The following is a 57,671-nucleotide window of genomic DNA, read 5'->3' as shown; positions in this document are numbered from 1 at the left end:
TTTCTTTTGTCTTTTAAAATAGCAATATCTCCATTGTCTGCTGTTCTACTCGTTACGTCTATAGGATTTGGAATAGAATCCGTTTGAACGTTTGCATCATTCGTTGTTTTTGCATCCATAGCATTAAAATGTGTTTGCTTTTGGCTGCTACCATTGGCTTCTGTAGGCATATTATCAGTTGAACATGATGCTAATGCAAGTAAAGCCAAGATAGATACTGAGGAAAGGATAGTTTTTTTCATAAGTAATAAAATTATATTTGATTTTTTTAAAAATTAAAATAAATAATAGATAAATTGAATGTATATTTAGTCTTTTAAACAAATAAAATTCTTTTTTAGGATAAAATCCTGCGATTGTCTAACAAACATATTTATATTTTACCTTCAATAAGTACAGTAAAAGTATACAATGTGTTAATAAAAATAAAAGTATTTTGAGTTTTACTTTATTAATAATTGATGATCATCAAATGATTGTCGATTGGTATAAATACGTTTTACAGCAAGTGTATCAAGACGCTACGATCTTGAGTGCCACCTCTATAGCCGAGGGAGTGGCTCATGTTGATCATTGTACAAGATTGGATATGGTGTTGGTCGATTACAATTTAGGAAAAGGAGATACAGAGGCAGAGATTGCCAATGGGGTTGAATTCGTCCACTATTTCCGGCGGAAATTTCCTAAAGCAGATGTAATTTTAGTTACCGGACACGAAGGAACCCTTGTATTATATACCATCCATAAAAAAATAGTTCCTCAGGCATTATTACTTAAGATTGATGTCACGGAAGATTTGTTGAAACAAGCCGTGCAAGCCGTCCGGAGAGGCGAGCGATTGTATAGCATGCACGCGAATGAAGGTTTAAAGGAAGTGTATAAGAAAGAATCCCTTCTTCAAGAGCAAAATGTGCAAATTTTACTATTGCTCGACAAAGGATTTAAAATCAAAGAAATTAGCGATACATTGTTTTTGAGCGAAAGTGCTGTAAATAAGCGCATTGCGGGATTGAAGCAAACGTTTGACGTCTTAGATAATGGAGGGTTAGTCAAAAAAGTCAAAGAAGAAGGGTTTATTTGATAACAATCTTTTGCAATAAATTTTTATCATAGGATAAAAAAAAATAAAATTTATAAGCCGACTTTCGCAAAAAAATTAAAATGAACTGGATTTTTTTAATTATCGGAGGATTTTTTGAAGTTGGATTTACTTATTGTTTAGGAAAAGCCAATGAAAGTAAAGGAACAGAAGCTATTTGGTGGTATGGAGGCTTTTTGGTTGCCTTAGTAATGAGTATGGCTTTGTTAATGAAAGCGACTCAAACGTTACCTTTGGGAACGGCTTATGCAGTTTGGACTGGAATTGGTGCTGTAGGAACGGTATTGGTTGGAATCTTAGTTTTTAAAGATCCAGCAACTTTTTGGCGTATGTTCTTTATCGCTACCTTAATTGGATCTATTATTGGACTGAAAGTAGTATCTGCTTCTTAATAAATCATTACCTTTTTAGGTTTTTTTTGCTATTAATTCTGATTTTGTATTTATATTTGTTAGATAAATACAAATGAAATATTTAAAAATTGCAAAAATGAAAAGAATGAGAGTTTTGACAGCAGGATTGATGGTTTTAGCCTTAACTGCTTGTAACGAGAAAAAGAGTACGGAAAATGCACCTGAAGCAGCTGCAGCTCCTGTAGTAGAAACAGTCGTAACAACAAAGGCAAACTTAGTTGGAAGCTGGGAATTAATTGCTATTCACACAGAAGATACGGCAGATAAAAAAGTAGAAGATTTATTCCCTGGTAAAAAGCCAACCCTAAATTTTGAGGGTGAATCAATGGTACATGGTACAGATGGTTGTAATAATATTACGGGTGAATATGAAGTGAAGGAAAACAATGGTATTGCTATTGGAGATAAACTTGCCGCTACAAGAATGTTTTGTGAAGGCGTAGCTGATGTTGCGTTTACAAAGGGATTAACAGAAGTAACAAATTACGAAATTACAGAAAGTGCTTTACTTTTCAAAAATGGAGATAAAGTGGTGATGGAGTTCAAGCAAATTACGCCTGCAATTGATCAAGAAGTTAAATAACAAGAGCATAGCATAAAAAAAGCGACACTATCTGGTGTCGCTTTTTTGTTTATCTGTTTTTTAGCTGTGAACTTCTTGTTGTTTCGCATAACCGAAAAGCTGTTTCTCTTTAATCATGCTCGCAATTCCCGCAGGAAGCTTGTCTTCCCATCCTGGTTCATTGCATTGGATAGCACGGAGTACATCTCTAGAAAAGATATCTAAGTCTTTTGGATCGTAGTTTGTGATGTCTACAATTTGATTGTTCTTCTTGAAAAATTTGTACAATTCTTTGATGTGCAAGTCTACTTTTAAATTGGTTGAATCGATCAGTTGCCCCGCTTCATCATGCATCGGATAAAGGTATATTCTCATCTGGTTGCGGAATAATTTACCTAAAGCCTCGAGCATTCCTCCAGTTAGATTCGCATAGTATTTCTCCTCAAAAATATTAAGCAAGCTACTAACCCCCATAGAAAGTGCAATTTTTTCCGTTGTGTATTTAGAAAAATAAGCCGTTAATTTATAGTACTCTTGGAAGTTGGAAATCATTACCGTTTGTCCTAAAGAGCACAACAAATCCGCGCGATGCAAGAAATCATTTTCATCTAAATTTCCTTCCATTAGTAGGTTTGACAGTGTAATTTCAAAAATCACAGTGGTATCTTGGCGTTGCAATTGATTTTCATTGACGAAAGATTCCAATGCTTTTTTGTACATGTCCATGTTTACTAAAGTAACAGGTCTAAAACTTCCACGAAGCGCTAGAATATTTTTGCGGTATAATTCATTAGCAGCAAGTCTACTTTGTCCATCAGGTCCAAACATAACAGCTTCTGTCATTCCGTTTTTAACCAACAACAAACTCATCAGACGATTGTCAATATGAGCAAATAAATGGCCAGTTAAGCTAATGCTGTCAATCTCAATTTGATCGCGATCCAAGTGATCATATAGACAACTAATTAGTTTTTTAGGATCATGGTGTTGGTAGTAGGCTCCATAAATAAGGTTTACCCCAATAATACCTAAAGTTTCTTGTTGCAGTTTAGAGTCTGTTTCTTTAAACTGAATGTGCAAAACGATTTTGCTATAAGGCTCTTCTGGAGCAGTTTGGAAAATAATTCCAACCCAACCATGCCCTTTGTTCTTTTTGGCGTAATCAATAGTCGCTACGGTATTGGCATAGCTAAAAAAAGTTTTTGTCGGATTCTCTGCACGTGGAATACGGTCTTCAATCTTTTTTGTTTCATAATCCAACATCTTATTCAATCTGCTCTCCGTTACATAACGCCCGTCATCCTCAACGCTGTAAATAGCATCACTGAAAGACTTGTCATAGGCAGACATTGCTTTAGCAATCGTTCGGGAAGAACCTCCAGCTCTAAAAAAATGACGCACGGTTTCTTGGCCTGCACCAATTTCGGCAAATGTTCCGTAGATATTGTGGTTCATGTTAATGCGGAGAGCCTTATCTGAAATAGCCGGCTGCTGTTCTATAATTCTATCTCCCTCTAATACTAAATCTTCTGCAAAATATTCCATCTGTAAGCTTTTGAAACAAAGTAACAAATTCTATACAACAAAAAAAAAGATAAAGTGTACTTTTGTATAAAAAGGACTAGGTTTTGGAAATACGATTTTTAGGAACAGGAACTTCGCAGGGAGTACCAGTAATAGCAATTGATCATCCGGTGGGAAATAGTTTGGATAAACGCGATTATAGGTTGCGAACTTCGGCTTTGATAACGTGGGATGACTTAACCATTTTAATTGATTGCGGCCCCGATTTTAGACATCAAATGCTACAGGCAAAATGCAACCAGATTGATGCCATTCTCTTTACGCATGAACACGCCGATCACATTGCAGGATTGGATGAAATTCGCCCATTGACTTTTCTCTATGGGCCGATGCCTATTTATGCCTCAGATCGCGTGATGCAAGCCTTAGAGAAGCGTTATGAATACATTTTTACTACGGAGAATCGCTATCCTGGAGCACCTAGTGTCCAACAAAATATTATCACGCCGAATCAGACCTTTTACATCAAAGACAAGCCGATTATTCCGCTGTTGATTCAACATGGTGATTTGCCTATTTTTGGATTTAGATTGGACGATTTGGTCTATATTACCGACGCGAAATACATCGATGAAAGTGAAATAGAAAAAATAAAAGGATGCAAGATTTTGGTGGTTAATGCCTTGCGTATCAAAGAACATCCAACCCATTTCAACCTAGAGGAAGCATTGGCCTTTATTGAGAAAATCAATCCTTGTCATGCCTACTTGATTCATATTTCGCAAGATTTAGGTTTTTACGAAGAAGTGGAAAAGATATTGCCAAAAAATGTATCTTTGGCCTACGATGAACAACAAATAAAACTACCATAAACATGAGACATAAAGTCTTTTTCTACTTATTTGTTTTTTCAGTACTAATCATAGCGCTTTTATACAACACCAATCGCAATATGATGAAATCAGAAGAGAAAAGAATCGAAGTAGCCCACAAACGCATTGCGATTGTTCGAGATTCTCTGAAGTTAGTATCGAAAGAATTAAATGAAGCCAAGTATTTTTCTTTGGGATATAATGACGATGCCCAAGAGTATTTTGATTATAAAACGTTGGATCAAGACGTGGATAAAATTAGAGAAGAAATACTGGCCTTGAACCACATAGAAACGGGTAATCCACTAGTTCCTTATGGAGCGATGAATGGACAAAAATGTGTGATTAATAAAGTGCAATTTATTAATCATCGCTGGATTATAGCAGACTTTTATTCTGGAGCCATTCACGGCGAAGTATTGATTAAATACTTTTACAGCCCAGAAAAGCCAACGGACTTCTCAACGATAGAAACCGTATTGTATTCCACTCACTAAACAAAGAAGTATGCGACAAATTGGACTAGTACTAGGCGTGCTCTTATCTGTTAGTTTAGTTTCTTGTGATTTTATTCTCAAGGATAAGAATACAACGTCAGAACGAGAAAAAACAGTCATAACGGATGGTGGTACCACCGTTGTTGGAGAAGAGGATGGGTTTGGATGTGCGTATACAGCAGGATATCGCTATAGTTATCTATTAGCAGACTGTATTCGCGTGTTTGAACAAGGATTTCGATTGAATCCCATCGAAGACGAAGGAAGCTTAGAAAACGATTTAGAAAACAACGAAGTGAGCTGTTTTGTTCTCTTTGCTAAAGACGGAAAAGAAGCTGAGATTTTCTTGCCTCAACAAGAAAAAAGTATTGTGCTGGAAAGTGATAAGACGAATTCAATCTATTTCAAGGACGGTTGGCAACTCAATGCTGAAAAGGGAATGGTTTTGAAGTATAAAGATGAAATCAGATTCACAGCAGCTAAAACAATCGATTTACAGTTGATTCATTCCGATCAGACGATTGAAGGAGCGGAAGAGCTTTTTTAATTGAAATCAGGAAACAATCCAATAAGATAATGAAAAAAATAAAGAAACGGAATCAAGGTTGTACTTGGTTCCTTTTTTTTGCCTTTTTGTCCGTTATTTTCCACTTTTTGGATATTTTTTAATTTCCAACTAGTTGATTTGTAGTATTTTGGTTTTTTGAGGTGTAGATTTGTTCGGTAATCCTTTTGGATGATTGAGGTTTTATGCGGGTTGAAGGCCATTTTACCGAAGGTGACTCGAACGAAACCCAAACAAACCCCAAACAAAAGCTGACTTCTCATCGCCTCACCATCTATCTCATGGGTTTATATTTGTTTGAGTATTCGATGAATCTATACTGCGTTCCGATTTCACCCTCTCACCAATCTCACCATCTCATCTTCTCACCATTCACACCCTCTCATCACCTCACCATTCACACCAACCACTTCCCAGCATCATTTACAATCCCCTGTAGGTCGTTTAAGAACATCGAGGTATGGTAACCATCCGCGATGGCGTGATTGACGTAAATAGATAGGGGAATAAGGGTTTTTTCCTGTTCTTGGTAGTATTTACCAAAACGGATGATAGGTTTGAGGAAATCTGAGTCGTGAGAAGTATCTTGACTGATACTTTCAAAGCTAATCCAAGGCACACAAGAAATGGGAACAAAATTAGCAGGAAGTCCTGGTTTTACTTTGATTCCTTTTACGTTTTTATACTGTTCGATGTCTTGTGTAATGGCCTGATGAAAGGCTTGAAACTGGGGGTAGTAGTCGCTCCATAAATCAGAAAACGTATGGTCGTCTTCGTGAAATAAAGTGAATTGTGGCGTTAGAAAATTCCAAGTACCCAACTGATTTTCGTGTATACAAGTGCGCAAGGCCTCACTGTTGTTCAGGGCTCGCATGATAGCATAGAGAAAGGTTGGAAAGAATTTATACGTTGTTTCACGGTATACGGACATCAAGATGGTAATATCTATTTTGATGCTGATGGTATACTTTGTTTTCAATATGTTGCGGTAGTATTCATAGTAAGGTAAACGACTCCACGTTTCTTTATCAATCGGAGTGAATACAGCAGGTTGAATCATGCGTTACTTAGTGTAAAAAGGTTGATCTTGGTTGTAAAAATAATCGCTAAAATTTCCATTTTTCTCTAAGCGTATAATATCGACATACTCTTGCTTTTTGAGGTGTGGTTTACACAAATTCGAAATGACATCTGCAATTTCTTTAAACTCAGCAGCATTCTTTGTTTCACATTCCACGGCGAAGATATAATGTGGTTTTTGATCAATTCGCTCGTTGAACATCCAGCCTAAATAAGCCGATGAAATCGTTGGAATAGAGGTAAACGTTGTTTTTAAATCCGCCAATAAAGCTTGAGGCTCTGTTTCTGGTTTACCAATCAGTACCTCCATGTGGATGTGGGCAACATTATCTTTGACTACATTGAAAATCGATCCGTTGAGCATATCTGCAATTTCATTTGGAACGAGTTCCTTATACACCTTAGAAAAAGGATTGATGATGATGTGATGTCCCATTGCAAGTTCTAAAAATGATCGTCCATTGACTTTCATATAGCTCATTTCATCCTGAATGACTCCTTGGTCATAGATGTGTTTCGCATCCGTAAAGACCGGAATTTGTTGGTTTTCGAAGGTGATAATAGGGGCATTGGCATTGAAACTAGTGGCTTCATTATTGTCATTATAGCCTTTCTTAACCAATACGTAAATGTCGTTTTTTAGGAACTTTTCATAGAAAACAGCTCTATATTCTGGGATTGTACCTGCTTTTTCGATGATATCAGCCAAAGGTAGGTTTTTGTTTATAGTGGTTTCTGTTGATTGAGTCATAGTTTTTGTTTTGTCTTGTTCCTCAAACTTACAATTAATTCTACGGTATTTCTTTAAAATATTCTTAAAGATTTCAAAGGTTATCAACGACTGAAAGAGGAGGTTTAAAAACTGCAAATTTTGCTGATTTTTAATTTTCTAATTTGTTTTTGAGAATTTCTGGCTTTCTTCTATCTTTGGTGCACTATGAAACCAACAGTGAAAATTATCGAATGTCCTCGCGATGCAATGCAAGGCATTAAAATGTTTATTCCAACAGAAAAAAAAGTACAATACTTACAAGCGTTATTGCGTGTAGGTTTTGATACGATTGATTTTGGAAGTTTTGTATCAGCGAAAGCGATTCCGCAAATGCAAGATACAGCAGAAGTTTTGGCTCAATTGGATTTGAGTAAAACCCAAAGTAAATTATTGGCTATCATTGCGAACACAAGAGGCGCAGAAGAAGCATCTGTACATAAAGAAATTCAGTATTTAGGTTTTCCATTTTCTATTTCGGAAAACTTTCAAATGCGCAATACCCATAAAACGATTGCAGAATCTTTGGTAACCTTACAAGAGATTTTGGAAATTGCCAATAAAACAGACAAAGAGGTGGTTGCTTATTTGTCTATGGGATTTGGTAATCCGTATGGAGATCCGTGGAATGTGGATATCGTAGGGGAGTGGACCGAACGATTGGCGAAGATGGGGGTGCGTATTCTTTCTTTATCTGATACGGTAGGAAGTTCAACACCAGAGGTGATTGACTATTTGTATAGTAATTTGATTCCGGCTTATCCGTCGATTGAATTTGGTGCGCATTTGCATACCACTCCAGACTCGTGGTTTGAGAAGATTGATGCTGCTTATAAAGCGGGATGTTTGCGTTATGATGGAGCAATCAAAGGGTATGGAGGATGTCCGATGGCTAAAGATGACTTAACCGGTAATATGCCAACAGAAAAGATGTTGAGCTATTTTACTGCCAATAAGATAGATACTAATTTAAGTGCCATGTCTTTTGAGAGCGCATACAACGAAGCGTTAAAAGTTTTTAATTTTTACCACTAGGATTTTTTTAGCTGAATAAAAAAAACTAAATTTGCGTGCAATTCAACTACAATTGCACATGAAAGCACACACAACAAAAATCATCGGCCAAGGATTAACTTACGATGATGTTCTTTTAGTTCCAAATTATTCGGAAGTATTACCCCGAGAGGTAAGTTTAAAAACAAATTTTTCAAGAAATATTACGCTTAATGTTCCAATTGTATCTGCGGCGATGGATACGGTAACAGAAAGCGAAATGGCTATTGCTATTGCTCGTGAAGGAGGAATTGGAGTAATCCATAAGAATATGACGATTGAAGAGCAAGCGAAAGAAGTTCGCAAGGTAAAAAGAGCGGAGTCAGGTATGATTATCGATCCGGTTACTTTGCCCTTGACGGCTACAGTAGGCGACGCGAAAAAGGCAATGGCAGAATACAGCATTGGTGGTATTCCTGTTGTTGATGATTTAGGCGTTTTAAAAGGTATTATCACGAATAGAGATATGCGTTTCGAAAAAGAAAATGCAAAACCTATTACAGAGGTAATGACAAAAGACAACCTGGTTACTGCAGCAGAAGGAACTACTTTAGAGCAAGCAGAAGGTATTTTACAAGAAAATAAAATTGAAAAATTACCTGTAGTTAATGCCGAATACAAATTAGTAGGTTTAATTACATTCCGAGATATCACGAAATTAACGCTTAAGCCTAATGCGAATAAAGATCAATTTGGTCGTTTACGCGTAGCGGCAGCTTTAGGTGTTACACATGATACTGTGGAACGTGCAACGGCTTTAGTAAAAGCTGGAGTAGATGCTTTAATTATTGATACGGCTCACGGACATACACAAGGTGTTGTTGGAGTATTGAAAGAGGTGAAAAAAGCATTTCCAGAAATCGATGTAGTTGTAGGTAATATTGCTACGCCAGAGGCAGCTTTATACTTAGTAGAAGCAGGTGCTGATGCTGTAAAAGTTGGAATTGGGCCAGGGTCAATCTGTACAACACGCGTTGTAGCAGGAGTTGGATTCCCTCAGTTCTCGGCTATTATGGAAGTAGCAGCTGCATTAAAAGGAACAGGTGTTCCTGTAATTGGAGACGGTGGTTTACGCTATACAGGAGATATTCCTAAAGCAATTGGCGCTGGTGCTGATTGTGTTATGTTAGGGTCTATGTTAGCAGGAACAAAAGAATCTCCAGGAGAAACCATCATTTTTGAAGGAAGAAAATTCAAAGCATACCGCGGAATGGGATCTGTTGCAGCAATGAAACAAGGTTCAAAAGATCGTTATTTCCAAGATGTTGAGGATGATGTGAAAAAATTAGTTCCAGAAGGAATTGAAGGACGTGTTCCATACAAAGGAGAATTGAACGAAAGTATGTTACAATTTATCGGAGGATTACGCGCAGGTATGGGATACTGTGGTGCGAAAGATATTCCGACGTTACAAGAAGTAGCTCGTTTTGTGCAGTTAACTGCTTCAGGTATTGGAGAAAGTCACCCACATAATATTACGATTACAAAATCAGCTCCTAACTATTCAAGATAGGTAGAAGCGAACTAAATAATGAAAAGCTATAACCTTATCGTTATGGCTTTTTTGTGTGCAATAGAAAAAACGCCTCCATATAGTGGGGCGTTTTTTTATGGGGGGGGTGTGAGGTTGGTGAGGTGGTGAGATTGGTGAGGCGGTGTGAATGGTGAGGTTGGAGAAGGGGCTCTCTCCCTTGTGAAGTGCCTCATCGCCTCACCGTCCTGCGGAACTTTTCATCACACCCTCTCATCGCCTCACTAATCTCACCGCCTCATCGTCTCACCAAAAAAAAATCCCTACTTCGTTTCTTCCTGAAGCAGTTTTTGGATAAGTTCTTGTTGCTGTTGCATGCTTTCTTGCATGGATTTCATCATCTCCATCATGTTATCTGAGCTCATGTCATCTTCGAGTTCATCAGAAAATAAATCATTCAGCAATGGATTGCTTGTCGCGTTTTTAGTAGCAAATGCCGTGTTGGTTTGTGCAATTTCTAGGTATTTATAACCATCTGCATTTTCGTGTATTTTAACGGAGAAAGGGCGAATCCCTTGGGAATTGTATTCACTCTTTTTTTGAGATGTTCCTCGCTCATCGTTGAATTGGGTGGTTAGTCCAATAATTTCATTTTTAGCATTGCGTTTCACATTTGAAAATTTCAATTTGGCAATGTTTTCCGCATTGATTTCTTTTTGAATCATATCCAAATCACTAGCGGTCGTTTCTTTTGTTATTTCGTACGCTAAAGTTTTATTTTTTATTGTAACTTGTTCTTTCTCTTGAGCAAGTGTAGTAAATGAGGTAAAAAGTAAACCAAAGCTAAGGAGTGAAGCAAAAGTTGCCTTTTTCCAAGTCTGAGTACTTGTTGTTACAATTTTCATATTCTTCTTTTATTAGTTAATTAAATAGGTTTGTACCTGCTAAATTAAAATATTATTGCTTAAGGATGTTTTAAAAAAGAAAATCAACCTGTTAAAAAATATTCAAAATCATGAGACAATTACAGCATGAAACAGTTCGTATACCCAATGAAGTAGCACCTGCTATTTTAGCTGATTGTTATTGGGATCCAGCTATAGCAAAACACCCTCTTGTTATCTTTTGTCATGGCTATAAAGGGTTTAAAGACTGGGGAGCTTGGGATTTGGCGATGCAGACGTTGGCGAAGGCTGGATTTGCAGCAGTGAAGTTTAACTTTTCGCTCAATGGTACTTCCTTAGATCAACCTACCGAATTTGTTGATTTAGATGCTTTTGGTAGAAATACCTATACCCAAGAACAACGAGATTTAGCTCGAGTAATTGCCCATTATCAAGCGCAACCGTTTGTAGATGAAACGCAAGTATTCTTGATTGGACACAGTAGAGGAGGGGGAGCTGTATTATTGCAAACGTATTACAATGATCAAGTAACGGGAGCCATTTCTTGGGCGGGTGTAGCTGATTTTAAAAAGCGATTCCCACAACGAGATAACTTTGAACAGTGGAAAGAAAAGGGTGTTTTTTATAGCATGAATGGTCGTACCAAGCAACAAATGCCGCATTATTTTACTTTTTGGGAGGATTTTGTAGCTCATGAACAGGAATTAACCATACAATATGCAGCTCAAAATCTTAGAAAGCCAGTGTTGATCGTGAATGGAACAGCGGATGAGGCGGTTGGTGTGAAGGAGGCGGAGTTGTTGCATCTTTGGATTAAGGACTCGGAATTGTTTATTGTAGAAGGAGCCGATCACGTATTTGGGGCTAGACATCCACATACAGCAGAACAGCTACCCGATGACTTAGAGAAAGTAGTAAAGAAGACAATTGCTTTTATTCAACAGCAACTTGTCAAAGAATAAAAGAATTATCCTATAATTAATTGAAAGAATCAAGATGAATATTGCGTTTATACCTGCTTCAGAAGTGGATTGTGAGCAATTAACTCGGGTGGCAAAAATAGCCAAGCAACATTGGGGGTATACTGATGAATGGATGCAGTTGTGGGAAGACGATTTGACAATTACCTCTGCTAAATTTTCGAATCAAACCCTTGTGAAAGCACAAGTGGATGGGATTTTAGCTGGTTTTTATGTACTAGCGTATGAGGATGGTTTGGTGGAGCTAGATGGTTTGTGGATTTTACCTGAATATCACGGCAAGCGCATTGGAAAGGCCTTGTTTCATCATGCAGTTCATCAAGCAAGAGAAAAGGGATATTCATGCTTACAATTGTATGCTGATCCCTATGCTGATGGATTTTATCAAAAATTAGGTGGGCAAGTTATAGGACAGATTCCGACCAAAATAAAGGATCGTTACTTGAATATTTTCCAGTTTCAATTGGAAGAAATAGAAGGGGTAAAGTAATTGGGGTTTTTAGTTTTGGGTTGTATTAATACATGGATATTTCATCCAGTGAGATTAACTTATTTTGTACCGCATAGACGATTAAACCCACTACATTCTTTGCGCCTGTTTTGAGAAATAAGCTGTTCTTATGTCCTTCTACGGTTTTTAGTGAGATAAATAGCTGATCTGCAATCTCTTTTCCAGTTTTCTGTTGTGCAATGAGGTGAAGAACTTCTATTTCACGTTCTGTTAAGGCGATTTTTAAATCAGTCGTTAAGGGTTGATTTTTGACCAGCATTTGGTCTCTTAAGTGTTCAAATTGTGCAGGAAGTAGGTAAAAACCCTTGTTGTGTACTTCGTGAATCACTTCAATCAATGTGCTTGGCTTCATGTTTTTGGGCAAGAAAGCTGCAAATCCCGTTTTAACGATGAAGCTAATTAAGCTATCATTGTAATGGGAAGACAGCAGAATAACTGGCGTTTGGATGTCTAATGCACGCAAGCGCTTAAGTAGCTCTAATCCATCTGTATCTCCAATGCGATAATCGATGATGAAAAGATCGGGTAAAGCAGTCGCTTCCTGCATGGCTTCTAAAAATTCGGTACCAAAGTTGTACGTACCCTTCACTTCAATAGTAGGGTCTTGTTGTAAGAAATTAGATAATAAATCGGTGATGAGGGCTTCATCATCCAGGAGAATTACTTGTATGCTCATGAGATTGATTGTTGTGGCAATACAAACAAGAACACAGTTCCTGTGGACGATTGTTGTTTGTACTTTCCTGTTGCTTTTAATATAGTGGATCTGATTTGAATATTCTGTAAACCAAGCCCTTTGTGCTTCATTTTAGCTTGAAATCCTTTGCCGTTATCACGCAGAGAAAAAGCAATTGCTTTTTCGGATAAGCGCAGGTGAAATTCAATTTGGTTAGCTTGTGCGTGTTTGTGAATATTGCTAATCAATTCTTGGATGATACGCAAAAGGTGCATTTTCTGTTCTGCTGTTAATTCAACGGAAGCTCGTTTATCTAGATGAAACTTGATGGCGTAAAAGGCCTCCCATTGTTGAAATAAATCCTTGATTAGATTCTCAAGTGTTGCATAATCAAGCAAAGGCGGATTTAACCCGTGAGAAATGCGACGGGTCAGCTGTATGGTTTCTTGTATCTCATCCACCAATTGATTTTCACTTTGTCCTATTTGTGATTTTAGAAATAAGACATTCAATGCATTAATAACAGAATCGTGCAAATCACTACCTATCCGTTGCCTTTCTTTTTCTTGAATATCAACGGAGGATAGTTGTAATTTTTGAGAATGCTGTTGATTTAACTGTTGAATTTGATCTTCTGTATCAAGGTGTTTTTTATGGTTTAATTTTAAAAGAATAACAAAAGCAATACTAATGATTAGTATGAGTAAAAGGCCGATAATAAACCAAATTAGGATGGTATTTTCTCTTTGCCAGACGTCCTGCATAATACGTTTGTAATTAAAATGTAAAACAGTAAAGTGATAATAATATTAATAAACCATAATAAAAATTTGCTTTCCGATTTTCCATTGAGTAAAAGATTGAGCGGAAGGTAGTAAAGGCAAGTAAATGAGGCGTAAATGAGTAAAGCTGCATTGAAAATAAATAAAGATGGAAGGTATGTTTTCCATCTGTTTTTTAGTAGGGTGAAACAATAAAATAAGGCTAATAAAAGCAAAGACAAGGTAGAGACAAATCGCGTATACGACACTACTTGTTCTAGTTGATAAAAATTGATGGTGTTTAATTCATATATCAGACAAATAAAAGAGGGAATATTGATTAAGAAATAAAGTCTATTTGAGGTCATAAAATAATAAATAAGGGAGAACCACGCAAGTTCAACAACACCAAAAATGGGAATTAAAACTAAATTATTGTGATAGTTTTTTCCTAAAAATTCGCCTATAAAATGGAAACCTAAACTTGTCATTAGATAACCTAATAACGCAAGTTTTACTGCGTTAAAAGGCACTTTAGTTCCAGCATATAGGATGAGTATACCTAAAATGGCAGGTAATAAAGAAGTAATATAGGTCACGAAATCGAAAATGGTCATCCTCCCTTATGTACTAAATTTTCCACAAAAGCACCTGTTCGTATAGCGCAAATTGAGTTTGAACAAACGAAGGTTTAAATGGAGGAATAGGCTTACATGTATTCAGAAAGCTATCCATTTGATTAAGCTGAGTTAATATCAAATCAGGTTGATTGTTATTTGCTGCTAAATTCACTTGAATTGGAGTATTGTCTTCAAAATCCTCATTGGGAATCCAAAACATGTGGAAAAGATCAGGTGCTGATAAAATGCCGTCACGGATGGTCTTATCAGACCAATTGTTGATGCGATCTTCTGCCTCTGCTTTCAATACAGGACCTTTAATTGCTGCATTTAATTTTGTTCCAATACAGCTGTGTAGTTCACAAGGAATAGCCATTTCATCTGTAAATGATGAAGGTATGTCGAAAGAACTTGGTATAAAATGCATGTAAATGCTTTCTTCATAAAATCCCATATACACATGAATATCGTCTGTGTCTACAATACCTCTTAAAAAATAAAAGGTACTAAATCCCATATCTGCTATTTCAATTAATTCCTTGCGGTCAGAAGAGAAATTCGCCCAATTGATTATACTTTCGTATACCCAATGTAATTGTGTTGTTTTCTGTGAATCGTTCATAAAAATGGTTTTAATTTAAAATGTTTTAAATAAAATGTTTTTATAATAAGCGAATGATGATTTGAGATTGTGAATCAAATATAAGTGATTTTTTGTGATAATTTTAGGGTGGTTTTGGTAAAAAAATCTAAATCTATTTTTAATAGGCTGTTTTTTTTGTTAAAAAAATTTATTTTATATGAATAAAGTGAACTAAGTTTAATGTATTTAAATTAAACTATAATTTTATTTGTGTGAATTTTGATGTTAAATGTTAATAGAAAAAGAAAAAAATACTATACCAATAGGGTATAATTGTTCTTGGGATTTTGAGGTCGAAATGAAGTTGAAATAGCTATGTAATTAGGAAGTGGTTGATATTGAGATTGGTAGGGGGTGGAGCATTGCTTTTATAAATAAAGAAGGGAAAACCCTGTTTTTTAAAATAGGGGGTTTTCCATGGTATAAATTCGAAGACTAACGTATACTTTTGTTTCAGATGTAAAAGAGATAAGCGAAAATAAGATGATGAGCTAGTATAAGTATTGCTTATGCTAGAAATGAGAGTGTTTATATTTCAACGAATAAAAAGTCCCCACAACAATTTTTAATATCTTAAATTGAAAACGCTATAGTATTCTGCTAGAGCGTTTTTTTTATGTTTATAGGGTGGGAAAAAAATAATTTTTATATCCGTTTGTTGTAGATAAAATAAAAGCATAACTTTCTATTTCTCTATCACATCTATACTAATTGAATCAGTAATGAGAAAATACTATGTACCCGGAATGATTACCTTGTTCTTGTTGCCGATTTTAGGTTTTGTATATTTGAAAAATAGCCTTGCTGAGCGTGATTATAGAGGTATTGTGACTTCCATAGAAGATAAAGATGAATTTGGTTGTCAGGATGAATTATATCAACCTTTTAAAAACGTAGTGATGGAATCTTATTTCTTTCGTGGAGATTCTAACAAGGATAGACTTTCATTGAGTAAAGCAAAAGAAAAAATAGAAAAAATAGTTTTAGAAAAAGACGAAAATAGTGGTTTGGTTCTTCATTTTTCTTCTATTTCTTATGGAATGTATATTGAAATACTAGACCTTATGGTTACTAGTAGAGGAGAAACATTTGTTTATGCCGATAGTATTAAGTTTATCTATGATAGGAACTATGAACAAAAACAACAAGATTTAATGGAGTTAGAATTGTTTCATAAACAATTTAATTATGAAAATGGTGTAGAAGATAAGTCAGATGATAAAGTAGCTTTAGTCCTATATCGAATGGGAAATTATGTATACGCGATAGGATTTTTATTTTTAGTTCTTGTTTTTTGCTGTTTGTATGTGAGGTATATCGACAAAAAGCAATAGGTGATAAAGGCAAAAGGGGATAGGGGATAAAATTATGCGGTATTGTCAGAATGGAAAAAGATACTAATCTTTGTTTTAAGAATTTGAAACTAGCATGTAATGGATCAGATAAAGAGAAAAGGGTCGAAAACCATACAAAGTATTCCCCCTGAAATTTTAGAACAATTGAATCAAGGGAAAATAGAAACCGCTAATTTAGTGGAATGGTTGGCAATTGATATGGTGGAGCTGCTAACGACCTTGTTGAAAGAATGCGATAAAACATCTTATTTAGCACCAACATTACAAGCGTTAGAGGCATTAAAAAAGCCGACAATTACTTTAAAGAATGCCACTATAGGTCAAGCTTTATTAGCTGAAGCTACCAAAGCAGGTGATCAAGATCTTTTTGACTTTTTGAGTCAACATCCTGCGGATATGGCACGTTGCTGGGCTACGTATATGGTGGGGCATAATGCTGCTTTGAGTCCTACAGCTCAATTGAAGGCTATTCAGGTATTTGCTGCAGATACACATTTTGGGGTTCGCGAGACCGCCTGGATGGCAGTACGCCCAACTATTATTTCGAATCTTGATCTTAGTTTAGAACTACTCACACCGTGGACCTTGCATGCGGATGCGAATATTCGACGATTTGCAACGGAATCTACACGTCCTAGAGGGGTGTGGTGCGCTCATATTGATGTGCTAAAATCAACTCCCGAATTGGCTTTGCCAATTTTAGAAAACTTGCGTAATGACCCTGCTAAATATGTTCAGGATAGTGTTGGAAACTGGTTGAATGATGCCAGTAAAACCCAACCCGATTTTGTGCGAAATTTATGTGATACTTGGCTTGTAGAAAGCAATACAAAAGCTACGGCTTATATTGTGAAAAAAGCACTAAGAACGGTTAATGGTTGAAGGTTGTGAGGCGATGAGGGGGTGAGATTGGTGAGGTTTGTGCTTTGTGAGGTTTGTACTTTGTGAGGTTTGTGCTTTGTGAGGTTTGTACTTTGTGAGGTTTGTACTTTGTGAGGTTTGTACTTTGTGAGGTTTGTACTTTGTGAGGTTTGTACTTTGTGAGGTTTGTGCTTTGTACTTTGTGAGGTTTGTGCTTTGTGAGGTTTACTTGGCAATCTCATCATCTCGGGGCCAGTAATTCCGTTCATTCACTCCGCTCTGTATGCCCCCCTGACGAAGGAAGGGGCGCATCCGTTACTCAACGACAGTAATTCCGTTCAGTCACTCCGCTCTGTATGTCCTGACGAAGGAAGGGTCGCATCCGTTACTCAACGCCAGTAATTCCGTTCAGTATTAGGTGAGCGCGGGATGTGACCCTTCGTTGCCTCAGGGTGACATGCCGCACGTGATAAGCGGAATGTATTGTGTTTTTGTACTTTGTGAGGTTTACTTGGCACTCTCACCACCTCACCAATCTCACCACCTCACCCATACCCCCTAACTCCTAACCCAAATTACCCTATCTTTGCCTAATTAAATCAAAAAATCACTTTCACGTATGCAAGTAGCTATAGTTGGTGCAGGGATAGCGGGATTAACGCTGGCAATTGCTTTGAAAAAGGCGGGTATTTCATTTGTTGTGTATGAAGCTACTGCTCAAATTAAACCTGTGGGAGCGGGTATTGCGATTGCAAATAATGCGATGCAGGTCTATCGTCATTTGGGAATTGCGGATCAACTCAATGCGAAGGGAATTCGCATTTCTACCGTGATGCTGACGGATTTAGATTTACGTATTTTAGATCAAACGCCACTTGCTTTTTTTGAACAAAAATATCAACTAGCAAATATTGCGATTCACCGCAGTGCTTTGCATCGTGTTTTACTGGATGCGGTTGGAGAGGAGGACATTCAGCTCAATAAGCGTTTGCAACAAATTACGCAGCATACAGCTGGTGGGTATACGCTTCATTTTACTGATGAAACAGCGGTTGATCACGAGTTTGTGATTGGAACAGACGGTTTGCGATCGCAAGTACGACAGTGGTTATTTGGCGATTACCCTTTGCGGGATGCACATCAGGTGTGTTGGCGTGGGGTGCTGTCTTTTGACCTCCCTCAAGCCTATGAGCATGTGGCTGTAGAAAGTTGGGGAAAAGGAAAGCGAATGGGATTTGTTAAACTAACCAATCAACAGGTCTACTGGTATTTTCTAGTAGATGAAGAATTGTATCAAAAAGAAGCGCATTTAGAATCACATTTAGGTGAATGCCCTAGCTGGGTTAAACAAATGATTCAACAGACACCCAAAGAAACAATTCACCTGGATAAAATATACGACCTTAAACCCTTTGAAGGGTGGTATAAAGAAAAAGCCTGTCTGATTGGAGATGCTGCTCATGCTACAACGCCCAATTTAGGGCAAGGTGCTTGTCAAGCTATAGAGGATGTCTACGTCATTAGTAAACTCTTGGAAAAATATACGTTAGAGGAAGCCCTGCAACAATTTCCAGCTATTCGCCAAGCCAAAGCCCATGCAATTGTTAGAGAAAGTTGGGCTTTAGGAAAAGTGGCACAATGGAAAAATCCTTTTTTTGTTGCTTTGCGCAATATCTCTTTTCGCCTTTTACCCGCTTGGATGAAGAAGAAACAAATGAAAAAAATGTTCGAATTACATCAGGTATAAGGTTTCTGTTCGTTGAAATATCCATAAATTTAGGGGTAACACAAGCTGTTAATTATACTTATTTTTAGCACTAAATTAGGTTACAATATGAATTGGAATATTCAACAATTATTTTTAGCTGAGAAACTCTCTCCTGTATATGCGGATATTTTGCATTCATTTCGCCAATTTTATGTGATTCAGTTGTCCAATGGTGATGATGTGGAGTTTTATTCGGCAGATAAATTAGTAGAGCCTTTTAATCAAGGATTACAATTGCATCAAGCGATTTCACAGTTTTTCCTTGATAGTGCTGTACTGGCAAAAGATGAATAACGAATTTATATATCAATGAAAGAAGCATTAGAGATATATAAACCAATGAAAAATAAGCACTAGTAGACGATTATGCCAATTTATCACGGAAAATTTAGCAATAAAACAGGAACATATTCGGTAGCTGTATACAATGATTACCGTAGTTTTTACTTTCAAATCGGCGCATTTAAATTCCAAGGATTCGATTTAGATGCGTTTGAATTGTGCAATCCAGAAGATTTTACAACAACGGAGTTGGAACAGTTTGACCTTGTTACTCGTCAGGTTCGAGAAGAAGTATACCTAGATTTGACACAGTATCAGTTATCACTTCAAATTCCTCAAATTTTGATTGATAGCCAAACGGAGAAAGAAAAAGAAGTGATGATGGAACTTCATTTCGAATTGATGCATCAAGAAGAATACGCTCTTCTTACCTTTCAATTAGACGAGAAGAAGTATGAAGCTAAGCATAGTTTGATGGAATTGCTTTTAGACGATATACAACGTCAATTTGAAGGAAACTATCGATTTAAGAATTGTTATGGCTGTTTGTATGGCGATTATTCCGTTTATGGACAAGGATTTATGGGCCCTGTTTTGTGTTTTAGAAATCAAAAGGAAGCCTATTTAGAAGTACAAAATAAAAGCGACTATATGAAGTTAGAAAAGCAGGATGCTACACAGCAAGAACTCTTCTGCTGCGAGTCGTACGCTTGTAGAGATCGTGTTTTAGGCTATAGAGGAACTGTGTTATGAAATATAGTATAGTATTGTAACATAGATAAAAAAACAGCCCCTTTTAAATAAGGAGCTGTCGTTTTTTTATACTGCAGTTTGCTCATGTTTTTTGAGCTGTAATTTATTGCTAATGTATTCAAATACATTTAGTGCTTTGTCTAAGTGTTCTTTGGTATGTGTGGCCATCAAACTCATGCGGATGCGTGAATCTTTTAAGGATACCGCTGGGTACATGATGGGATTGGTATAAACGCCATTTTCAAGTAATAGTTTACCAACTTGGCTGTTTACATATACATCTCCGATTTTAACAGGAATAATCGCTGAATCTGTAGCACCAATTTCTAACCCAATGTCAAGTAATCCTTTTTTGTAGTATTCTACATTGCTCCAGAGTTGTTTTTGCCAGTGAGGCTCTTCATCAATCAGTTCAATTGCGCGAGTCACTCCAACGATGGCTGGAGTTGCTGCTGCAGAAAAAGCATATTGCCTCGATTGAAACTGAAGGTAGGAAATCAGATCCGGATTATTCGCTACAAGATAGCCTCCTACATTGGCAAAGGTTTTACTAAACGTTCCGGTAATAATATCCACTTGATCCAATACATCATGGTATTCCATGGCACCGCGCCCTGTTTTTCCTAATACCCCGATTCCATGTGCATCATCTACTAATAGCACACCACCATATTTTTTAGTGAGCTCAAGAATTTCTTTGAGTTTGGCTACATCGCCATCTTGGGAATACACGCCATCAATAATGACCATTTTAGTGCGGTAGGTGTGTTGAGAGGAAGCTAAAATACGCTCTAAGGCTTCTGTATTGTTGTGTAAGAATCGCTTGACAGTAGTGCCAGCAATTCCTTCATATACACTGGCATGAACCGCCATATCCACAATAGCAATGTCTTCTTTCTTCAACAAGCAAAGTAGAGATGCACTGTTTGACGTGTACCCTGTGGTATATACTATAGAAGAACCTTTTGGGCGCTTGAAAAAGGCAGAAATTTTATCTTCTAGTTCTTGGTGGTAATCTATATAACCACCAATCAAAGGAGAGGCTCCTGCTCCTGTACCGTATTTTTCTATGCCATTAATTACTGCTTTTTTGATTTCAGGATGTTGAGTAAATCCTAAATAATCGTTGCAAACAAAACTAATGTAATCTCCTCTTTTGATGTAACCATCTTCTTCTAATCCAATTTCAGGGCCACAGCCAGAAGTAGCTAGTAAGCGATAGTTCATGAATTCGTTTTCACGAAGGTAGTTGAGATATCCTTCGTGGGCGTTTGCTCTTTGGTAAATGTCTAGGTCGGGGATGTTTTCAAAATCTTTGAAACTTGCTTTAGTAAAGTCTATATTCATACCGTATTTATTAATAGGTTAACACCTATAAAAATAGATTAATTTCCTTTGTTGGAGAAATAATTTTGTCTTTTTAATCGCAAGCTGAAGGTTGTTTAAGGTGAGAGTGGTGTTGTATAATGATTTATTGCGATGTATTGTATTAGGGTAACGTGATCAAAAAAGAGTAGTAGTAAACAAAAAAGTGCACGATAAAAGTATAGAATAGGGTTGAAATCAAATTTTTAAAGTTTGAAATTGATGAAAACCAGTTATTTTATATCGATATCAAGTAGTCTGATAAAAAATGTTTGTGATTTATTTTGTCCGTTTTACCTGAAAAATGAGAGATTTAACTCTTTTTTTTGATGTTTTCGTTCGCTCCTAATGATTTCTCTTTCTGTTTAATAGCCTGAAATCATATTGTTAAATAGTTAATGTTAAGTGAATATTGTTTGAAAGTTGTTAGTATCTCGTTTAATTTGGTGTATACTTTTTAGTGTTACGGGGTATACACTGAAGAATGTTTTTTATCAACTATTATTTTGCCTTACTAACAAAATAAAAATTGAAAATAAAACAGACAGTATTATGAAAAAGAGCATAATTGCAGGAGCATTTGCGTTACTAACTTCTTTAGCAAGTGCACAAACAAAGATTAGCAGTACAAGTATTGCTGTTAATTTAGGAGGAGTGGTGTCTTTAGTTTATGACGATGCTTCCGTTTTAGGACTAAGAGACAGTCAATGGAAACAAATCAGAGCGTACCAACGGGATTATGAAAATCAATATAGTCATTGGGCGAGTTCTAGTCGCTACAATGAGTCAGAACTCAATCGAAAAAGAGATCAGCTGTATCGAGAAGTACGAATCAAAATAGGAGATATCCTGACCATTGAACAACAAGAGAAATGGAATGATAACGTATATGTATATACCCATTATCATCCGTATGATCACAAAAAAGACCACCATTACCACAAGAGTAATAAGTACAAAAACAAACACAAACACAAGAAAAAAAATAAACACAAACACGACCATTGTGATTAGTACTAGAAAACGCCTACTTGGCGTTTTTTTAAGTAACTAGGACTGGAAAAGCTATTGTGTGCAAATTTTTGCAGTTTCAAAGCCTTTCATGTTACGTACCATACTTCTTTGTCGTAATATCCCTTTTTTATTCGTTAATCGATACTTCTGTGAGAGGGAGGTACTTTTATATTTGTTAAAGTAACAGCGATAGGATATCACAGTTGCTCAATCATCCCATGTTATGGTTACCAAGTAACAGGAAGAAATAGAATAAATAAAGCCACATAAAAGATAAGAGAGTTAGTGGGGACTACTATACTAAAGGAGTTTAGTGTAAGCTTATCTTTACGGCTTTGCGGCCAAGTGGCTTTATTATTTAAATAAAAGAACAAAACAACAAGACAATTTTTTTAGTATAATCCTACTGTAGGATTTAAAATGAAACAGAAAATCCCTTCAAAAAGCACTCAAAACAACGAGTGCTTTTTGCATTGCACGATTTTAATGTAAACGTATTATAGATTTTAGGTAAAATAAGAAAAGATATTGCGCTTAGGTTTCAGCTTAAATGCAACATCGTATAAACAGACGAGGGGGGATGTTATTTCTTAGTTTTATTTTGATTTTATTTGTATTTTTTTTGTTAAAAATATTGAACGTTGTTTAGTGTAAATAATGTTTAATTTATATTTGTGGCATAAAATTGATTTTTTGTTTCTATTTTATTGGGTAATTTGATTTTTATTTACATAATGTTTTATGTTAATATGCGTGTATGTATAGTTTAAATTCAGTTTTATATCCTAGTATTATTTCAATTTTACTTTGTTTTGTTTTTTCAAATTAAAGCCTAAAAACAAGGGTTTAACGATGAAAGAAAGACAGTATTATGAAAATACCTTTAGAGCCGTTTATGCATCGGTCCTCTAGTAGACTTTATATAAATAGCGAAAATTTAGATAAAGTCTTGGAGCTAAGAAAAGATTTTATTTTTACCCCTCATGAGCTTAGTTTTTTTAGTATTCATTTGTTTACTGAAGGAGAAGGTATTTTAGATGTTGATTTTAGTCCAATAAAGGTAGTCGAAAAAGAAGTTTTAGTCCTTTTTAAAAATCAAGTGGTGGAGTGGAAAGAGCCCTTGAACTACAAGGCAAAGATTTTAATTTTTACAGAAGATTTTTTTTGTATTGATGAAATGCACTTTCAGTTTTTTTATACTTCAACTATATTCAAGCACTTAGGGAAATGTAAAAGTATTGCTATACACAATCACTTTGATGAACTAGTCTTGTTGTTTGATATCATAAACCAAGAATTAGAAAAACCTTATTATCCAAAGCAACAGTATGTGCTGAATAATTATTTGTTTAATATTTTGATTTTTTTGGAACGTGCATTGAATCAAAATGCCGTGGAAGAAAAGTTGACCGTATCGCATGAGAAATTGATTGTTGCTAAATTTAAAGATTTAGTCAATCGAAAACTGAATAAGAGTTACAGTGTCAAGATGTATGCAGAAGAGTTGAATTTAGGATTGAGAACCATTGAATATGCCTTTCAGAAAATTGAAAATACAACCCCTTATAAGTGGATTTGTAAGCGGATGGTTATGGAAATCAGTAGGTGTTTGTTGTATAAAGATCTTCCTGTCAATGTTATTTCGTATCAATTGGGTTTTAAAGAAGCCAATCATTTATCTGTTTTTTTTAAAAAGCAAACGGGGTTTACTCCATTGGAGTATAAAAGCAAGTATTCCAAAGAGTAGAGATTTCTAGTACCATATAAAATAAGCCTATTCTCATAAAAAGATAGGCTTATTGCTTGGCATTTATTGCTGTTGTAAAAAAGAAAAACGCTGTAGTAAGACTTCCTCACTTTCTTCGTGATCTGGGTCGTCAATACAACAATCCACAGGGCAAACTGCTGCGCATTGTGGTTCTCCAAAGTGACCTTTACATTCGGTACATTTACCTGGAACAATATAGTAGATATCATCCGCTATGCTATCTTGGAATTCATCTGCATCAATTTCTGTTCCATCGGGTAATGTTATATTTCCTCTTAGTGCGGTTCCTTCTTTGTAGCGCCAGTCATCTGATCCTTCGTATATTGCGTTATTTGGGCATTCTGGTTCACAGGCCCCGCAATTGATACATTGGTCCGTTATCATGGTTGCCATACTGCTATTGTTTTTTAGTGATGAGCTGTAAAAGGGTACGGAAGCGTTCTTGGTATTTTGGATTGATGGAACCGTTTTCCGTATAGAGTTCGCTTCGTTGAATGGCTACGCTATAAGGAGCAGGCCATGCTCTTAACGCTTTTGCAACGGCATCCATGGCATTGATTCCTTGCATAGCTTGAACACCATCTGCCCAGCATACCAAGCCCACTGTTTTTCCTGTTAAATACGGATTGGGAGATTTGGCACTGATTTCCAGCCAATCGAAGCAATTTTTCATTGCACCCGTCATACTTCCGTGATAAAGTGGCGTAAGCCAAAGGTGAATATCTGCTTCGCGAAACTGCAAATTCATTAGTTCTACTGCATTGGGTGTTCGCGTGGATGTAATATCAAAAAGAGGAATGCCTGATTCAGCTATTTTAAATACCGAAGTTTCGATTCCAAGGGTTGTGAGTTCATCACTTAAATATTGAGATAAGCGCTCAGAAGTAGAGTCTGCTCTTCGTTCCAAGGCGCCTGTAAAAATGAGGGCTTTCATGAGTTGAGGTATTATTTAAAAATTACTTTAGGCATTCCAATTTCCCCATAGAGTAGTGATTTTACAAGGGGTTTTAATTTTTTGGATGCCACCATATAAAGAGAAGGGGGGACTTCTGGATTAGCTCGTACCACTACTTTTTGGTTGTGATAGTCTGCCGTGTCTGCCTGTTGTACGTTAGATTCCCATAATTCAAGTTTAAGAGCATCGGGTGTACAAAACTTAAAAACAGTTGTTTCGCTGTATAATTTATCGGCAATAACCATATAGACCCATTGGGGAATAATCGCATCAACAGAGCAATAAACAGCTACTGCTTTATCGCGATAACAAGAAAAATCAACCTGAGCAACGGCAGTTCTAAATTCTTTTTCTTTGATAATCATTTCCATGTATAGCAGTGGTTTAAGATCAAATCCAACTACTTCGATGGAGGGTTCATACATCATGAGGTCGAAAGCAATGATGCCTGTAGCGGCTACTTTATTTACGATTGTATCTGTTGCCATGGGAATTGAGATTAAAAAGCAGCCTTGCGTATGACCACAAGGCTACTGGTGTTATTATAGATTTGCAAGTGCTGTAAGGTAGTGTTGCTCAACAAGCGACCAGTCCAATACAGACCAAAAAGCATCTAGATAATCTGCTCTTTTGTTTTGGTATTTAAGGTAGTACGCATGTTCCCATACATCAACACCTAAAATAGGGTATCCTTGGTTTGCCCCGTTGGTATCCATCAAGGGATTATCTTGATTTGGCGTTCCAGTAACCGCTAAGGTACCATCTGCTTTTACAAATAACCACGCCCATCCTGAACCGAATTGGCCCAATCCTACTTTTTTAATTTCTTCTTTTAAGCTTTCAAGACTTCCAAACGTTTGTACAATCACCTCCGCTAGTTTTCCTTTTGGTGCTAGTTGAGCAGTAGGAGATAGAATACTCCAGAACAAGGTATGGTTGAAATGACCTCCTCCGTTGTTTCTCACTGCTGGAGCATATGTACTGATGTTTCCTAAGATTTCTTCGATGCTCTTATTTTCATTCGGTGTTCCTGCAAGTGCATTATTTAAATTGTCCACATACGCTTGGTGATGCTTACTGTGGTGAATCGTCATTGTTTCTTGATCAAAATGTGGCTCTAATGCATCGTATGCATAAGCAAGAGCCGGTAAATTAAAATTACTCATGGTTTGTGTTTTGAATTAAACGCTAGAACAAAAGTAGTAGTAATTTTTAATTAAACAAGTTTTTACTTGTTTAATTAAAAATACAGCTGAAGGAGTTAATCTTCGGTAATTCAATTCATATAGGGGATCTGTACGTTACTGGAAAAAAAAGAATACCTTTGTTCGTGTAATAAAACAATATTTTATTTGGTAAATGAAAAAGAGTTCAACAGACCGAATTTTGATGCAATTGAAAATGCGAGGGGAAGTGATAGCCGCTGATCTTGCGGATCAATTGGAAATTACAAAAGAAGGCGCCCGCTTGCAACTACAGAAACTTTTGAAAGAAGGCTTGGTGTCCGCTGCGTTTAAAAGTGAGGGTGTTGGGCGACCAATTGCATATTATAGCCTTACGGATCAAGGGTTAGCTAAATTCCCAGATACACATGCCCAAGTTACAGTTGAAATGATTGAGGCTGTAAGGAAACTCTTCGGAGAGAATGCGTTGGATTTATTGATTGCAGATCGAGAAAAGAAAGTGTATCAACACTATGAAACGGTGATTGGTCAGCCAAATTCGATAGAGGAAGTACTAAATCGTTTAGTGAAAATACGAACGCAAGAAGGGTATATGGCGGAATGGCAAAAAGAGGAAGATGGCAGCTATATTTTTATAGAAAATCATTGTCCTATTTGTGCGGCTGCAACCGTGTGCCAAGGGTTTTGCCGCAGTGAGTTGAACAACTTTAGACAATTAATGGGAAGCGATTTTCAGGTTGAACGCATTCAATATATTATTTCAGGTGCTCATCGTTGTACATATCGAATCACAAAAAAATAATTTTCCTACCCAATTATTTCCAAATTCACATAAAGCCCTCTGTGTTTTTACCAAATTAAAGGTTCAATTGTCAATGAGATAGCGTAGCTTTAATTATCATTTAAAAGCACATACTATGCCGTGGAATCCAACCCAATACAACAAGTTTAAAGACGTTCGTTTTTTGCCTTTTTTCGATTTAAGTAAAGAGATTCAAGAAACGAGTATCCTAAAAGCGGTCGATTTAGGCTGTGGAACGGGAGAGCAAACCGCCCTATTAACGGAAAAATGGGAGCAGGCCCATTTTACAGGGATCGACTCTTCGGTAGAAATGCTTGCAAAAGCAGAACCCCTACAGTCTGAGAGGCTTACTTTTAAACAACAGACAATTGAAGAATTCGCTTCAACACCAGAGACTTGGGATTTAATTTTTAGCAATGCTGCCCTGCAATGGTCAGATAATCATGCCATATTATTTCCACAGCTGATTTCAAAATTGAATCCAGGCGGACAATTTGCTGTGCAAATGCCCTGTCAATCAGAAAATATACTCAACAAATTGCTGTATGAACTTGCAGATTCAGAACCTTTTAAAACGCAATTAAAAGGGTGGAATAGACCTTCTCCTGTTTTGAGTTTGGATGGTTATGCTCAAATTATGTTTGATCAAGGGTTGCGTCAATTAAACCTCTCTCAACGGGTTTATCCTATCATTGCGCCAGATCATCATACCTTGTTTGAATTTATTTCAGGTTCTGCTTTAATTCCTTATATGGAACGACTAAAAGAAGCGGATAAGACTGCTTTTACAACCGCTTTTCAGGCAAAAATAGCGCAAACTTTCACACAATTACCCGCTTTATACGCATTTAAGCGAATACTGTTGTATGGAATAAAAGAATGATGCAGCTACTAAGAGCATGTGGTTCTTTTGTATAAATAGAACGGAGGATTAAAACTTGGTATTCAACGGAATATTAAATCGGATGGAAGTCGTAAATCCTTTGATTGGGCGGTAATCTGTTTTATCCGCAAGAGGAAATCCATACCCCAAATCGATTTCAAAAAAGGTAAATAGCGAGAGTCCTACTTTTGGACTTACAGTATAAGGGGTGAGTTCAGCTCGACCAAAAAATCCAATATAATACATCTCTGAATAGTAGGTCGCAGCTAGTTCAGGAATAAGCGCGTACTTGTTTTGAATCCAAGTGAAGTTCGCTGTAGCATCTAGTTTGATGATATGATCGGTGTTGAAGCTAGATGCATAGTAAATCCCTGTTTTAAGGATGCTTCCCTTTTGATATTGATAACTAACGGAAGGTCCTATAAAATGCTCCTGGGCTTGAAGCTGCGCTGTATTGCATAAAAATAAAGCAAGTAGGAGTCCAATTATTTTTATTGTCTGCTGTTTGTTCGTGGTCATAGTAGAATAAAGAGATTTTGGTTTTATCTCTTGCTTTTTATTAAACGGTATAGTCAAAGGTTTTGTTGAGGTGTTCGAAATTAATTTCGCGTTGTAAGATCGCCTCAACTTCATCAAAAGTTGTGAGTCCTTCTGCTTCTTGTTTGCCACCATTAGGTAATTGATAGGTGTAAGTAACCAAATCTCTATTGTAGATTTCTTCTAATAGTTGGATTTGTCGATCGGTTAAATAAGGACGATGGGTGCGTAATTGCTGTTGTAAATTGCGCTTGATTTCCTCTTCTTCCTCTTCAAATACCATTGCATAATCGTCAATCTCTCGGGTTGCTTCTAGTAATTGTCTAAAAATAAAATCTTGTAAGTTCTTTGCCAGTACTTCTGCTTCACAATCATCATGAGGGAAGAAAGTAATGGGAATATCCTCTCCATTTTGCAAGTCATATTGAAAAACATATAAATCGCCTGCACCATTTTTTGCAAAAGGAATGAATTGGTACGAAGCTGCAATTTCATAAACCTCACGATCTTTTATTTCTGCAATCCCAGCCTTGTATGCAATGGGATCCCAAATTTCAATGTCCTCACCAAAAAGCAAGAGTGGAGGGTTTAATTTGAGTTTCGGAAAAGTAATTTCTGCCCAATGCATTCCCGTCGGACCTAAATCCAACATACCTTCAGCGTATAGTTTGGTATAGAGTTCCGGGTATTGGATTCCTAATTCTTGTTCAAGTTCACGTAATGCAGTCATAGGGAAGTATGGATTTATTTTTTTATGTTTTTCTAAAGGTAAAAGTACCCATTTGTTTAGATATAAACATCCCTAAAATTGGGGGTTTTCTTTTTTGTAAAGGAAGGAAGAAAAAGGTTTTAGGAGAAAATAAAACGTTATTTAAAATAATTCTAATTAATATTGGTTGCTGTTTTTGAATTTTTTATATTTGAAAGAAACGAAATACTTATGACTGTATCTACATATTATCAAAGAGGTTTATTGCTCTTATTTTCTTTTTTTCTACTTTCTTGTGGCGGACGTTCCATACCAGAGAAAGCACAAGCGGTGGACAATTTTGAAGTCGAGCGTTATTTGGGTACCTGGTATGAAATTGCGCGGTTTGACTTTTATTTTGAACGAGATCTAGACAGTACTACAGCGCAGTATAGTTTGACTGAAGATGGAAATGTCAAGGTGGTCAATCGTGGTTTTCACGTTAAGGACAACGAATGGCAACAAGCAGAAGGGGTTGCTAAATTTAGAGGAGATAAGAAGATCGCTGAACTTGAAGTTAGCTTTTTTGGTCCTATTTATTCCGGTTACAATGTAATAGCCTTAGATCCAGAATATCAATATGCGCTAGTTGCAGGGAAAAACCTAGATTATCTTTGGATATTGTCCCGAGAAAAAACCATACCAGAAGCAATTAAGCAGCAGTATCTCGCCTTGGCTCAAGAGGTAGGTTATGATATTTCTCGTTTCATTTGGGTTAACCACGACAAAGAAGATCAAGCATCTTCACCAAAAGAATCCCATCCATAAGGGCATCCATAAAGAAAAAGAGTGATGCAATAAAACAATTAAATTTCTCAGTAAAGTACAGTTTCGTACTAAAAAAACAAGTGTTATTTATCGAAAAATAAAAGTAATAAAACCAAAATGGCCAGCTATACCTATAGTTGGCCATTTTGGTTAAGATCTGTTGTATGATACTTAAACAGATAACAGCAGTAAGTTCATCTCGCTGATTCACAATATGTCGCATGTTAAGATTGTCTTAGGTTAACTTTATTTTTAATGTATATTAAAGTATAGAATAGTAGTTTATTTAGGTTAAATTCCGTTTAATTGGTCGTTATTTTTTAAAAATAAGTGGATATAAATATTTTTTTTAATTTAATTACTGAATATAGTATTGTTTATTTAAAAAAATAACAGAAATTAGATGTCTGTTAAATTGTTTTTTAATTATATTAAAATAAACTTAAAAGGTTAAAGATTTGTCCGAAGTAGGAACGTACATTTTTTTTAAAATAAACGAGTTAAGTTCATGTAATTTTAAAATGATAAAATAAAAGTATCAGTAAGAAAATGGGAAGTATTTAAGGGGAAAATACTTTTTTATGCTAGTAATGGCAAGCTCTTCTTGATGCAGCTATAACACCAATAAAGGAGAAATAAAATTGAATGTAGAATAAAAAATCTTTTTTGTTTAAATAAAAAATACATAAATATTTGATTTTTGGCATTGTATTTGGAGTGTTAACAGTATTAACGAAAATATCATGTTTTGTGTTTTTTATTTAAAATTAAACATAATCGAAATAAATAGTTGTTTATGAAAAAAAATGTACTTTCAGTCGCATTACTTATGATGTCTGGCTTCGCATTTGCCCAAGTGGGTATTGGAACTGCAAATCCAAATCCAGCGGCTTTATTAGATGTAGAAGCAAACGCAGGTAGTTTTAAAGGAGTTTTAATTCCTAGAATTCCTTTAGTATCAGCTACGAATAGTTCAAATATTAACGGGGGAAAAACACCAAATAGTCTCTTGGTATTCAATACTACAGAGAGTAATGAACTAAAACCAGGGTACTACTTCTGGTTCGATAAACAATGGGTTCGTTTAATTTCTTCAACGGATGATTTCTTAGAAGATTTAGCAGCCAATGAAGAATTAGCGGTTAACATACAGGAGCAAACCTTGTTTTTACGCGATTCTAAAAATCACACCGTTTCGGTTCCTTTAGCGGATGTTAATCTCGTAACGACACTTGAATCGAATGGTCAAGGAAAATATACCTATACCTCAGAAGATAATACTCAAACAGTCATTGATGTTACCGCTGATGTAATTAATAATATTAATGTAATCATCAATCAAGAAGAGGTCATTAATGAAATTGTTCAATCGATTACTCAAAATGCAAAAGCACTATCAGGTGATAGTATCATCGAAGTAGTTGGCGGAGAGCGAGCAGTGTTTACAGCAACTTCGTTAAGTATTAAACCTTCGAGTATTACCACGGCTAAAATTGCACCAGGCGGAAACAAACAACTGTTAGTAACGGATGAAAACGGAGTTGTAAAATGGGTAGATGTTTCGGATGAAGTGATTCAAGAAGCGTTTGAGTTTAACGAAAAAGTAACTTTGTTAGTGGATGGTGGCGATGGAACTTTTACGTATTACAACGAAAAAGGGATCGATGCCGATGGAAATGCTATTCCAGGGCAAGGCGTGAAGTTTGATGCGAATACCCTTCGCATTGATAAAACAGCGGATAATACGTATGCCTTTTACGATAAGTCCAACGCAACGACTCCTATTGCAGTGATTGACGTTGCAGGAAGTGTGATTGAAAACATCACAGAAATCTTAAACGATACAACGGTACAAAACGATATTTACCATTCCGTAGCGGCGCAAGGAAAAGCAGCGACTGCAGCGGATGGTTCTATTACAGTAACCAATGGAGATCAAGCGGTATTGAATGCGATGCAACTTTCGGTTGCCAATGCAGGAATTACCACGGCTAAAATTGCTCCGGGTGGAAATAAACAATTACTGATTACGGATGAAAACGGAGCTGTAAAATGGGTAGATGCTTCAGATGAAGTGATCCAAGAAGCGTTTGAATTCAATGAAAAAGTAACTTTGTTAGTGGATGGTGGCGATGGAACTTTTACGTACTACAACGAAAAAGGGATCGATGCCGATGGAAATGCCATTCCAGGACAAGGCGTGAAGTTTGATGCGAATACCCTTCGCATTGACAAAACAGCGGATAATACGTATGCTTTTTACGATAAGTCGAATGCTACGACTCCTATTGCAGTGATTGACGTTGCGGGAAGTGTGATTGAAAACATCACGGAAATCTTAAATGATACAACCGTACAAAACGATATTTACCATTCCGTAGCGGCGCAAGGAAAAGCTGCTACCGCTGCGGATGGCTCTATTACAGTAACCAATGGAGATCAAGCGGTATTGAATGCGATGCAACTTTCGGTTGCTAATGCAGGAATTACAACAGCTAAAATTGCTCCAGGTGGAAATAAACAACTGTTAGTTACGGATGAAAATGGTGCTGTAAAATGGGTAGATGTTTCAGATGAAGTGATTCAGGAAGCATTTGAATTCAATGAAAAAGTAACCTTATTAGTTGATGGTGGCGATGGAACTTTTACGTACTATAACGAAAAAGGAATCGATGCCGATGGAAATGCCATTCCAGGACAAGGCGTGAAATTTGATGCAAATACCTTGCAAATACGCGAAAGAACAGGTGTTCGTGAAAAGGGCATCTACGATTTTTACGATGGAGTAACAACAGCGGACAACCCATTGATGACCATCAGCACAAGAGCGAGTTCGATTGTTTTTGAAAATAATTCAGAAAACATCCCTGGAGATAATCTACAAGAAATTTTAGATACAATCATTCAGAAGATTGAAGTTGCCCAAGGCAGACCTTCAGATTTGAGAGGGAATGGTATCTTAGTGAATGGAGAAGCACAAGAGAGCAATGCGGTGTTGAAAGACATTACCTTATCGATTGCTGACAATGCCATTACAGAAGGTAAAATTGACGACGAAGCGATTAGTTCGTATAAATTAAAAACAGGAGCAGTTTCGCCAATTAAAATTGCGCCTGGTGATCATAAACAAGTGTTGATTACAGATGAAAATGGAGCTGTAAAATGGGTAGGTGCTTCGGATGAAATTATCAAAGAATTGGTAGAACACCACGAAGCATTAACTTTACTTGTGGATGAAGGAAATGGAACCTTTACCTATTACAATGAAAAGGGAATTGACGAAGATGGAGCTGTAATTCCAGGTATGGGAATGACGTTTGATGCTAACACCCTTCGCATTGAAAAAACAGCAGATAATTCGTATGCTTTTTACGATAAATCTGATGCAACAACCCCACTTGCTGTGATTGACGTTGCAGGAAGTGTGATTGAAAATATTACAGAAATCTTAAACGATACAACGGTACAAAACGATATTTACCATTCCGTAGCGGCACAAGGAAAAGCAGCGACTGCAGCAGATGGCTCGATTACGATAACCAACGGAGATCAAGCGGTATTGAATGCCATGCAGCTTTCAGTTGCTAATGCAGGAATTACAACAGCTAAAATTGCTCCAGGTGGAAACAAACAGTTATTAGTGACGGATGAAAACGGTACGGTAAAATGGGTAGATGCTTCAGATGAAGTGATCCAAGAAGCATTTGAATTCAACGAAAAAGTAACCTTATTAGTTGACGGTGGCGATGGAACTTTTACGTATTATAACGAAAAGGGAATTGATACTGATGGAAATGCTATTCCAGGGCAAGGCGTGAAATTTGACGCGAATACGCTTCGTATCGATAAAACAGCAGACAATACGTACGCCTTTTACGATAAGTCGAATGCAACAACTCCTATAGCAGTGATTGACGTTGCGGGAAGTGTGATTGAAAACATCACAGAAATCTTAAATGATACAACGGTACAAAACGATATTTACCATTCCGTAGCTGCACAAGGAAAAGCGGTAACTTCACCAAATGCTTCCATTGCAATTGGAGGAGCTGGAGATACGGCTGTATTGAATGCGATGGAATTAACTATTGCCAATGAAGGAGTGACGACTGAAACAATTAAAAATCAAGCGGTTACTACAGCTAAAATCAAACCAGGTTCAACGGGACAGTTTTTAGTAACGGGAGCTGATGGAACAGCACAGTGGATTAGCGCAACAGATGAACCAATCAAAGAAATCTTATCACTCAATCAAGCAGTAACTGAATTGATTGATAATCAAAATGGGACATTTACATATTTCAATGAGGATGACTATGATGCCAATGGAGATAAGAAACCAGGAGCATTGGGAACTACGTTCAATGCGAATACGCTTCGCGTAGAACAAAAAATGGATCCCGTGACGAATTTAGGTTCGGGAGTCTATGAATTTTATGACTTATCAAGTGATACACCAATTGCAACGATTGATGTAACAACGAATATCGTAGAGAATATCACGGAAATCTTAAACCAAGAAGAAGTGCAGAATCAAATTTTTGCTTCTGTAGCGGCTAAAGGGAAAAAGATACAAAGTACAGATGCTTCTATTGCTATTACCAATGGAAATAAAGCAGCGCTTCAAAATGTGACAATCAACATCCAACAAGATGGAGTAAAAGAAGGTCACATCCAGGATGGAGCAGTAACGGTAGCTAAAATTAATGCTACAGGAGTTGCACAAAATGCTATTTTAACTGCAGATGGATTGGGCAATGCATCTTTTGAAAGTATTGCTGATGCAGTAAAACCTGCGGCTCAAGGTGATTTAAAAGGAGAAGCTGGCGTAATTACCATTGCTGGTGGAGGTGAAAATGTGTTGTTTGGTGGTACGGATAAAGAAGTAACCGTAGGAATCAACGAAAGAGGAATCGCAGGAAAACACATTGGTATCAAAGCGGTAAAAGGCGAAAATATAGCGGATCAAACCATTACAGCAACTAAGCTAGCGGCGGACACAACAGACGCAGGTAAAGTAGCGACTGTAAATGCGGATGGATCGGTAAGTTATTTACCATTAACTTCTGCTGTTATTACAGATAAAGGAAATATTACCACAGATGGGGTAATCTTAGTAAATGATGGGGTAGGAAAAGTATTAAGCGATGTAACGTTCAGTATTGGAGAGCAAAGTATTCAAGCTGATCGATTAGATGCTACAGGAGCAGAAACTGGGGCAGTAGCAACAGTAAATGCGGATGGTACAGTGAGTTATAAACCATTAGAAGCCAATGCAATTGCCGAGAAAGGAAATATTACCACAGATGGTATTGTAGCAGTTGACAATGGAACGGGTAAAGTATTAGCCGATGTTAACTTGAGTATTACTAATCAATCGATTACAGCAACTCAATTGGCGGATGGTACAATTACCAATCAACAAATTGCAGCGAATACGATCACGGTAGATAAAATATCAGCAGGGAATGAACCACCAAAACGCGTGATGGTTATTGATGATCAAGGCGTAGTGAAATGGGGAGAGTTAGATGATATTGTAACAGATGCAGCAGGTAATTTAACTACAGATAATATTATTGAGTTAAAAGAAGGGGATGGAGTTAATTCTCTATTTAACGATGTGAAGTTAGGCATTAAGGATGGTAGTATTACCAACCAACAACTCGCCGATAAAACTATTGAAATTAGTAAGCTAAGTAATGCGGGATCTCAACCAGGCATGGTGATGGTAACCGATGCAAATGGCGGTTTCCACTATGTGGATAGAGAGAGCATTGTACAAGCAGGTGCAGATTTACAATTGGGCGATGAGCTAGAATTTTTAGATGGAAATGGAGTTTCTGCTGTATTGGCAGAAACCAAAATAGGAATTACAGACGGTGGAATTACAGAAGCAAAATTAGCGGATGGATCCGTTACTACAGCTAAGATCTCTGCGCTTGGTGCAGCCGAAAATGCAGTGTTAACAGCAGATGGTCAAGGGAATGTAACCTATAGAAAAATTAATGAAACTGCTTTTGAAGGAACAGAAGCAGATTTGAAATCGGATGGATCATTAACAATTCCAGCGGATAATAAAGCCGTATTAAAAGACTTAACTATTGGTATTGCAGCAGGAGGAGTTGATAATACGCATTTAGCCAATAAAGCAGTAACAACAGCTAAAATTGACGCTCAAACAGCAGCAAGTGGAGCAGTATTAACGTCGGATGGAGCAGGAAATGCAGTATTTAAAACATTGGGTGATGTAGCAGAAACACAAGGACATGCCGTGGCTTCTTCAGATCAATCATTGGCTATGACTGCTGGAAACAAAGCGGCATTACAAGCGTTGGATATCAAAGTAGCAGCAGGCGGAATTAAAAACGCACATCTTGCAGATGGAGCTGTAACGGAAGATAAAATTAGCACAACTAAAGGTGCTGGATTAGTTTTAACCTCAACAATAGAAGGAGGAGCTCAATTCCAACCGCTTGGAGAAGTGATTGGAAATGGGGGGAAAGCTATTATTGGAGCACCTGCTATTGATGTTACTGGTGGGGATCACGCAGCGTTAGCAGATGTAACCCTTGATGTGAAAAATGGAGGAATTACAGAGGAAAAACTGGCACAAAATTCAGTTTCAGCAGATAAAATCCAAGCGCAAGCTGTAAGTGCAGCTAAAATGATTGGGGATGGTGCTTTAAAATTATTAGGTACAGATCGTTCTGGAGCAGTAACGTGGTTAGATGCAGAAAGTGATATCTTACAAATAATCACTAGTTTAAATGAAACTACTACTATTGTAAGAGACAATGGAGACGGAACGTTTACTTATTTTAACGAAGCCGATATCGATCAAAATGGTGCGGTTAAACCAGATGCAACAGGAGTAAAATTCGACGCGAATACGTTAAAAATCGCACAAGATACTACAGGGGTATTCGTATTTACAGATAAAGCAAGTAATACACCTTTAGCAACTATTGATGTACGTGCGAAATCTATTGTATTTGAAGATAATTCCTCTCATCAGTATACCAATATTGAAGAAGCAATTAATCAAATCAACCAAAAAGTGGAAGTGCTTGAGCAACTTGAAATCGAGAAAGCAACTTTATCAGGAAATGGCATTTTAATTAATGGAAATACAAGTGTGGCGGATGCTGTATTTACACCTGTAACATTGACTATCGCCAATGAAGGAGTAACGACAGCTAAGATCAAAGGTGGTAATGCAAAGCAACTTTTAGTTACCAATGAGCAAGGAAAAGCAGAATGGGTAGATGCAACAGACTCCATTATTGAAGAAATTATTAGCACACAAGAAAAAGTAACAGTCTTACAAAATAACAACAATGGTACGTTTACTTATTTCAATGAAAATGATGTAAATGCAGCAGGAGAGGTAATTGGCGATGGTGTAACATTTGATGCAAATACGTTGCGTATTGAGGAAGACGAATCAGGTGTATTTACATTTTATAACAAAGCCTCGAATACTCCAATTGGAACAATTGACGTAGCAGGTACCGTAATCGAAAATATCACGGAAATCTTAAATGAGTCAACCGTTCAAAACGATATTTATACCACAGTAGCAGCGCAAGGAAAATTAGTACAAGGTGATGCAGCGATTCAGGTTACAGGAGGTGAAAAAGCAGCCTTAACGGAAATGACTTTATCGTTGAAAAACCAAGGAGTTACTGGGGAAAAGATTAAAAACCAAGCGATTACTGCGGATAAATTATATGCAGGAGAGAACAAAGAAAATCACGTACCTGTAGCACAAGCGGATGGATCTGTGATTTATCAACCGATGGCAGCCGTAGTTAGTGGACAAGCCTTGACATTAGATAGCTCTTTAGCAGCAACTGGTGATACATCAAAAGCTGTTTTACAACCGTTTAGCTTAAAGGTAAAAGAAGATGGAATCGGTACGAATCACATTCAAAACAAGTCTGTTACTGCAGCTAAGATTAATGCGACTGATATAGAAAGAGGTGCTGTGTTAACCGCTGATGGTTCTGGAAATGCAGCGTTTACAACGACAGATCAAGTTGTTGCTCCAGCAATGCAAGGAGACTTAGTAGGATCAGAGGGAATTATTGTTGAAGGGGGAGAAAACGTTTTATTTGGTACAGAAGAAACGAGTGTAGTTGTAAAAATCAATGACGGAGGAGTACTCGGAAGACATATTGCTCCAGAAACCATTAAAAATGGCAATATTGCCAATCAAACGATCCAAGCAGCGAAATTAACTGCCGGAACGGGAGGTGACAATAGAGTAGCGGTTGCCAATGCAGCAGGAGAAGTGGTATATCAAGCATTATCTTCAGCAGTTCTTACTGAGAAGGGAAATATTACCACAGATGAGGTTGTAACCGTAGATAATGGAGTAGGTAAAGTGTTAGGCGATGTTCATTTCGGAATCAAAGACAATTCAATCAAAGCAGGGAAACTACACGGTGGTAATGCACAAGCAGGATCAGTTGCGACTGTCGGATCTAATGGAGTTACAGTAACTTTTGAACCGTTAAAAGCGAGTCAATTGACAAGTAAAGGTACCATTTCAACGGATGGAGTGGTAACCGTAAATAATGGAGTGGATAAAGTCCTGGCAGACCTTAAATTGGGAATCAAAGACCAAGGAATTACCGCTACTCAATTAAAAGATGGCGCAGTAACCAACGCTAAAATTGCAGATCAAGTGATAACGGCTGATAAACTTTCTTCGGAAGGGATAACGGCACAAAGTGTCCTACTAAGTGGAGAAAATGGTGAAGTTACTTGGGGTGAGTTAGGAGAAATCGTTGATTTAACAGCGGGTAATTTAACGACAGATACTATCATTCAAATGTCTACTAATGGAGAAAAAACGTTGTTGAAAGATATTCATTTGAGTGTAGCGAATAACAGTATCACAAAAGATAAATTAAGTAGTGCAAGTCAAGCGCGTGATTTTATCTTAGTTACTGACGGACAAGGTGGATTCGATTATGTATTGAAAGAAGCTGTTCAGGCAGGAGGAGAAGATTTAAGCTTAGGTAGTGCTTTAGTATTTACAGATGATACAGATGGTTTAAATGCGGTATTAGCACCAACAAAAATTGACCTTGCAGATGGTGGGGTACAAGGAGTAAAACTGGCTGCTGGTGCAGTAACAGTTGATAAAATAGCTGCGGGATCAGCAGCAGCTAATACGGTGTTAACTGCTACAGGAACTAATGGTACAGTAGAATTTAAAGCCTTGAGTAATACAGCTTTTGAAGGAGAAGGAAAAGATCTTACTGCAGATCATTCAATTACAGTAACGGCTAATAACAAAGCTTTATTAGCAGAAACAACCATTGCGGTTGCTGAAGGTGGAATTGAAACAAAACACATCAAAGATCAAGCAATTACGACACAAAAAATAACGTCAGTTGTAGGAGACCATAACGCAACTAGTGGTACGGTATTAACAGCAGATGGTGCTGGAAATGTAAAGTTCCAATCGTTTGAAGCTGTGGCGACTACGCAAGGGAAGCCGATTACTTCGGATACTTCCTTGACGATTGCAACAAACAATGCTGCGTTACAAAACGTAAACATTAAAGTAGCAGAAGGTGGAATTAAAACGGCACATATCGCTGCGAGAAATGTAACAGAAGATAAAATTGCATCCTCAGAAAAAGCAAGAGGTCTTGTATTGACCACGGATGGACAAGGTGGTGCAGCTTTTGAAAGCTTAGAATCTGTAGTGGGATCAAGTGGTAAAGCACTACAGTCTGGAACTGGTATTTCTATAACAGGAGCTGGTGCAAATCAAGCGTTGTTAAAAGATGCAAAAGTATCGATTGCTGATGGTGGAGTAGGGACAGGACAATTAGGAGCTAATGTAGTTACAACAGCCAAAATGAGTTCTAAAACAGGGAATACCTCAGCTACCGCAGGACATGTATTAACAGCAGATGGCAATGGTAATGTAAGTTTTGCAGCTCCTGCAGGAGTATCTAGAGGAGAATTGAAAGGATCAACTTCTATTGATGTTGCCAATGGGCAAGGAGCAGTTTTACACAATGCAACGCTTAGTCTTAAAAATAATGGAGTTAAAACAGGGCATATTGAAAACGATGCTATAACATCGGTTAAGATTATGGATGATGCTATTACCAATGAAAAAATTTCTGAAGGTGCAGTAACTGAACGAAAAATTGGAGGTAATGCAGTAACCGAATCAAAAATTGCAGGTGGTGCTGTAGTAGAAGCAAAACTTGCTAATGAAGCGGTAGCGACAAGTAAAATCAAAGATGCAGCAGTAACCAAAGCGAAAATTAGTGCAGCTGGAGAAACAGTTGGTCATGTATTGACGGTTGAAGCCAATGGAAAAGTAGCCTTTAAAGCTCCAACAGGACAGGATGTAACCAAAGGTAATTTAACGGGAAGCCCTATTATCAAAGTTTCTGAAGGTACAGATGCTGTATTGAAAAACGTAGCATTGGATGTGAATGAACACAGTATTGAAGGAAGACACATCAAATATGCGACAATTGGAAGCGATGAATTAGCAGGCGGAGCAGTAGGAACAGAGGAATTACAAAATGATGCTGTAACAGAGGAAAAACTAGCAGATCAAGCAGTTACTTCTGATAAAATAGCGGTGAAAGCAGTGGGAACAGATGAATTAGCAGATGATGCAGTGACTTTTGACAAATTAGCGCGTAATTCGGTTGGTTTTCAAGTTATCCAAGATTATAGTGTAACCCCTTCCAAAATAGCTACAGAAGAACTAGAAGAAGAGTATGCAGAAGAAGGATTAGTCCTAACATCAAAAGGAGATGGTTCAGCTGAATTTAGACGTCCATCAGGTGGAGGTGCAGGGTTCTTTTATGCGCCGTCTTTTGTGGTAGAAATTGAGCCAGGTGCAGAAGGATTGAAAGATGTATATGAAATTTATTATGAGCAATTTAGCAATGCTATTGGTTCTAGAACTGGTGCAAGATTGAATATATACGATCGCGAAGAGTTAGATTTCTTTATCGTGTACTATGATGATGAGGTATTCGAAGAGGTGGATATTGATGAGGATGGAGATTTGACTTATAAAACGAAGAGAAATCCAAATGTGACTGCTAAAACTTATTTTAATGTAGTGATGCAGTTGAAATAAGCGAAGAGGTAACAAAGTAACTTGTCTTACGAGAGACAAGTTACTTCTCAATGTGAATTGACGTGATGCTTTCTGTAAAAAAGAATTTGATACAGCAAGAACACCCTTTTTTATTGCAAATAAAAGAAAGAAAATGAGAAACAAGATACTACTACTATTCATTGGTTTATGTGCAAATCTACTATGGGGGCAAACGAAGGATCGACCTTTTCCCTATCGTGTAGTATTGACAGAGACTTATGCACCAGATGAAATAGAAGAACATATTGGTGAAAATGCTCCTACAGGAAGTAGCCGTTATACAGAATACGGGCTTGTCTTGACTGAAGATCAAGACGAGTTTGCTTTTAGTGGATTTTATTTGAAGGATATTGAATTTCCATCGAATCACGGAATTATTGTAGAATTTAAATATGCAATGTATGATGGGAAAAAATATTTTGGAACGTATGGAGATGGGATGAGTATGTTTTTATTCGATGGAGATAAAGACTTTGAAATTGGAGCCGCAGGGGCTGGGTTAGGTTATGCATACAATAATGGAGATGATACAGCGGGATTAAATGGGGCTTATTTAGGGATTGGACTGGATGTTTTTGGAGGATTTAGAGAACGCGCTGTATCCTCTGGTGAAAAAAGGGAAGGAATCGACGGATTGACATATAAGTATGATGATCATATTACGTTGCGTGGTGGACAATTTAAAAATGATCGCTATAAAGGATATCCTGTTTTGGGTACAGAACAAGTGGCTTATGGTAATGAAGGCTATCCTGGTGTGGCAAGAGCAATATTAGATTATGATACTGGTGATTATGAGACAAGTACGTATAGTAATCCTGGGGGAATGAGTGATTTAAGAACATTGAAATACGATGGTTGGGCTCCTTATTACAATACAGTAACTGCTACTTTAATTCCTGTGAATAATGGAGAGGATGGAATGCTAGTTAGTGTCAAAGTCAAACAAGATAAGTTTTATGGATATAAGAACCCTTTTACTGATTTTTACTATCCAAATTCTTTTAAAACGAGAGATCAAAACGGAAATGTTTATACGTTTCAAACCAAGGTTCCAGATGTCTTTAAGGTTGGTTTCGCTGCGAGTACAGGCGGGGCAACACAAACCCAAATGATCAAGGAAGTAATCGTGGATTTGCCTTATGCGCCAATTACGGTAGATCGTGAAGTTGTAGTTTGTTCCACTCCTGCAACTGATTTTGAAAATTATGTTGTGATAGAAAAACTTCTTTCTAATTCTACTTTTTATCAAGGAACTATCGATGATCCAGATTCTAGAGAAGGGCAGTATAATGCAGATTTAAGTACACTGCGTTTTGAAGATGAAGATGGTTTTGATATCACTACTTCAAAGCGACAGGATGGTCTTCTTATGATACTTGAGTATGAAGAACCAGGGGTTGGCTTGTGGGAAATGTATTACCGTCATGATAGTACTTTTAGACCCGATGTAACCTTTTATTTCACTCCAGAACGAAATGATTTAGAAGATGGAGAGTATAGTGTGTACTATTCTGTAAAAGCGAAAGAAGATGGAAGTGGTGGACCGTTTGCAGAAGATATATACCGAAGTAGACCAACTAAAGTTACTGCGATAATGAAATCGTGTTCAACTACTGTTAATCCTAATTTACCCATTAAAGTAAAAATGGAAGAAGAAGAAGAAGATTAATACTATAAAAAAAGCTCCAAATTTTGGAGCTTTTTTTATATAACGTAAGTCGTTTTTATTTTTTTAATGCCCATATCGAGCCATTCTTGGTTGTCGCCTGTACTAAGATACCGTCTGTTGCGAGTTGAGTTAAATGTTGTTCACTTTCTACTCTTGGCATTCCTGACAATTCAGCAAATTCTTTGGCTGTGAGTGTTGGATATACACCAAATAAATATTCCCAAGTCTTGGCATAATGTAATTTTTGTACTTGTGGATTCAGGGTTAAGAGGGCTGTTTCATAAAAAGGATACGGTTTTGTACCATATACTAATTCCCTTGTTTCAGCACATTCAAAAAACAGGGTTGGAAATCCGCGTACTCCATAGGTTCGCGCTAGTTGCAAATCCTCTTCAAATAGGGCTCTTGCTTTTCCTTCATAGTCTGCTTTGAGTTGGATAGGATCTAAGCCTACTTGCTTTGCCGCGGCTTCTAGGTGCTCCCATTTGGCAATGTTTTTCTTTTCTAAGAAGACCATTTCCCGAACGACGCGTAAAAAGGCAATGGCTTTGTTTTCGTTCTTGTTTTTGTCTTGAATTTGTGCGGCTTTAAAAGCAATAGACGAAGGATAGGAAGAACTCAGCGGATCTTCTAGCCATACATCTCCATCAATTGGCATATCATAGTGCAGACTGACCTCATCCCAATGCTGTGCAACATCGGCGGGTTTGCTGATTCCACCACTATTGTAGTTCCAATCGGGGAGGAGCCCGCCCATGCGGTATTCGATCTCAATAGCTGGCCCATATTCCAATTTCAATTTGCGCAGTTGAGGTTCAATCCCCCAACAAGAAGAACAAATCGGGTCGGTAAAATACACTACTTTAATTTTTTCGCCTTGTATAGATGCGTTTTTTATGGTTTGTTGTTCTGTTTGTGTGGTGGAGGTTTCACACATACCCGTTTCGATATCACACAAAAGTGGGTTGTTTGTTTTATTGTCATTCATAATTTTAGTATTTGTTTGTTTTAGTCACTATAAGCAATAATAGAGAAAGCGAAAAGGAGTAAATTTTACTTGTTGTTTTAATTTCCTATAGCGAGCTGCAATTTGTTGATTGTTGTCTGTTGTCCAGCATTAATTTACTTCCAATTGATACCTAAACAGTAGTCAAAATCGATAAGTACTCCTTTCTATATGCTGTATTTGACAGTTATTACACAAAGATAAGATAACTTAAGTGGTTGAAGAACATAGGTTTCTAATTGGAAACTACTTACTTGTTGGTAAGTGGTAGCTTTGGTAGTGCATTATTTGCTTTTGCAAGTGATCGCGTTGAAATGAAAGTAAAAGAGGAGAACCTTTTGGGAACTCCTCTTTTTTAGAATTAATAGGTAAAAGTAAGTGATACGGTATAGTATCTACCATTTCCTCTGGCATACTCTGCATCTCTGGCGGTTAACATAGAAGCACTAGTGTAATAGGTTTTATTCAACAGGTTCTCAATACCAAGTGATAGTTGTATGTTTTTGTTATATTGATAAGCTGTGTGAAAGTTGAACAAATCAATAGCAGCCACTCTACCTTCCCCTTCTTTGTAGGTGAGTACTCCTTCTTTGTTGGGCATAGGCGTAAAGCAATCCCGTTTAGCCGTATGAGTATAGTATAAATTAAATACAAAGTTTTGAATAGGCGTTATAGAAGTAAATAAGCTAAGTTTTGGTGCTGCAATAGACAAACCACTCATATACGTATCGTAGCTTGAGCTGTTGTCTAATTTCAATTTTCCTTCATAGCTTGAAAAACTACCTCCTACAGTCGCCCAGTTTACTGGTTTTCCATCAAAACTTAGTTCAATTCCTTGAATGCGTTGTGGACTTCGAACTACTTTCCAGAAACCACCTTCTCCTGCTTGTAAATCACTTCCTAGTTTAGCAGTTGACAAAAAATAAGCGGCTTTAAAGTTCCAATTATTTCCGATTTTACTTGTAAAACCTACTTCGTAGTTATTCGTTACTACAGGATCGGTTGCGATTTTGGAGACAACATCGTCATTTGCATCCCTTAAAATACGTCCAAGATCGTAGATCGACATCCCTTGAGAAAAGGAAATATAGGGATTAAATTCGCGTGTAACAGTGTAAAGAAGGGCTGCATTAAACGAAATATTGTCGTAGTTTAAGGTTCCTCCTTTAACCGCTATGCCTTGCTGATTTTGTTTTGGTGGTATCGTTTTGTAATCGGGTACTTTTACCTGTATATGATCATAGCGAATCCCTGCTTTGAACATTAGATTGTTGTAAAATGTGGTGCGCGTTTGTAGATACAGTGCACTATTATATGCTTTTAACTCAGGAACCCATAATCGACCGTCTACCAAGGGTTGACTTGTTTTATCTACTAAGTAATCTCCACCTGCGATATAGCTTGTTTTAATATCCTCCGTAAAATTTATTTTTGATAAGATACTGAGCCTTGCGCCTAATTTTTCTGCTTTAATCGTAGCTTGCCCTCCTGTTTCTTCCCATCTAGGAGATTTGGGGTTATGTGGTCTATAATCAAAGAGTGTATAGAGTTTTTGTCCAAATAGAGCGGCTTCTACATCAGTGTTGGTCCATATTTCTTTACTTGTGTAAGTAAGATAAGCATTGTGGTTGTATTTTGTTCCTTCATTTTTTGCAGCAGGGTCTTTCTTTCCAATGGTGCCTATTTGGGGAGTGTGTAAATATTTTCCTCCAGTACCTATCAAGTCTGTATCTTGAAGTGCATTATAGAAGTTGTACATGAGTTCAATTCGGTTATTGGCGTTGAGGTTATAACCGATTTTAGTTAACAAATTCTGTGTGGTGACTTCCCCTAAACCATATCGAGGAGAAATGTATTGCCCTTCACCATCTACTGATCTTCCTGATTTGATTATACCAGCGTGGATTAAATAGTCAACGTCGCCGATCGTTCCGCTAAATTGTTGGTTTAGTTTATAGCCATTTGTGTTCTTACCTTTGGAGATAAAGGCATCCGTTAAAGCAAGAGAGGTACTCCCACTAAAGACTTTACCCTGAACTCCTTTCTTGGTGATAAAGTTGACTATACCACCAGCGCCTCCACTTCCATATAAGGAAGTAGCACCTTCGATAACCTCGATACGCGAGAGAGCATATGGACTAATTGTGCGTAAATCTCTATCCGTATTGCGCAAAGGAGTACTCTGAGGAATACCATCGATGAGTACGAGTATTTGCCTTCCTCTTAAGGTTTGACTTCTATTGCTGGTCGTGTTAGAACTCAATCCAATAGAAGGAATGGCTAAGCCTAGTATCACAGACATGTCTGAATTAAATTGAGCGTAGCTTTCAATCTCTTTTTGGGTGATAACAATTACGGAACTAGCGCTATTTCGATTGATTTCGGGAAGACGAGTAGTCGATACAATAACCTCTTCTAACTGGGTATCTTCTTGTTGTTCTGATGTGATGATTTCTTGTGATAACGAAGAATAGGAAATAATTGATGCGAGGAGTAAAATGTAATACTTCATGTTCATAGGTCTTATTTTGATAAAATTTTCAGTCGCAAAAATAAATAAATAGCTATTTATTTGGAATGATTCTATTTAGTTTTTTAAAAAAAAATAATAAATAAAAACAAATAATTTTACCGTTTTTTATAGTAAAAAAACAATTAATTTATATGTTATAAATAAATATAGCAATATGATGTGGCGTAAATGATGAACTGAATGAAAAAGGAGAATCCTTTGCTCTTAAAATATTGTTTAAAATTATATTGTGCACAATATAATAACGTATCTTTGCTTTATATTTTAAGTCAGATTCTAATGATTGATTCCTTATCACTTGAAAACCAGGTTTGTTTTCCTATTTATGCTTTAGCAAGAGAGATTGTCCATCACTATCGTCCTTTTTTGGATGATTTGGGAATTACCTATCCGCAATATTTGGTCTTACTGGTTTTGTGGAAAGAACGCGAACAAACGGTGGGACAGCTTGGAGATAAAGTGTTTTTGGATAGTGGAACACTCACGCCTCTCTTGAAGCGCATGGAGCAAAAGGGAATGGTAGAAAGAAAGCGAAACCCTCAAGATGAGCGTGTAGTAAACATATCGTTAACGGAAAAAGGACTTGCTTTAGAAGAGCAGGCAAAGGATATTCCGCAGAAACTTATGGAGTCCATGCAAGTTTCGGAAGAAGAGGTTTTAGAACTGAAAAATAGTGTAATGAAAATTTTAAATAAACAAAAATAAGAGCCATGTCATTGATAGAAAATTTGAAATGGAGACATGCTGTAAAAGCGTATGACTCTACAAAAAAAGTAAGTGAAGAACAAGTAGATAAAATTATAGAAGCAGCTCGGTTGGCACCAACTTCTTCAGGGCTTCAGCCTTTTAAATTACTGGTGGTACGCGATCAAGCGATCAAAGAAAAATTAGCAGAAGGAGCATTAAATCCCGATTGTATGCGCGATTGTTCTCACGTGTTAATTTTTGCTGCTTGGGATCAATACACCGAAGATCGAATTGATACGGTATATGATTTTACGACAGATCAACGCAATCTACCACGAGGGAGATTTAGCAGTTATACAGATAAATTAAAACAGATGTATCTGAATCAACCTAGTGAAGCCAACTTTGCTCACGCAGCTCGTCAGACGTATATTGCTTTAGGACTTGCATTAGCTCAAGCGGCTGAGTTAAGAGTAGATTCTACGCCAGCGGAAGGATTTAGCAATGAAGTAGTTGATCGTGTTTTAGGATTGAAAGAACTAGGTTTAAAAAGTGTGTCTTTGATGTATATAGGATATGCCGATTCGGCGAATGATTGGATTGCACCTATGAAAAAAGTAAGGATTCCTAAAGAAGAATTTGTCTTGGAATTTTAAAAATATAAAACCCAACTTCATCAAGTTGGGTTTTCTTTTGCCTTAGTGATTTTGATTCAACTTCTTTCTTGTCATTTACTTTCATTGGATCAATTCAAGATGCTATTGGCATCTATTTTTACCCATTTTGGAATACTTTATATTGAACCCTTTTTTACATTCGTTAGTCTAAACCTTGTTACTTTCAGTTAATTCGAATATTTACATTCGAATTGGAGTTTTACTAGCGTTTATTCGTCTGTCAAATAGCAGTTCCAACTTTGTTAATTGTTTGTTAAATAGACCGTAAACATGGACTTTGGATTTGTTTTTAACTCTTGATTTGAGAGATGTCTTTATTTGTTAATTAATGTTAATTATAGTTAAATTTTGTTTAATAATTATTAGAAGTTTACAAAAGGTCATGGGTTCGTGGAATCACGTATTGAGATTTTTATAAGCTGTTTTATTTGCTGTATGTATTTTATTTTAAATGAAAAATAAGGAATCTTATAAAAAGAGAATTGCTTTGTTATTTATTTAATTTGAAATTGTTTTGACCTTTTGATACTTAGTATTTTATTGATTGAATTGGAAGGTTTTAAAAGCTAACTTTGTACTTTTTAATAACTATTTCATAGATGTTATGGTTAATTTTTGAGAATTAAATAATTTGATAAAAGAAAAATAAGATTAGTTGTAGTGCAATTAATTAGCAAATGTTATAAAAATAAATGAAAAGAAAAGTACAAAAATTACTGTTTAGTTTAGCCTTGGCCTTTTGTGTGCAATTTGGTGACAGTTATGCACAAGAAAGAGATTTAAGCGTTGTATTTACGCCTGTTAAATCTACCATGCTTACCAAAGAGTTGTTGCAAGAGCAAGAACAATTGGAATTGGAGAAGATTAAAGATTTAGATGAGGCAGCACTAGAAGAGTTGTATCAAGACTTACCTGATCGACCTTTAGATGGTATGCAAAGTAGAACGATGACGTATGAAACGCAAAAAGCGTGTAGAGGAGTTGAGAGAGAGTATAAAATAGATCTTCGATTTGTCTCACAAGATGCGACAAAATCGTATTGGGATTTTGGTGATGGTAAACCAAAAAAAATGGTTCCAATATCTCCTTTTGCGGGAACACTAGAAACGACTTATTCATATACAACGCCAGGAGTATATTTGATTCAAATTGAATTTTTCGATAGCTCATATCGACCTACTAGAGACAATGTGAAAAAAATAAATGTAATCGTAGAGGTTTGTAATCCACCACGGGCTCCTCAATTACCAGTGAATCCTAATATTCACAAATTCGTTGTAGAATAAAAATAAATAGCAAGAAAAAGAATGAAAAAGATACAATTTTACTGTAGTATAGTATTCACTATATTGAGCTTAAGTGCGTATGCACAAAAAGAAGCGAGTAACTGGTTTTATGGTTCGGGACAGGGAATCACCTGGAATCGAACACAGACTATGAATCTAACACCTAATGATAATCCGAATATTAGTGTTTCAGTGAGTGGAATTCCCACTAAATACGATTCTCGTACAGAAATATATCCGATGAGTACAAGAGAAGGATGCTTTGCGCTGTCTGATACCAACGGAAAATTGATGTTTTATTCTGATGGTGTGACGATTTACAGTGCGAATCACCATGTGTTGGAAAACGGAGAAGGCTTAGAAGGGCATCGAAGTTCTGCTCAGTCAGGAATTATTATTCCTTACCCTGGTAATAGAAATAAATATGTAGCAGTTTCTATTGGAATAGCTGGAGAACGAGTGCCAAAATTTGCATACAATATTCTGGATTCACAAGCGAATAATGGTTTAGGAAGACTAGAATTACCCAAAAACCGTCAATTTACGCTTCCTCAAGGTGTGAGAAAAGAATATATTGTGGAATCGCTAGCGGCTACCAAACATGCAAATGGAGTGGATTACTGGATTATAGTTATATCAAGAAGTGGTTTAAATCCAAAAATGATTTCTTGGTTGCTAACGAAAGATGGAATATCTCAATCACCTGTTGTTTCTCCTATTACAGGGCTAACAATGAAGAGTGATGAAAGAACTTATGGGTACTTGAAAATTTCTCCTGATGGAAAGCATTTTGCATTGGCAATGCATGAAGCATCTAATCTGCTTTGGGGAGAATTTGACAATAGTACGGGGCAATTTTCCAATATGAAAGACTATGTAGGTATAACTAATCGTTTTATACTTTGTTATGGGGCAGAATTTTCTCCAGATGGAAATTACTTTTATTTAAGTGCGGGAAGACAAACGGGAACCTTAGTTTACGTGTTTGAATTTAAGGAGTTGCTTCGTGGCAATACTGCATTTTTAAAAACGTATGATACTCCTGCGTTTACAAGAAACTACACTCCATCAGCACTTCAATTAGGTCCCGATTTTCGTTTGTATTTGACCATGTCTGAACCTGCACTAAGTGGAGATGCAACATCCGTTTTGTATATGTTTGATAAACCTGATGAACCTTTGAGTACTAATGTGTATGCACTATATAATCTATCACCTGGTACAGGTTCTGGAAATGATGGAGGATCTGGTACTCGAATGGGGCTTCCTACTTTTGCCTCTTCTTTTTTTGTACGTGTAGAAGGTACTTCAACAATTTGTGTGGGTGAAGAAGCTGTGTATAAAATTACGTCCAATGCACAGCGATTGGAGATTGATTTTGATGAAGGAGATGGTCCTCAGATTATTAACAATACATCAGAGGTAAAACATGTATTTAAAAAACCCGGAAATTACTTAATCAGACTCCGTCCATTAAACAGTCAAGGAGTTCCAATACAAGATGAAATAAAAACAGTATATACCACGGTGTATAGTTGTTATTTGCCTGTGAATCACAATTTAAGCAATTCAGAATATTAAACTATTGATTATGAGACAAAAAGATATGATTAGAGGGGTGTTTTTTAGCCTATTATCTCTAATGTCGTTTACATTCGCTCATGGGCAGGTTGTTATAGGCTCTAATCTGACGAATGAAAGAGCTGCTATTTTAGATATTAAAAGCCAAGAAGCCAATGCGGCAAACGAAACTTCATCTCAAGGAGGGGTATTGTTACCGCGTATCGCTTTGGTTAATCCTTATACCTTAGAACCTTTCGTCAGTACAAGTGATGTTGAATGGACAGATCGTGTAAAGAAAGAAGCTTTGTTAAAAGAGCATATCGGGTTAGAAGTGTACAATGTTACCAATAATACGGAGCTAAAATCAGGAGCTTATGTTTGGAACGGAACACTGTGGGAACGTTTGTTTAAGAAAGTAGAACCGCTAGTACCTAATCGAATTGTGTTTCCCTTGCCTGCATTTAATTTACCATTGATTAATAAGAACAATATTGATATTAAGCGATTTACTGTTAATCTATATCAAGTATATTTAAATAATAGACACGCTAATAACTTCATTACTAACATGCCAAATAAAGGAGAATTTGTTGTAAATAATTCTTATAAAAATGATGAATTGGATTATGTAGTAACGCATTATGACAAAGAAATTATTACAATTCACAGTATTAGCAATACAGGTATAATGGATTATACTGTACATAATATTAACCCAGATAGTTCTCATTTCCTTACTATTTATTTGGTTGTACATCAAGGAAAAGAAAAAAAATAAGCAAAAAATAAAAGAAAATTATGATTATGAAATTAACTAGAAAAACATATTGGATTCTTGTTCTTTTATTGGGGGTTGGTATCTCCACATCTGTCAAAGCACAAGTAACTATTGGTTCAGAAGGACAACCTAATCGAGCTGCACTCTTAGATATTAGTGATCGCTTAACGCCTGGTACGAATAATGAGACATCAACAACAGGAGGATTGTTATTACCCCGTGTTTTATTGGTAAATAAAGCAACATTAGAGCCTTTTATTCCTACAACAGATACTGATTGGATTAGTTCAACGAGCAGTAAGATTAAGGAAAAACACATCGGATTACAAGTGTATAACTTAAGTACAGCCAATGGATTTACAAAAGGTATGTTCATCTGGAATGGAACAGAATGGGAGAAACAAGATATCCTTGAAAATAATGACGCGCAACAAAATGTCAATTATTTTTTCTACTTACCTTCTTTTAATATTGATATACAGGCAAATACACAGAAAGTTGTTGATTTGTATGCGGAGTATGAAAGACAGTTTACGCGAAGATTAAATCCTAACTTTATTTCTAATTCAAATTTTACAATGGATGTATTGCCTATGGCTGGAACCGATCGATTGTATCAACGCAATGAATTAGATTATGTTATTACTGATTTTGATGAAACGATAATTAATGCGAATACGATTTCTATTACAAATGATGGAAGATTAACGTTTGATGTACTGCGTACTGATACGTCAAAGAAGTCGTATTTTAATATCTTGTTTATTATTAAGCGATAAATAAAAAAAGGAGCTTTTTTCTTTCCTTTAAGATTTGCTGCCATATAATCAACAGAGAATCCCTAATTTACAAATACAACATATTAACAGTAGTAAGCTTTTGTTTGCTACTGTTTTTTTATGCGTAAGAAATTCGATGTTTTAGATAATAAAGAAGGAAGTCATATGTAATTGGATCCTAGATTCTATCTTGATGGGTTCATGTGATATTAATTATTTTATTATAAACATAGGAAGAAACTATTGATTGTGAAGGTATATTGTACAAGTCCAGCTCTTCTTTGTCTTATTGTCCATTTATAGCGATTTTATTTGTAGTTATGGTATTCTACAGAACGTTATGTTTTTTTTCGTGTGAATTAGGTTAAAAAAATCCGCAATTGGCAGTTAAATTGATTTTAAAAGATTGATATCGTCAATTTTTATATGGATACAGATTATATGAAAGCAATTTTATGTGTTAGTTTTTTTGTATTTCCTTAATTTTTTATAGAAATAAAGGAATATATTTTTTTGTTCAAAATCTACTTTTACCTAGATAAGAATGACAATAAACTAGATAAATCGAGGGAGTCTATATAAAGTTAAATCACCTTATTGGTTATTTGTGCTACTGAACAAAAAGATTAGTAGATAAGGTTATTTAATAAAATATACTACCTAAAGTAGTGGATGAATTAGCAATGTTCATCGCTAATAGCACACTCTTTTTTAAGTAAAGATATCATACAATAATTTGTATCTAAGCATCAACCTGACGATTATTTAATAAAAAAGTGGGTGATTCTCATATAAGGAGAGAAAAAGAGGGTGAGAATAATTTATTTTTTTGGTTCGAAAAAAAGTTTGCATTTCGTGATTATTTAAAATTTAAAGAAAAATTTATTTGTCAATATTCTAGCTGTAAGAATTTTTGAAATCACTTCATGACTATATGCGAATTATTGTATTTTTTTTCATTTGAATTAAAATGTTTTTTTTTGATGATTATTATGTTTGTATTTTTATTTAATTATAATTTTTAGTGAATTATTTGTAATAATTATGTTGTATTATTAAAAATGACATAATCATTATATTTTTGTAAAGAAAAATTTTAAGAGTTATATAATTCAAAAAAATTGAATATGATAAGAAGATTAATCCCTCTGTTAACACTTGTTTTAAGTGGATCAGCTATGGCTCAAATTGGTATTGGAACTGAAAAAGCAGCAAACTCTGCACAATTAGATATTGTTTCTACTGATAAAGGTGTTCTTTTGCCACGTATCGAATTAAAAGGTACAGATGATAGAACTACAATCGTTGGAATATTGTAGAAAGTTTACTAGTTTACCATACTGGAACTAGTACAATGGTGGCAGGTTTTTATTACTGGAAATCAGATGCATGGACTCCATTGCTTTCAGGCCATACTTATATAGATAGAAAGAATAATTCATTTACTATTGGAGGGAACCCAAATAAGAATGGTGAAGAATCATTAATTATTACAGATACAGAAAATCACAACGTGTATTTATCTGTTACAGAAATAGCTAATAATAAAACTTTTGTTGAGACTATTGCAGTCAACCAGGATTTTATTACCAAACTAGGAGATAACGTAGACTTTATCAACCACATTACAGAGAACAACGAATTCATCAAAAATATCATTGAAGAGTTAAAAGGCACTTATGGAAATGTTGGATACGACACTGTCAACCACAATTTCTTCTACTACGATGGGGATGATGAAGTTGTAATTGAATGGGATGATTTAGGAAATACAAAAATTAAATCGTTTGTAGTTACAGCTGATTTCTTAACAATTACTGATACGGACGATAATGTATTCGAAGTAGCGATTAGTGATCTAGGAAAAATCATTGCGAACAATGATGTTTTTGTAACGGAATTAACGCAGAACAGTGAGTTCATTACCAAACTAGGAGATAACGTAGACTTTATCAACCACATTACAGAGAACAACGAATTCATCAAAAATATCATTGAAGAGTTAAAAGGTACTTATGGAAATGTTGGATATGACACTGTCAACCATAATTTCTTCTACTACGATGGGGATGATGAAGTTGTAATTGAATGGGATAATTTAGGAAATACAAAAATCAAATCGTTTGTAGTTACAGCTGATTTCTTAACAATTACTGATACAGACGATAATGTATTCGAAGTAGCGATTAATGATCTAGGAAAAATCATTGCGAACAATGATGTTTTCGTAACGGAATTAACGCAGAACAGTGAGTTTATTACCAAACTAGGAGATAACGTAGACTTTATCAACCACATTACAGAGAACAACGAATTCATCAAAAATATAATTGAAGAGTTAAAAGGTACTTATGGAAATGTTGGATACGACACTGTCAACCACAATTTCTTCTACTACGATGGGGATGATGAAGTTGTAATTGAATGGGATAATTTAGGAAATACAAAAATCAAATCGTTTGTAGTTACAGCTGATTTCTTAACAATTACTGATACGGACGATAATGTATTCGAAGTAGCGATTAGTGATCTAGGAAAAATCATTGCGAATAATGATGTTTTCGTAACGGAATTAACGCAGAACAGTGAGTTCATTACCAAACTAGGAGATAACGTAGACTTTATCAACCAGATTACAGAGAACAACGAATTCATCAAAAATATCATTGAAGAGTTAAAAGGTACTTATGGAAATGTTGGATATGACACTGTCAACCACAATTTCTTCTACTACGATGGGGATGATGAAGTTGTAATTGAATGGGATAATTTAGGAAATACCAAAATCAAATCGTTTGTAGTTACAGCTGATTTCTTAACAATTACTGATACGGACGATAATGTATTCGAAGTAGCGATTAGTGATCTAGGAAAAATCATTGCGAACAATGATGTTTTCGTAACGGAATTAACGCAGAACAGTGAGTTCATTACCAAGTTAGGAGATAACGTAGACTTTATCAACCAGATTACAGAGAACAACGAATTCATCAAAAATATCATTGAAGAGTTAAAAGGTACTTATGGAAATGTTGGATATGACACTGTTAACCACAATTTCTTCTACTACGATGGGGATGATAAAGTTGTAATTGAATGGGATGATTTAGGAAATACAAAAATTGCAACTTTTGAAATCGATGAAGTAAAGGATGTATTAATTATTACCGATACAGAAGGTGCTAGTTTTTCAGTAGCAATTAGTGACTTAGGAAAAATCATTGCGAACAATGATGTTTTCGTAACGGAATTAACGCAGAACAGTGAGTTCATTACCAAACTAGGAGATAACATAGACTTTATCAACCAGATTACAGAGAACAACGAATTCATCAAAAATATCATTGAAGAGTTAAAAGGTACTTATGGAAATGTTGGATACGACACTGTTAACCACAATTTCTTCTACTACGATGGGGATGATGAAGTTGTAATTGAATGGGATAATTTAGGAAATACCAAAATTGCAACTTTTGAAATCGATGAAGTAAATGATGTATTAATTATTACCGATACAGAAGGTGCTAGTTTTCCAGTAGCAATTAGTGATTTAGGAAAAATCATTGCGAACAATGATGTTTTCGTAACGGAATTAACGCAGAACAGTGAATTCATTACCAAGTTGGGAGACAACAATGAATTTAAAGAGATGATTCAAGATAATTCAATTGTAGCAAGTTTAACATTAAATAATGCGGCACCTGGAGAAGCAAAAGCAGGTTTTGTATTCAACAATGGAAAAGATGCCACTAACGTTGAATTTACTGAAACATTAACGACTCTAAAATATGAACGTCGAGTTGCTCAAGAAAATGGAGAGGCTGTAAGTAAAGACTTTTTGATTTATACAGCAGAAGATGAAAAAGAACAAGTAATTGATATTGCAACTTTAGTCGATTCGAATGAAACGCTAACGAGCTTATTGAATAAAGTAGAAGCAGGAGTTAATGTTCCAGCTGTTTATATCTATACAGATGAAAACAAAAGAGCTTGGGAAATTAATATTCCTGAGGAGTTAAAACAAAGTTCAGTATTTACAGATTACATCGATAGTTTTATTGCGAATATACCTAGTACTGTTGTAAATTATTCAACTACAGAGACAATTAAACCTGAAAAATGGTTGGGTACTGATAAGGAAATTGCACAACGTGTGTTTGATATTCAACTGAATGAAAAAACAAATGAGATTGAAGTTCCTGGAGATTTTTCATCAGTAATCTTACAAGCGCGTTTGATTAATAAAACTACAAATTCTATTACAGAAGGAGTAATTAAGAAAACGGTAGAGAATGGATCTACTCGAATTATTCTTGGTATAGCTGGGACATTGAGTGTACAACATCCAGTTGGAGAGTACTATTTGATTTTAGAATATGTGAAAAAATAATAAAAGACTACACTGACTGATGTATAAGTTAGTACAAAGTAAATGCATTAGTTACTTTCTTTTGGCGACTGTTCTGTTTTCTATTGTTAAATAGGATACAGAACAGCCAGGAGAAAAATATTGACATGAAGTAAACATGCAGATTTCGATGAGAATAGAGAACAAAAATATATAGTATTAAGGCGAGTGAAGTCGAAAGTCTGTACTACAGCATTACATTTTAATTTAAGAAGAGGATTTTAAATGCTTAATTATCTAAGAGTATTTAAAAAAATGTGCCGTATGGTTTATTTTTTATGCTATTGACTCTAGTACAACGTATTAGTTATTCTAGTCAGAGTAAATCCACCAAAAAAAAATGACAAAGAAAAAAATATATACAATGTTACTACTTGGATATAGTAGTATTGTATGCTATGCTCAAGAAAAAGAAAATAAAATTACAAATCAAGGGCTTTTCTCCGTGTCTTCAGGAGATTTGATTTCTTTTGGAGGAACTTTTGAAAATCAAAAATCAGGAAATGTCACCAATGATGGAACAGTGATTTACTTTCAGCATTTCATTAATGATGGAGGGTATGGGATTACTAAAAATAAAAAGACTTCGAAGACTATTTTTACTGTTGATGGAGAGGCTAATGCAGTCAAGCGATTAACAGGAAATGGTATTTCTTCTTTTTACAATGTAATTTTTGATAATCCGGTGGAGCATGTTGCTTTTGATTTGAAACAAAATATTGATATCTACGGATCTGCTGATTTTCAAGAGGGGGTTATCAAGGTAGATTCAGCATTTAATCCTGTAACAGAAGTGTCGTATGGAATGATTACTTTCCAGAATGGATCAACAGTATTAAATGTACGAGACGAAGCTCATGTAGAGGGAATGATTGAAAAGATAGGAAATGAAATATTTACTTATCCAAGTGGAAGTCAAGGGAAATACCGTTATGCGCGTATTTCAGCTCCAAGGAGAATGAATGATGTTTTTGTTGGCCAATACGTGTATAATGATGCTGCCTTTTTCAAGGCTCGTACCAATACAGTAGGGGTTATTAATGCAATCAATGACCAAGAATATTGGGTTATCGACAAAGGGAA

Annotated in this window: 48 protein-coding genes and 1 pseudogene (1 of these 49 running past the window's edge); 31 read left to right on the top strand and 18 right to left on the bottom strand. The window is 36.2% G+C overall.

Features of this window, described 5'->3' with window-relative positions; all coding sequences use genetic code 11:
• Positions 1-242, bottom strand: the 5' portion of a protein-coding gene (locus ACUTSE_RS10320; protein ID WP_445640171.1) for a hypothetical protein. 70 nt of this gene lie to the left of the window's left edge; 242 of the gene's 312 nt are visible here — the first part of the coding sequence; it begins with the start codon at positions 240-242; its stop codon lies off the left edge, out of view.
• Between the two features lie 194 nt (positions 243-436).
• Here ACUTSE_RS10320 and ACUTSE_RS10315 point away from each other — a divergent pair, with 194 nt between their 5' ends.
• From ACUTSE_RS10315 to ACUTSE_RS10305, 3 genes are all read left to right on the top strand, one after another.
• On the top strand, positions 437-1,081 hold the full coding sequence (locus ACUTSE_RS10315) for a response regulator (protein ID WP_445640170.1): 645 nt from the start codon (positions 437-439) through the stop codon (positions 1,079-1,081).
• 80 nt (positions 1,082-1,161) lie between these two features.
• A complete protein-coding gene (locus ACUTSE_RS10310) occupies positions 1,162-1,491 on the top strand; it encodes a DMT family transporter (RefSeq protein WP_002991453.1) in 330 nt (109 codons plus the stop codon).
• 97 nt (positions 1,492-1,588) lie between these two features.
• Complete coding sequence (locus tag ACUTSE_RS10305; RefSeq protein ID WP_445640169.1) at positions 1,589-2,095, top strand: META domain-containing protein; 507 nt, start codon at positions 1,589-1,591, stop codon at positions 2,093-2,095.
• 60 nt (positions 2,096-2,155) lie between these two features.
• Here the strand turns inward: ACUTSE_RS10305 and ACUTSE_RS10300 are convergent, their stop codons facing one another.
• Entirely contained in the window at positions 2,156-3,619 is a 1,464-nt protein-coding gene (locus ACUTSE_RS10300; RefSeq protein WP_002991458.1) for a hypothetical protein, read from the bottom strand.
• Between the two features lie 83 nt (positions 3,620-3,702).
• Between ACUTSE_RS10300 and ACUTSE_RS10295 the strand changes: the two genes are divergently transcribed.
• The 3 genes from ACUTSE_RS10295 to ACUTSE_RS10285 are packed head-to-tail and all read left to right on the top strand — an operon-like array spanning position 3,703 to position 5,514.
• Entirely contained in the window at positions 3,703-4,470 is a 768-nt protein-coding gene (locus tag ACUTSE_RS10295) for an MBL fold metallo-hydrolase (protein WP_445640168.1), read from the top strand.
• Between the two features lie 2 nt (positions 4,471-4,472).
• Positions 4,473-4,967: a hydrolase gene (locus ACUTSE_RS10290; RefSeq protein WP_115089860.1), complete on the top strand. Its 495-nt coding sequence runs from the start codon at positions 4,473-4,475 to the stop codon at positions 4,965-4,967.
• 10 nt (positions 4,968-4,977) lie between these two features.
• Positions 4,978-5,514: a hypothetical protein gene (locus ACUTSE_RS10285; protein ID WP_445640167.1), complete on the top strand. Its 537-nt coding sequence runs from the start codon at positions 4,978-4,980 to the stop codon at positions 5,512-5,514.
• A 415-nt stretch (positions 5,515-5,929) separates the two neighbouring features.
• Here ACUTSE_RS10285 and ACUTSE_RS10280 read toward each other — a convergent pair whose 3' ends face one another.
• Complete coding sequence (locus tag ACUTSE_RS10280) at positions 5,930-6,592, bottom strand: CatA-like O-acetyltransferase (protein WP_445640166.1); 663 nt, start codon at positions 6,590-6,592, stop codon at positions 5,930-5,932.
• Between the two features lie 3 nt (positions 6,593-6,595).
• Positions 6,596-7,363 carry an enhanced serine sensitivity protein SseB gene (locus tag ACUTSE_RS10275; protein ID WP_445640165.1) on the bottom strand — a complete coding sequence of 256 codons (768 nt, stop codon included), beginning with the start codon at positions 7,361-7,363 and terminating at the stop codon, positions 6,596-6,598.
• Between the two features lie 186 nt (positions 7,364-7,549).
• Here ACUTSE_RS10275 and ACUTSE_RS10270 point away from each other — a divergent pair, with 186 nt between their 5' ends.
• Positions 7,550-8,416: a hydroxymethylglutaryl-CoA lyase gene (locus ACUTSE_RS10270; protein ID WP_002991470.1), complete on the top strand. Its 867-nt coding sequence runs from the start codon at positions 7,550-7,552 to the stop codon at positions 8,414-8,416.
• Positions 8,417-8,474: 58 nt separating this feature from the next.
• Positions 8,475-9,947, top strand: coding sequence for an IMP dehydrogenase (gene guaB, locus ACUTSE_RS10265; protein WP_036463079.1), 1,473 nt, complete (start codon positions 8,475-8,477; stop codon positions 9,945-9,947).
• A 281-nt stretch (positions 9,948-10,228) separates the two neighbouring features.
• On the opposite strand, the gene ACUTSE_RS10260 is transcribed toward guaB, so the two are convergent.
• A complete protein-coding gene (locus ACUTSE_RS10260) occupies positions 10,229-10,810 on the bottom strand; it encodes a hypothetical protein (protein WP_445640164.1) in 582 nt (193 codons plus the stop codon).
• Positions 10,811-10,920: 110 nt separating this feature from the next.
• Between ACUTSE_RS10260 and ACUTSE_RS10255 the strand changes: the two genes are divergently transcribed.
• A complete protein-coding gene (locus tag ACUTSE_RS10255) occupies positions 10,921-11,772 on the top strand; it encodes an alpha/beta hydrolase family protein (RefSeq protein WP_445640163.1) in 852 nt (283 codons plus the stop codon).
• A 34-nt stretch (positions 11,773-11,806) separates the two neighbouring features.
• Entirely contained in the window at positions 11,807-12,280 is a 474-nt protein-coding gene (locus tag ACUTSE_RS10250) for a GNAT family N-acetyltransferase (protein ID WP_445640162.1), read from the top strand.
• Positions 12,281-12,305: 25 nt separating this feature from the next.
• Here the strand turns inward: ACUTSE_RS10250 and ACUTSE_RS10245 are convergent, their stop codons facing one another.
• The 4 genes from ACUTSE_RS10245 to ACUTSE_RS10230 are packed head-to-tail and all read right to left on the bottom strand — an operon-like array spanning position 12,306 to position 14,980.
• Positions 12,306-12,977 (bottom strand): response regulator transcription factor, encoded by a 672-nt coding sequence (locus tag ACUTSE_RS10245; RefSeq protein WP_445640161.1) that lies wholly within the window; start codon positions 12,975-12,977, stop codon positions 12,306-12,308.
• Complete coding sequence (locus ACUTSE_RS10240; protein ID WP_445640160.1) at positions 12,974-13,741, bottom strand: sensor histidine kinase; 768 nt, start codon at positions 13,739-13,741, stop codon at positions 12,974-12,976. The genes ACUTSE_RS10245 and ACUTSE_RS10240 overlap by 4 nt, the downstream gene beginning before the upstream one ends.
• The gene (locus ACUTSE_RS10235) at positions 13,705-14,355 is read right to left on the bottom strand and encodes a hypothetical protein (protein ID WP_445640159.1); all 651 of its coding nucleotides are present in this window, start codon (positions 14,353-14,355) and stop codon (positions 13,705-13,707) included. The genes ACUTSE_RS10240 and ACUTSE_RS10235 overlap by 37 nt, the downstream gene beginning before the upstream one ends.
• Positions 14,356-14,368: 13 nt before the next feature.
• Complete coding sequence (locus tag ACUTSE_RS10230) at positions 14,369-14,980, bottom strand: hypothetical protein (RefSeq protein WP_445640158.1); 612 nt, start codon at positions 14,978-14,980, stop codon at positions 14,369-14,371.
• 743 nt (positions 14,981-15,723) lie between these two features.
• Here ACUTSE_RS10230 and ACUTSE_RS10225 point away from each other — a divergent pair.
• The 5 genes from ACUTSE_RS10225 to ACUTSE_RS10205 all read left to right on the top strand — a co-directional run bounded on the left by ACUTSE_RS10225 (position 15,724) and on the right by ACUTSE_RS10205 (position 20,020).
• Positions 15,724-16,335, top strand: a complete 612-nt coding sequence (locus ACUTSE_RS10225) for a hypothetical protein (protein WP_445640157.1) — start codon at positions 15,724-15,726, stop codon at positions 16,333-16,335.
• A 99-nt stretch (positions 16,336-16,434) separates the two neighbouring features.
• On the top strand, positions 16,435-17,238 hold the full coding sequence (locus ACUTSE_RS10220) for a DNA alkylation repair protein (protein WP_445640156.1): 804 nt from the start codon (positions 16,435-16,437) through the stop codon (positions 17,236-17,238).
• A 598-nt stretch (positions 17,239-17,836) separates the two neighbouring features.
• Complete coding sequence (locus tag ACUTSE_RS10215) at positions 17,837-18,964, top strand: FAD-dependent monooxygenase (protein WP_445640155.1); 1,128 nt, start codon at positions 17,837-17,839, stop codon at positions 18,962-18,964.
• An 87-nt stretch (positions 18,965-19,051) separates the two neighbouring features.
• Complete coding sequence (locus tag ACUTSE_RS10210) at positions 19,052-19,279, top strand: hypothetical protein (RefSeq protein ID WP_445640154.1); 228 nt, start codon at positions 19,052-19,054, stop codon at positions 19,277-19,279.
• A gap of 72 nt (positions 19,280-19,351) precedes the next feature.
• Positions 19,352-20,020: a DUF6304 family protein gene (locus ACUTSE_RS10205; protein ID WP_445640153.1), complete on the top strand. Its 669-nt coding sequence runs from the start codon at positions 19,352-19,354 to the stop codon at positions 20,018-20,020.
• Positions 20,021-20,086: 66 nt separating this feature from the next.
• Here the strand turns inward: ACUTSE_RS10205 and ACUTSE_RS10200 are convergent, their stop codons facing one another.
• Complete coding sequence (locus ACUTSE_RS10200; protein ID WP_445640152.1) at positions 20,087-21,367, bottom strand: aminotransferase class I/II-fold pyridoxal phosphate-dependent enzyme; 1,281 nt, start codon at positions 21,365-21,367, stop codon at positions 20,087-20,089.
• 570 nt (positions 21,368-21,937) lie between these two features.
• Between ACUTSE_RS10200 and ACUTSE_RS10195 the strand changes: the two genes are divergently transcribed.
• Positions 21,938-22,399, top strand: coding sequence for a hypothetical protein (locus ACUTSE_RS10195; protein ID WP_445640151.1), 462 nt, complete (start codon positions 21,938-21,940; stop codon positions 22,397-22,399).
• An 871-nt stretch (positions 22,400-23,270) separates the two neighbouring features.
• On the top strand, positions 23,271-24,146 hold the full coding sequence (locus ACUTSE_RS10190; protein WP_002991487.1) for a helix-turn-helix domain-containing protein: 876 nt from the start codon (positions 23,271-23,273) through the stop codon (positions 24,144-24,146).
• A 63-nt stretch (positions 24,147-24,209) separates the two neighbouring features.
• On the opposite strand, the gene ACUTSE_RS10185 is transcribed toward ACUTSE_RS10190, so the two are convergent.
• From ACUTSE_RS10185 to ACUTSE_RS10170, 4 genes are read right to left on the bottom strand one after another with little or no spacing between them, the layout of a single operon-like run.
• Positions 24,210-24,560: a 4Fe-4S dicluster domain-containing protein gene (locus ACUTSE_RS10185; RefSeq protein ID WP_445640150.1), complete on the bottom strand. Its 351-nt coding sequence runs from the start codon at positions 24,558-24,560 to the stop codon at positions 24,210-24,212.
• Positions 24,561-24,564: 4 nt separating this feature from the next.
• On the bottom strand, positions 24,565-25,101 hold the full coding sequence (locus tag ACUTSE_RS10180) for an NADPH-dependent FMN reductase (RefSeq protein ID WP_115089878.1): 537 nt from the start codon (positions 25,099-25,101) through the stop codon (positions 24,565-24,567).
• 11 nt (positions 25,102-25,112) lie between these two features.
• The gene (locus ACUTSE_RS10175) at positions 25,113-25,610 is read right to left on the bottom strand and encodes a DUF2480 family protein (RefSeq protein WP_445640149.1); all 498 of its coding nucleotides are present in this window, start codon (positions 25,608-25,610) and stop codon (positions 25,113-25,115) included.
• Positions 25,611-25,664: 54 nt separating this feature from the next.
• Positions 25,665-26,288: a superoxide dismutase gene (locus ACUTSE_RS10170; protein ID WP_445640148.1), complete on the bottom strand. Its 624-nt coding sequence runs from the start codon at positions 26,286-26,288 to the stop codon at positions 25,665-25,667.
• A 193-nt stretch (positions 26,289-26,481) separates the two neighbouring features.
• Between ACUTSE_RS10170 and ACUTSE_RS10165 the strand changes: the two genes are divergently transcribed.
• Positions 26,482-27,108: a helix-turn-helix transcriptional regulator gene (locus ACUTSE_RS10165; RefSeq protein ID WP_445640147.1), complete on the top strand. Its 627-nt coding sequence runs from the start codon at positions 26,482-26,484 to the stop codon at positions 27,106-27,108.
• A gap of 115 nt (positions 27,109-27,223) precedes the next feature.
• Positions 27,224-27,991 (top strand): methyltransferase domain-containing protein, encoded by a 768-nt coding sequence (locus ACUTSE_RS10160; protein ID WP_445640146.1) that lies wholly within the window; start codon positions 27,224-27,226, stop codon positions 27,989-27,991.
• 48 nt (positions 27,992-28,039) lie between these two features.
• On the opposite strand, the gene ACUTSE_RS10155 is transcribed toward ACUTSE_RS10160, so the two are convergent.
• Complete coding sequence (locus ACUTSE_RS10155; RefSeq protein ID WP_445640145.1) at positions 28,040-28,510, bottom strand: hypothetical protein; 471 nt, start codon at positions 28,508-28,510, stop codon at positions 28,040-28,042.
• 40 nt (positions 28,511-28,550) lie between these two features.
• A complete protein-coding gene (locus ACUTSE_RS10150; RefSeq protein WP_445640144.1) occupies positions 28,551-29,258 on the bottom strand; it encodes an SMI1/KNR4 family protein in 708 nt (235 codons plus the stop codon).
• A 210-nt stretch (positions 29,259-29,468) separates the two neighbouring features.
• On the opposite strand from ACUTSE_RS10150, the gene ACUTSE_RS10145 reads away from it, so the two are divergent.
• The 3 genes from ACUTSE_RS10145 to ACUTSE_RS10135 all read left to right on the top strand — a co-directional run bounded on the left by ACUTSE_RS10145 (position 29,469) and on the right by ACUTSE_RS10135 (position 42,871).
• Positions 29,469-30,044, top strand: a complete 576-nt coding sequence (locus ACUTSE_RS10145; RefSeq protein WP_445640143.1) for a lipocalin family protein — start codon at positions 29,469-29,471, stop codon at positions 30,042-30,044.
• A gap of 796 nt (positions 30,045-30,840) precedes the next feature.
• Positions 30,841-41,178, top strand: a complete 10,338-nt coding sequence (locus tag ACUTSE_RS10140) for a beta strand repeat-containing protein (protein WP_445640142.1) — start codon at positions 30,841-30,843, stop codon at positions 41,176-41,178.
• Positions 41,179-41,311: 133 nt separating this feature from the next.
• Positions 41,312-42,871: a hypothetical protein gene (locus tag ACUTSE_RS10135; RefSeq protein ID WP_445640141.1), complete on the top strand. Its 1,560-nt coding sequence runs from the start codon at positions 41,312-41,314 to the stop codon at positions 42,869-42,871.
• Positions 42,872-42,926: 55 nt separating this feature from the next.
• Here the strand turns inward: ACUTSE_RS10135 and ACUTSE_RS10130 are convergent, their stop codons facing one another.
• Positions 42,927-43,859 carry a DsbA family protein gene (locus ACUTSE_RS10130; RefSeq protein WP_445640140.1) on the bottom strand — a complete coding sequence of 311 codons (933 nt, stop codon included), beginning with the start codon at positions 43,857-43,859 and terminating at the stop codon, positions 42,927-42,929.
• Positions 43,860-44,238: 379 nt separating this feature from the next.
• A complete protein-coding gene (locus ACUTSE_RS10125; protein WP_445640139.1) occupies positions 44,239-46,389 on the bottom strand; it encodes a TonB-dependent receptor in 2,151 nt (716 codons plus the stop codon).
• Positions 46,390-46,662: 273 nt separating this feature from the next.
• Here ACUTSE_RS10125 and ACUTSE_RS10120 point away from each other — a divergent pair, with 273 nt between their 5' ends.
• From ACUTSE_RS10120 to ACUTSE_RS10080, 9 genes and pseudogenes are all read left to right on the top strand, one after another.
• Entirely contained in the window at positions 46,663-47,115 is a 453-nt protein-coding gene (locus ACUTSE_RS10120; RefSeq protein ID WP_445640239.1) for a MarR family winged helix-turn-helix transcriptional regulator, read from the top strand.
• A gap of 5 nt (positions 47,116-47,120) precedes the next feature.
• Positions 47,121-47,753, top strand: a complete 633-nt coding sequence (locus ACUTSE_RS10115) for a nitroreductase family protein (protein ID WP_445640138.1) — start codon at positions 47,121-47,123, stop codon at positions 47,751-47,753.
• Between the two features lie 713 nt (positions 47,754-48,466).
• Positions 48,467-49,060, top strand: coding sequence for a hypothetical protein (locus ACUTSE_RS10110; RefSeq protein WP_445640137.1), 594 nt, complete (start codon positions 48,467-48,469; stop codon positions 49,058-49,060).
• Between the two features lie 21 nt (positions 49,061-49,081).
• Positions 49,082-50,641: a hypothetical protein gene (locus ACUTSE_RS10105; protein ID WP_445640136.1), complete on the top strand. Its 1,560-nt coding sequence runs from the start codon at positions 49,082-49,084 to the stop codon at positions 50,639-50,641.
• Positions 50,642-50,651: 10 nt separating this feature from the next.
• Positions 50,652-51,401 carry a hypothetical protein gene (locus ACUTSE_RS10100; RefSeq protein ID WP_445640135.1) on the top strand — a complete coding sequence of 250 codons (750 nt, stop codon included), beginning with the start codon at positions 50,652-50,654 and terminating at the stop codon, positions 51,399-51,401.
• A gap of 26 nt (positions 51,402-51,427) precedes the next feature.
• On the top strand, positions 51,428-52,180 hold the full coding sequence (locus tag ACUTSE_RS10095; protein WP_445640134.1) for a hypothetical protein: 753 nt from the start codon (positions 51,428-51,430) through the stop codon (positions 52,178-52,180).
• A gap of 1,127 nt (positions 52,181-53,307) precedes the next feature.
• Positions 53,308-53,499 (top strand): hypothetical protein, encoded by a 192-nt coding sequence (locus ACUTSE_RS10090; protein WP_445640133.1) that lies wholly within the window; start codon positions 53,308-53,310, stop codon positions 53,497-53,499.
• 35 nt (positions 53,500-53,534) lie between these two features.
• Complete coding sequence (locus tag ACUTSE_RS10085; RefSeq protein ID WP_445640132.1) at positions 53,535-56,570, top strand: hypothetical protein; 3,036 nt, start codon at positions 53,535-53,537, stop codon at positions 56,568-56,570.
• A gap of 382 nt (positions 56,571-56,952) precedes the next feature.
• Positions 56,953-57,671: pseudogene (locus tag ACUTSE_RS10080) on the top strand (gliding motility-associated C-terminal domain-containing protein); the annotation flags it as partial.

This window comes from Myroides sp. TSA_177.3, from assembly GCF_052691955.1.
Note: the sequence above shows the minus strand (reverse complement) of the source record. Positions and strands in the feature narration are given on the sequence as shown.

What these genes read in the sequence shown, in the direction of transcription:
- ACUTSE_RS10310 (WP_002991453.1), top strand. Translation starts at nt 1,162, where the DNA reads ATGAACTGGATTTTTTTAATTATCGGAGGATTTTTTGAAGTTGGATTT.
- ACUTSE_RS10305 (WP_445640169.1), top strand. Translation starts at nt 1,589, where the DNA reads ATGAAAAGAATGAGAGTTTTGACAGCAGGATTGATGGTTTTAGCCTTA.
- ACUTSE_RS10300 (WP_002991458.1), bottom strand. Translation starts at nt 3,619, where the DNA reads ATGGAATATTTTGCAGAAGATTTAGTATTAGAGGGAGATAGAATTATA.
- ACUTSE_RS10290 (WP_115089860.1), top strand. Translation starts at nt 4,473, where the DNA reads ATGAGACATAAAGTCTTTTTCTACTTATTTGTTTTTTCAGTACTAATC.
- ACUTSE_RS10285 (WP_445640167.1), top strand. Translation starts at nt 4,978, where the DNA reads ATGCGACAAATTGGACTAGTACTAGGCGTGCTCTTATCTGTTAGTTTA.
- ACUTSE_RS10280 (WP_445640166.1), bottom strand. Translation starts at nt 6,592, where the DNA reads ATGATTCAACCTGCTGTATTCACTCCGATTGATAAAGAAACGTGGAGT.
- ACUTSE_RS10275 (WP_445640165.1), bottom strand. Translation starts at nt 7,363, where the DNA reads ATGACTCAATCAACAGAAACCACTATAAACAAAAACCTACCTTTGGCT.
- ACUTSE_RS10270 (WP_002991470.1), top strand. Translation starts at nt 7,550, where the DNA reads ATGAAACCAACAGTGAAAATTATCGAATGTCCTCGCGATGCAATGCAA.
- guaB (WP_036463079.1), top strand. Translation starts at nt 8,475, where the DNA reads ATGAAAGCACACACAACAAAAATCATCGGCCAAGGATTAACTTACGAT.
- ACUTSE_RS10260 (WP_445640164.1), bottom strand. Translation starts at nt 10,810, where the DNA reads ATGAAAATTGTAACAACAAGTACTCAGACTTGGAAAAAGGCAACTTTT.
- ACUTSE_RS10255 (WP_445640163.1), top strand. Translation starts at nt 10,921, where the DNA reads ATGAGACAATTACAGCATGAAACAGTTCGTATACCCAATGAAGTAGCA.
- ACUTSE_RS10250 (WP_445640162.1), top strand. Translation starts at nt 11,807, where the DNA reads ATGAATATTGCGTTTATACCTGCTTCAGAAGTGGATTGTGAGCAATTA.
- ACUTSE_RS10245 (WP_445640161.1), bottom strand. Translation starts at nt 12,977, where the DNA reads ATGAGCATACAAGTAATTCTCCTGGATGATGAAGCCCTCATCACCGAT.
- ACUTSE_RS10240 (WP_445640160.1), bottom strand. Translation starts at nt 13,741, where the DNA reads ATGCAGGACGTCTGGCAAAGAGAAAATACCATCCTAATTTGGTTTATT.
- ACUTSE_RS10235 (WP_445640159.1), bottom strand. Translation starts at nt 14,355, where the DNA reads ATGACCATTTTCGATTTCGTGACCTATATTACTTCTTTATTACCTGCC.
- ACUTSE_RS10230 (WP_445640158.1), bottom strand. Translation starts at nt 14,980, where the DNA reads ATGAACGATTCACAGAAAACAACACAATTACATTGGGTATACGAAAGT.
- ACUTSE_RS10225 (WP_445640157.1), top strand. Translation starts at nt 15,724, where the DNA reads ATGAGAAAATACTATGTACCCGGAATGATTACCTTGTTCTTGTTGCCG.
- ACUTSE_RS10220 (WP_445640156.1), top strand. Translation starts at nt 16,435, where the DNA reads ATGGATCAGATAAAGAGAAAAGGGTCGAAAACCATACAAAGTATTCCC.
- ACUTSE_RS10215 (WP_445640155.1), top strand. Translation starts at nt 17,837, where the DNA reads ATGCAAGTAGCTATAGTTGGTGCAGGGATAGCGGGATTAACGCTGGCA.
- ACUTSE_RS10210 (WP_445640154.1), top strand. Translation starts at nt 19,052, where the DNA reads ATGAATTGGAATATTCAACAATTATTTTTAGCTGAGAAACTCTCTCCT.
- ACUTSE_RS10205 (WP_445640153.1), top strand. Translation starts at nt 19,352, where the DNA reads ATGCCAATTTATCACGGAAAATTTAGCAATAAAACAGGAACATATTCG.
- ACUTSE_RS10200 (WP_445640152.1), bottom strand. Translation starts at nt 21,367, where the DNA reads ATGAATATAGACTTTACTAAAGCAAGTTTCAAAGATTTTGAAAACATC.
- ACUTSE_RS10195 (WP_445640151.1), top strand. Translation starts at nt 21,938, where the DNA reads ATGAAAAAGAGCATAATTGCAGGAGCATTTGCGTTACTAACTTCTTTA.
- ACUTSE_RS10190 (WP_002991487.1), top strand. Translation starts at nt 23,271, where the DNA reads ATGAAAATACCTTTAGAGCCGTTTATGCATCGGTCCTCTAGTAGACTT.
- ACUTSE_RS10185 (WP_445640150.1), bottom strand. Translation starts at nt 24,560, where the DNA reads ATGGCAACCATGATAACGGACCAATGTATCAATTGCGGGGCCTGTGAA.
- ACUTSE_RS10180 (WP_115089878.1), bottom strand. Translation starts at nt 25,101, where the DNA reads ATGAAAGCCCTCATTTTTACAGGCGCCTTGGAACGAAGAGCAGACTCT.
- ACUTSE_RS10175 (WP_445640149.1), bottom strand. Translation starts at nt 25,610, where the DNA reads ATGGCAACAGATACAATCGTAAATAAAGTAGCCGCTACAGGCATCATT.
- ACUTSE_RS10170 (WP_445640148.1), bottom strand. Translation starts at nt 26,288, where the DNA reads ATGAGTAATTTTAATTTACCGGCTCTTGCTTATGCATACGATGCATTA.
- ACUTSE_RS10165 (WP_445640147.1), top strand. Translation starts at nt 26,482, where the DNA reads ATGAAAAAGAGTTCAACAGACCGAATTTTGATGCAATTGAAAATGCGA.
- ACUTSE_RS10160 (WP_445640146.1), top strand. Translation starts at nt 27,224, where the DNA reads ATGCCGTGGAATCCAACCCAATACAACAAGTTTAAAGACGTTCGTTTT.
- ACUTSE_RS10155 (WP_445640145.1), bottom strand. Translation starts at nt 28,510, where the DNA reads ATGACCACGAACAAACAGCAGACAATAAAAATAATTGGACTCCTACTT.
- ACUTSE_RS10150 (WP_445640144.1), bottom strand. Translation starts at nt 29,258, where the DNA reads ATGACTGCATTACGTGAACTTGAACAAGAATTAGGAATCCAATACCCG.
- ACUTSE_RS10145 (WP_445640143.1), top strand. Translation starts at nt 29,469, where the DNA reads ATGACTGTATCTACATATTATCAAAGAGGTTTATTGCTCTTATTTTCT.
- ACUTSE_RS10140 (WP_445640142.1), top strand. Translation starts at nt 30,841, where the DNA reads ATGAAAAAAAATGTACTTTCAGTCGCATTACTTATGATGTCTGGCTTC.
- ACUTSE_RS10135 (WP_445640141.1), top strand. Translation starts at nt 41,312, where the DNA reads ATGAGAAACAAGATACTACTACTATTCATTGGTTTATGTGCAAATCTA.
- ACUTSE_RS10130 (WP_445640140.1), bottom strand. Translation starts at nt 43,859, where the DNA reads ATGAATGACAATAAAACAAACAACCCACTTTTGTGTGATATCGAAACG.
- ACUTSE_RS10125 (WP_445640139.1), bottom strand. Translation starts at nt 46,389, where the DNA reads ATGAAGTATTACATTTTACTCCTCGCATCAATTATTTCCTATTCTTCG.
- ACUTSE_RS10115 (WP_445640138.1), top strand. Translation starts at nt 47,121, where the DNA reads ATGTCATTGATAGAAAATTTGAAATGGAGACATGCTGTAAAAGCGTAT.
- ACUTSE_RS10110 (WP_445640137.1), top strand. Translation starts at nt 48,467, where the DNA reads ATGAAAAGAAAAGTACAAAAATTACTGTTTAGTTTAGCCTTGGCCTTT.
- ACUTSE_RS10105 (WP_445640136.1), top strand. Translation starts at nt 49,082, where the DNA reads ATGAAAAAGATACAATTTTACTGTAGTATAGTATTCACTATATTGAGC.
- ACUTSE_RS10100 (WP_445640135.1), top strand. Translation starts at nt 50,652, where the DNA reads ATGAGACAAAAAGATATGATTAGAGGGGTGTTTTTTAGCCTATTATCT.
- ACUTSE_RS10095 (WP_445640134.1), top strand. Translation starts at nt 51,428, where the DNA reads ATGAAATTAACTAGAAAAACATATTGGATTCTTGTTCTTTTATTGGGG.
- ACUTSE_RS10090 (WP_445640133.1), top strand. Translation starts at nt 53,308, where the DNA reads ATGATAAGAAGATTAATCCCTCTGTTAACACTTGTTTTAAGTGGATCA.
- ACUTSE_RS10085 (WP_445640132.1), top strand. Translation starts at nt 53,535, where the DNA reads ATGGTGGCAGGTTTTTATTACTGGAAATCAGATGCATGGACTCCATTG.